48 protein-coding genes, 1 pseudogene and 1 riboswitch (2 of these 50 only partly in view) are annotated in these 57671 nt (G+C 73.0%); of the genes and pseudogenes, 35 read left to right on the top strand and 14 right to left on the bottom strand.

Annotated features, from left to right (window positions below; translation table 11 throughout):
• The 4 genes from ACIPXM_RS24095 to gcvT form a co-directional block, all read right to left on the bottom strand.
• Nucleotides 1-536, bottom strand: partial view of an L-serine ammonia-lyase gene (locus ACIPXM_RS24095; RefSeq protein ID WP_401658762.1) — the beginning only. It extends 835 nt beyond the left edge of the window; the window shows 536 of its 1371 coding nt (coding positions 1-536); it begins with the start codon at nt 534-536; the stop codon falls past the left edge of the window.
• A gap of 155 nt (nt 537-691) precedes the next feature.
• Nucleotides 692-1954: a serine hydroxymethyltransferase gene (glyA, locus tag ACIPXM_RS24090; RefSeq protein WP_401658760.1), complete on the bottom strand. Its 1263-nt coding sequence runs from the start codon at nt 1952-1954 to the stop codon at nt 692-694.
• A 59-nt stretch (nt 1955-2013) separates the two neighbouring features.
• Nucleotides 2014-2391, bottom strand: coding sequence for a glycine cleavage system protein GcvH (gene gcvH, locus ACIPXM_RS24085; RefSeq protein ID WP_401658758.1), 378 nt, complete (start codon nt 2389-2391; stop codon nt 2014-2016).
• Between the two features lie 163 nt (nt 2392-2554).
• Nucleotides 2555-3679, bottom strand: coding sequence for a glycine cleavage system aminomethyltransferase GcvT (gene gcvT, locus ACIPXM_RS24080; protein ID WP_401658756.1), 1125 nt, complete (start codon nt 3677-3679; stop codon nt 2555-2557).
• Nucleotides 3680-3838: 159 nt separating this feature from the next.
• A riboswitch (glycine riboswitch) is annotated at nt 3839-3937 on the bottom strand.
• A gap of 155 nt (nt 3938-4092) precedes the next feature.
• Between gcvT and ACIPXM_RS24075 the strand changes: the two genes are divergently transcribed.
• From ACIPXM_RS24075 to ACIPXM_RS24025, 11 genes are all read left to right on the top strand, one after another.
• Nucleotides 4093-4848 (top strand): AAA family ATPase, encoded by a 756-nt coding sequence (locus ACIPXM_RS24075; RefSeq protein ID WP_401658753.1) that lies wholly within the window; start codon nt 4093-4095, stop codon nt 4846-4848.
• A gap of 250 nt (nt 4849-5098) precedes the next feature.
• On the top strand, nt 5099-5836 hold the full coding sequence (locus tag ACIPXM_RS24070) for an enhanced serine sensitivity protein SseB (protein WP_401658750.1): 738 nt from the start codon (nt 5099-5101) through the stop codon (nt 5834-5836).
• Nucleotides 5837-6004: 168 nt separating this feature from the next.
• On the top strand, nt 6005-6799 hold the full coding sequence (locus ACIPXM_RS24065) for an enhanced serine sensitivity protein SseB C-terminal domain-containing protein (RefSeq protein ID WP_401658747.1): 795 nt from the start codon (nt 6005-6007) through the stop codon (nt 6797-6799).
• Between the two features lie 244 nt (nt 6800-7043).
• Nucleotides 7044-8714 carry an ABC transporter substrate-binding protein gene (locus ACIPXM_RS24060; protein WP_401658744.1) on the top strand — a complete coding sequence of 557 codons (1671 nt, stop codon included), beginning with the start codon at nt 7044-7046 and terminating at the stop codon, nt 8712-8714.
• 164 nt (nt 8715-8878) lie between these two features.
• Entirely contained in the window at nt 8879-9883 is a 1005-nt protein-coding gene (locus ACIPXM_RS24055; RefSeq protein ID WP_401658741.1) for an ABC transporter permease, read from the top strand.
• Nucleotides 9883-10845: an ABC transporter permease gene (locus ACIPXM_RS24050; RefSeq protein ID WP_401658738.1), complete on the top strand. Its 963-nt coding sequence runs from the start codon at nt 9883-9885 to the stop codon at nt 10843-10845. The genes ACIPXM_RS24055 and ACIPXM_RS24050 overlap by 1 nt, the downstream gene beginning before the upstream one ends.
• 4 nt (nt 10846-10849) lie before the next feature.
• A complete protein-coding gene (locus ACIPXM_RS24045) occupies nt 10850-11842 on the top strand; it encodes an ABC transporter ATP-binding protein (protein WP_401658736.1) in 993 nt (330 codons plus the stop codon).
• The gene (locus ACIPXM_RS24040; RefSeq protein WP_401658733.1) at nt 11839-12954 is read left to right on the top strand and encodes an ABC transporter ATP-binding protein; all 1116 of its coding nucleotides are present in this window, start codon (nt 11839-11841) and stop codon (nt 12952-12954) included. Before ACIPXM_RS24045 ends, ACIPXM_RS24040 begins: the two co-directional genes overlap by 4 nt.
• Nucleotides 12955-13105: 151 nt before the next feature.
• On the top strand, nt 13106-13795 hold the full coding sequence (locus ACIPXM_RS24035) for a trimeric intracellular cation channel family protein (protein ID WP_401658730.1): 690 nt from the start codon (nt 13106-13108) through the stop codon (nt 13793-13795).
• A 37-nt stretch (nt 13796-13832) separates the two neighbouring features.
• Nucleotides 13833-14681, top strand: a complete 849-nt coding sequence (locus tag ACIPXM_RS24030) for a thioesterase family protein (RefSeq protein ID WP_401658728.1) — start codon at nt 13833-13835, stop codon at nt 14679-14681.
• A 184-nt stretch (nt 14682-14865) separates the two neighbouring features.
• Nucleotides 14866-16029, top strand: a complete 1164-nt coding sequence (locus ACIPXM_RS24025; RefSeq protein ID WP_401658726.1) for a cysteine desulfurase family protein — start codon at nt 14866-14868, stop codon at nt 16027-16029.
• Between the two features lie 30 nt (nt 16030-16059).
• On the opposite strand, the gene ACIPXM_RS24020 is transcribed toward ACIPXM_RS24025, so the two are convergent.
• Nucleotides 16060-16794 (bottom strand): N-acetylmuramoyl-L-alanine amidase, encoded by a 735-nt coding sequence (locus ACIPXM_RS24020; protein ID WP_401658723.1) that lies wholly within the window; start codon nt 16792-16794, stop codon nt 16060-16062.
• A 61-nt stretch (nt 16795-16855) separates the two neighbouring features.
• Between ACIPXM_RS24020 and mnmA the strand changes: the two genes are divergently transcribed.
• Nucleotides 16856-18010, top strand: a complete 1155-nt coding sequence (gene mnmA / locus ACIPXM_RS24015) for a tRNA 2-thiouridine(34) synthase MnmA (RefSeq protein WP_401658720.1) — start codon at nt 16856-16858, stop codon at nt 18008-18010.
• 13 nt (nt 18011-18023) lie between these two features.
• Here mnmA and ACIPXM_RS24010 read toward each other — a convergent pair whose 3' ends face one another.
• Nucleotides 18024-18614, bottom strand: coding sequence for an alpha/beta hydrolase (locus tag ACIPXM_RS24010; RefSeq protein WP_401659171.1), 591 nt, complete (start codon nt 18612-18614; stop codon nt 18024-18026).
• Nucleotides 18615-18784: 170 nt separating this feature from the next.
• Between ACIPXM_RS24010 and ACIPXM_RS24005 the strand changes: the two genes are divergently transcribed.
• The 6 genes from ACIPXM_RS24005 (at nt 18785) to ACIPXM_RS23980 (ending at nt 27992) form a co-directional block, all read left to right on the top strand.
• A complete protein-coding gene (locus ACIPXM_RS24005; protein ID WP_401658717.1) occupies nt 18785-19321 on the top strand; it encodes a TIGR00730 family Rossman fold protein in 537 nt (178 codons plus the stop codon).
• A gap of 102 nt (nt 19322-19423) precedes the next feature.
• Nucleotides 19424-20122, top strand: a complete 699-nt coding sequence (locus ACIPXM_RS24000) for an SDR family oxidoreductase (protein ID WP_401658714.1) — start codon at nt 19424-19426, stop codon at nt 20120-20122.
• A gap of 12 nt (nt 20123-20134) precedes the next feature.
• The gene (locus ACIPXM_RS23995) at nt 20135-22186 is read left to right on the top strand and encodes a tetratricopeptide repeat protein (protein WP_401658711.1); all 2052 of its coding nucleotides are present in this window, start codon (nt 20135-20137) and stop codon (nt 22184-22186) included.
• Nucleotides 22187-23230, top strand: a complete 1044-nt coding sequence (locus tag ACIPXM_RS23990; protein ID WP_401658708.1) for a methionine synthase — start codon at nt 22187-22189, stop codon at nt 23228-23230.
• Nucleotides 23231-23262: 32 nt separating this feature from the next.
• A complete protein-coding gene (gene ligA, locus ACIPXM_RS23985) occupies nt 23263-25452 on the top strand; it encodes an NAD-dependent DNA ligase LigA (protein ID WP_401658706.1) in 2190 nt (729 codons plus the stop codon).
• A gap of 329 nt (nt 25453-25781) precedes the next feature.
• Nucleotides 25782-27992 carry a putative bifunctional diguanylate cyclase/phosphodiesterase gene (locus ACIPXM_RS23980; RefSeq protein WP_401658703.1) on the top strand — a complete coding sequence of 737 codons (2211 nt, stop codon included), beginning with the start codon at nt 25782-25784 and terminating at the stop codon, nt 27990-27992.
• A 73-nt stretch (nt 27993-28065) separates the two neighbouring features.
• Here the strand turns inward: ACIPXM_RS23980 and ACIPXM_RS23975 are convergent, their stop codons facing one another.
• Nucleotides 28066-28557: an RrF2 family transcriptional regulator gene (locus ACIPXM_RS23975; RefSeq protein WP_401658700.1), complete on the bottom strand. Its 492-nt coding sequence runs from the start codon at nt 28555-28557 to the stop codon at nt 28066-28068.
• A 124-nt stretch (nt 28558-28681) separates the two neighbouring features.
• On the opposite strand from ACIPXM_RS23975, the gene ACIPXM_RS23970 reads away from it, so the two are divergent.
• The 5 genes from ACIPXM_RS23970 to gatB all read left to right on the top strand — a co-directional run bounded on the left by ACIPXM_RS23970 (nt 28682) and on the right by gatB (nt 33142).
• Entirely contained in the window at nt 28682-29413 is a 732-nt protein-coding gene (locus tag ACIPXM_RS23970) for an SDR family oxidoreductase (protein ID WP_401658697.1), read from the top strand.
• Nucleotides 29414-29565: 152 nt separating this feature from the next.
• The gene (gene gatC, locus ACIPXM_RS23965) at nt 29566-29862 is read left to right on the top strand and encodes an Asp-tRNA(Asn)/Glu-tRNA(Gln) amidotransferase subunit GatC (protein ID WP_401658694.1); all 297 of its coding nucleotides are present in this window, start codon (nt 29566-29568) and stop codon (nt 29860-29862) included.
• 7 nt (nt 29863-29869) lie between these two features.
• Nucleotides 29870-31372, top strand: a complete 1503-nt coding sequence (gene gatA, locus ACIPXM_RS23960; protein WP_401658692.1) for an Asp-tRNA(Asn)/Glu-tRNA(Gln) amidotransferase subunit GatA — start codon at nt 29870-29872, stop codon at nt 31370-31372.
• A complete protein-coding gene (locus ACIPXM_RS23955) occupies nt 31369-31614 on the top strand; it encodes a hypothetical protein (protein ID WP_401658689.1) in 246 nt (81 codons plus the stop codon). Before gatA ends, ACIPXM_RS23955 begins: the two co-directional genes overlap by 4 nt.
• A gap of 16 nt (nt 31615-31630) precedes the next feature.
• Nucleotides 31631-33142 (top strand): Asp-tRNA(Asn)/Glu-tRNA(Gln) amidotransferase subunit GatB, encoded by a 1512-nt coding sequence (gatB, locus tag ACIPXM_RS23950; protein WP_401658686.1) that lies wholly within the window; start codon nt 31631-31633, stop codon nt 33140-33142.
• 83 nt (nt 33143-33225) lie between these two features.
• Here the strand turns inward: gatB and ACIPXM_RS23945 are convergent, their stop codons facing one another.
• Both ACIPXM_RS23945 and ACIPXM_RS23940 read right to left on the bottom strand, forming a co-directional pair.
• Complete coding sequence (locus ACIPXM_RS23945; protein ID WP_401658684.1) at nt 33226-33663, bottom strand: peptidase inhibitor family I36 protein; 438 nt, start codon at nt 33661-33663, stop codon at nt 33226-33228.
• A 159-nt stretch (nt 33664-33822) separates the two neighbouring features.
• Nucleotides 33823-34785 (bottom strand): hypothetical protein, encoded by a 963-nt coding sequence (locus tag ACIPXM_RS23940; protein ID WP_401658681.1) that lies wholly within the window; start codon nt 34783-34785, stop codon nt 33823-33825.
• A 113-nt stretch (nt 34786-34898) separates the two neighbouring features.
• On the opposite strand from ACIPXM_RS23940, the gene ACIPXM_RS23935 reads away from it, so the two are divergent.
• Complete coding sequence (locus ACIPXM_RS23935) at nt 34899-35909, top strand: ArsR/SmtB family transcription factor (RefSeq protein ID WP_401658679.1); 1011 nt, start codon at nt 34899-34901, stop codon at nt 35907-35909.
• A gap of 34 nt (nt 35910-35943) precedes the next feature.
• Here ACIPXM_RS23935 and ACIPXM_RS23930 read toward each other — a convergent pair whose 3' ends face one another.
• On the bottom strand, nt 35944-37668 hold the full coding sequence (locus ACIPXM_RS23930) for a phosphodiester glycosidase family protein (protein ID WP_401658675.1): 1725 nt from the start codon (nt 37666-37668) through the stop codon (nt 35944-35946).
• Between the two features lie 193 nt (nt 37669-37861).
• On the opposite strand from ACIPXM_RS23930, the gene ACIPXM_RS23925 reads away from it, so the two are divergent.
• Nucleotides 37862-39265, top strand: a complete 1404-nt coding sequence (locus tag ACIPXM_RS23925; RefSeq protein WP_401658672.1) for a lectin — start codon at nt 37862-37864, stop codon at nt 39263-39265.
• Between the two features lie 95 nt (nt 39266-39360).
• Here the strand turns inward: ACIPXM_RS23925 and ACIPXM_RS23920 are convergent, their stop codons facing one another.
• Both ACIPXM_RS23920 and ACIPXM_RS23915 read right to left on the bottom strand, forming a co-directional pair.
• On the bottom strand, nt 39361-39603 hold the full coding sequence (locus ACIPXM_RS23920; protein ID WP_401658670.1) for a DUF397 domain-containing protein: 243 nt from the start codon (nt 39601-39603) through the stop codon (nt 39361-39363).
• A complete protein-coding gene (locus ACIPXM_RS23915; RefSeq protein ID WP_401658667.1) occupies nt 39600-40427 on the bottom strand; it encodes a Scr1 family TA system antitoxin-like transcriptional regulator in 828 nt (275 codons plus the stop codon). The genes ACIPXM_RS23920 and ACIPXM_RS23915 overlap by 4 nt, the downstream gene beginning before the upstream one ends.
• A 113-nt stretch (nt 40428-40540) precedes the next feature.
• Here ACIPXM_RS23915 and ACIPXM_RS23910 point away from each other — a divergent pair.
• From ACIPXM_RS23910 to ACIPXM_RS23880, 7 genes and pseudogenes are all read left to right on the top strand, one after another.
• Nucleotides 40541-40933, top strand: a pseudogene (locus ACIPXM_RS23910) (ATP-binding protein); the annotation flags it as partial.
• A 247-nt stretch (nt 40934-41180) separates the two neighbouring features.
• On the top strand, nt 41181-43292 hold the full coding sequence (locus tag ACIPXM_RS23905) for a phosphocholine-specific phospholipase C (RefSeq protein WP_401658664.1): 2112 nt from the start codon (nt 41181-41183) through the stop codon (nt 43290-43292).
• A gap of 184 nt (nt 43293-43476) precedes the next feature.
• On the top strand, nt 43477-45729 hold the full coding sequence (locus ACIPXM_RS23900; RefSeq protein ID WP_401658661.1) for an MMPL family transporter: 2253 nt from the start codon (nt 43477-43479) through the stop codon (nt 45727-45729).
• A 62-nt stretch (nt 45730-45791) separates the two neighbouring features.
• Nucleotides 45792-46553: a class I SAM-dependent DNA methyltransferase gene (locus ACIPXM_RS23895; RefSeq protein WP_401658659.1), complete on the top strand. Its 762-nt coding sequence runs from the start codon at nt 45792-45794 to the stop codon at nt 46551-46553.
• A gap of 163 nt (nt 46554-46716) precedes the next feature.
• Nucleotides 46717-46884: a hypothetical protein gene (locus tag ACIPXM_RS23890; protein WP_401658656.1), complete on the top strand. Its 168-nt coding sequence runs from the start codon at nt 46717-46719 to the stop codon at nt 46882-46884.
• A 45-nt stretch (nt 46885-46929) separates the two neighbouring features.
• The gene (locus tag ACIPXM_RS23885; protein ID WP_401658653.1) at nt 46930-50016 is read left to right on the top strand and encodes an AAA family ATPase; all 3087 of its coding nucleotides are present in this window, start codon (nt 46930-46932) and stop codon (nt 50014-50016) included.
• Between the two features lie 42 nt (nt 50017-50058).
• Nucleotides 50059-50319 carry a type II toxin-antitoxin system RelE/ParE family toxin gene (locus ACIPXM_RS23880; protein ID WP_401658650.1) on the top strand — a complete coding sequence of 87 codons (261 nt, stop codon included), beginning with the start codon at nt 50059-50061 and terminating at the stop codon, nt 50317-50319.
• Nucleotides 50320-50345: 26 nt separating this feature from the next.
• Here ACIPXM_RS23880 and ACIPXM_RS23875 read toward each other — a convergent pair whose 3' ends face one another.
• Nucleotides 50346-51497 (bottom strand): PQQ-dependent sugar dehydrogenase, encoded by a 1152-nt coding sequence (locus ACIPXM_RS23875; protein ID WP_401658647.1) that lies wholly within the window; start codon nt 51495-51497, stop codon nt 50346-50348.
• A 71-nt stretch (nt 51498-51568) separates the two neighbouring features.
• Nucleotides 51569-52570 (bottom strand): aldo/keto reductase, encoded by a 1002-nt coding sequence (locus ACIPXM_RS23870; protein ID WP_401658644.1) that lies wholly within the window; start codon nt 52568-52570, stop codon nt 51569-51571.
• Nucleotides 52571-52670: 100 nt separating this feature from the next.
• On the opposite strand from ACIPXM_RS23870, the gene ACIPXM_RS23865 reads away from it, so the two are divergent.
• The 3 genes from ACIPXM_RS23865 to ACIPXM_RS23855 form a co-directional block, all read left to right on the top strand.
• Nucleotides 52671-53606 (top strand): 2-hydroxyacid dehydrogenase, encoded by a 936-nt coding sequence (locus tag ACIPXM_RS23865; RefSeq protein ID WP_401659168.1) that lies wholly within the window; start codon nt 52671-52673, stop codon nt 53604-53606.
• An 831-nt stretch (nt 53607-54437) separates the two neighbouring features.
• A complete protein-coding gene (locus ACIPXM_RS23860) occupies nt 54438-57194 on the top strand; it encodes a putative bifunctional diguanylate cyclase/phosphodiesterase (protein WP_401659165.1) in 2757 nt (918 codons plus the stop codon).
• Nucleotides 57195-57436: 242 nt separating this feature from the next.
• Nucleotides 57437-57671, top strand: partial view of an acetolactate synthase large subunit gene (locus ACIPXM_RS23855; protein WP_401658641.1) — the 5' portion only. Its footprint extends 1616 nt past the window's final position; the window shows 235 of its 1851 coding nt (coding positions 1-235); its start codon is at nt 57437-57439; its stop codon lies off the right edge, out of view.

Below are 57671 nucleotides of genomic sequence, written 5' to 3'. Positions count from 1 at the left end.
CCGGTGCGGAAGGGGTACTTCAGGTAGGTGTCGTCCGGGATGATCGGGTTCTCGCCCGCCACCGCGTCCTCGTCCACCACGAAGCCGCCGCCGACCGAGTAGTACGTCTTCTCCAGCACGAGCGCGCCCTCGGCGTCGTACGCGAAGACCGTCATGCCGTTGGCGTGGTACGGCAGCGCCTTGCGGCGGTGCAGGATCAGGTCGTCGTCGAACGAGAACGGGATCTCGTGGGCGCCGAGCAGGTTGATCCGCCCGGTCTCCTTGATCCGCTCGAACTCGTCGTCGGCCGTCTCCACGTTCACCGTGCGCGGCGAGTGGCCCTCAAGACCCAGCAGCACCGCCTTCGGGGTGCCGTGGCCGTGCCCGGTCGCGCCGAGGGAGCCGTACAGCTCGGCCCGTATCGACGCCGTGTGGGCGAGCAGCCCCTCGTTCTTCAGGCGCCGGGCGAACATGCGGGCCGCGCGCATCGGGCCCACCGTGTGGGAGCTCGACGGGCCGATACCGATCGAGAACAGGTCGAAGACCGAGATGGCCACGGAGGACTCCTTGTGGGGGCGACGCCGTTGTCTGCCGGGGTGGTGCAGAAACGCGGAGCGGGCGAGCAGGTGAGCGGGAAACGGGGTGGGGCACCGCGCTCACTGTCCAGTGTGCGCGGTGCCCCGGAGCTTCATACCAACAAAAGGGTACGAAATTACTTCAGGCCGGGGTACAGCGGGTGCTTGTCCGCCAGGGCCGTCACCCGGGCCTTCAGCGCCTCCGCGTCGAAGCCGGGCTTCAGCGTCTCGGCGATGATGTCGGCGACCTCGCGGAAGTCCTCGTCCTGGAAGCCGCGGGTGGCGAGCGCCGGGGTGCCGATCCGCAGACCCGAGGTCACCATCGGCGGCCGCGGGTCGTTCGGGACGGCGTTCCGGTTGACCGTGATGCCGACCTCGTGCAGCCGGTCCTCGGCCTGCTGGCCGTCCAGCTCGCTGTCGCGCAGGTCGACCAGGAGCAGGTGCACGTCGGTGCCGCCGGACAGCACCGAGACACCGTGCGCCGTGACGTCGTCCTGCACCAGGCGCTCGGCGATGATCCGGGCACCGTCCAGGGTGCGCTGCTGGCGCTCCTTGAACTCCTCCGACGCGGCGACCTTGAAGGACACCGCCTTGGCGGCGATCACGTGCTCCAGCGGACCGCCCTGGAAGCCCGGGAAGACCGCCGAGTTCAGCTTCTTCGCGAACTCCTTGCCACGGGCCAGGATGACACCGCCGCGCGGGCCGCCCAGCGTCTTGTGGGTGGTGGAGGTGACCACGTCCGCGTACGGCACCGGGTTCGGGTGCAGACCCGCCGCGACCAGGCCCGCGAAGTGGGCCATGTCGACCCACAGGTACGCCTCGACCTCGTCGGCGATCCGGCGGAACTCGGCGAAGTCGAGCTGGCGCGGGTACGCCGACCAGCCCGCGATGATCACCTTCGGGCGGTGCTCCTTGGCCAGGCGCTCGACCTCGGCCATGTCGACCAGACCGGCCTCGTCCACGTGGTACGCGACCACGTTGAACTGCTTGCCGGAGAAGTTCAGGCGCATGCCGTGGGTGAGGTGGCCGCCGTGCGCCAGGTCGAGACCGAGGATCGTGTCGCCGGGCTGGGCGATCGCGAACAGCGCGGCCTGGTTGGCGGAGGCGCCGGAGTGCGGCTGCACATTGGCGTACTCGGCGCCGAACAGCTCCTTGATCCGGTCGATCGCGATCTGCTCGGCCACGTCGACGTGCTCGCAGCCGCCGTAGTAGCGGCGGCCCGGGTAGCCCTCGGCGTACTTGTTGGTGAGGACCGAGCCCTGGGCCTCCATGACCGCGACCGGAGCGAAGTTCTCCGAGGCGATCATCTCGAGGGTGGACTGCTGGCGGCGGAGCTCGGCGTCGACGGCGGCGGCGACGTCCGGGTCCAGCTCGTGGAGAGGGGTGTTCAGAAGCGACATGAATCGATCCCTAAGGGTCTCGGTCGAGGTCTCGGACTCGGTCTCGGACTCGGACTCGGTCAGCCCGCGGTGAAGGCGGTGTACTCGTCGGCGCTGAGCAGGTCGCCCGGCTCGTCCGAGATGCGCACCTTGAACAGCCAGCCGGCCTCGAACGGGGCGGTGTTCACCAGCGACGGGTCGTCGACGACGTCCTGGTTGGCCTCGACGACCTCACCGGTCACCGGGGCGTACAGGTCGCTGACGGACTTGGTCGACTCCAGCTCGCCGCAGGACTCGCCCGCGGTCACCGTGTCGCCGACCTCGGGAAGCTGCACGAAGACGACGTCACCGAGCGCGTTCGCGGCGTGCTCCGTGATGCCGATGGTGGCGACGCCGTCCTCGACGGCCGACAGCCACTCGTGCTCCTTGCTGTAACGCAGCTGCTGGGGGTTGCTCATGTCCTGATTCTCCTGTACGGGGGGAGTGCTGATGAACGTGGGTCTCGGGGAGTGAGACACCGAACGGGACAAGGGGTGGGACGAGGGGGCGGTACGAGGGGGGGCGAGGGGCCCGGTCGGCCGGCGTCACCGGCCCCGTGTCACCGGCCCCGCGCCCCCAGTGTCACTTCTGGCGCTTGTAGAACGGCAGCGCCACGACCTCGTACGGCTCGTGGGTGCCGCGGACGTCCACGCCGACGCCCGCCGTGCCCGGCGCCGCGAAGGCCGCGTCGACGTACGCGATCGCGATCGGCTTGCCCAGCGTCGGGGACGGGGCACCGGACGTGACCTCGCCGATCACCGCGCCGTCCGCGACCACCGGCATCCCGGCGCGCGGCACCCGGCGGCCCTCGGCGATCAGGCCGACCAGCTTGCGCGGCGGGGCGGTCTCGGCGCGCTCGGCCGCCTTCTCCAGCGCCTCGCGGCCCACGAAGCGGCCGTCGTTGGTGGTCTTCTCGAACTTGACGACCCGGCCGAGGCCCGCGTCGAACGGGGTCAGCGCGGTGGTCAGCTCGTGCCCGTACAGCGGCATGCCCGCCTCCAGGCGCAGCGTGTCACGGCAGGACAGGCCGCACGGGATGAGGCCGACGCCGGCGCCCGCCTCGGTGAGCGCGGTCCACACGCCCTCGGCGTGCTCCGGCTTCAGGAACAGCTCGAAGCCGTCCTCGCCGGTGTATCCGGTACGGGCGATCAGCGCGGGCACGCCCGCCACGGTGCCCGGCAGGCCCGCGTAGTACTTCAGACCGTCCAGGTCGGCGTCGGTGAGCTGCGCCAGGATGCCGGGGGACTCCGGGCCCTGCACCGCGAGCAGCGCGTACGCGTCACGGTCGTCGCGCACCTCGGCGTCGAAGCCCGCCGCGCGCTCGGTCAGCGCGTCGAGCACGATCTGCGCGTTGGAGGCGTTGGCGACGACCATGTACTCGGTCTCGCCGAGGCGGTAGACGATCAGGTCGTCCAGGATGCCGCCGTCCTCCTGGCAGATCATCGTGTAGCGGGCCCGCCCGTTGCCGACGGTCGAGATGTTGCCGACCAGGGCGTAGTCGAGGAGCTCCACGGCCTGCGGGCCGCTGACGGTGATCTCGCCCATGTGGGAGAGGTCGAACAGCCCGGCCCGGGTGCGCACCGCGGTGTGCTCGTCGCGCTCGCTGCCGTACCGCAGCGGCATGTCCCAGCCCGCGAAGTCGGTCATGGTCGCGCCCAGCGAGCGGTGCAGCGCGTCGAGGGCGGTCTGGCGGGGGGCAGTGCTCATGGGGTGGCTCCCGGGTCCCAGGGCGTGCGGGGCACGACGTGACAAGACGGTGAGGACGTTCCTCCCCATCTGTCATGGAACCTGAGAGGTTCACCGAGGGCATCCTCGGCTTGCACCTTGGGTGGGGCCGCGCCAGGGCGGCCCACTTTTCAGATCTGCCTCATCCACGCGGTACGGGGCCTGAGAGATTCAAGGGAGGTGCTTGCTCCTTCGGCGCCCGGGCGCACTGCGTGCCCAGGACTCTCCCGCGCGGATTCGAGCGGCCGGTATGAGGTTGTGCGCGCTCGGTCGAGCGCGTGGCGCGCTCATCATTGCACGGCGGCTCCGCGCGTCACATCACTTGCTTCGCATTACCTCTTCTTTACACTTCGTGGGCAAGGGTCTCCGCAGGGCCCGACAGGGGGGAAGCGGCGATGACGATCCAGCGCACCATCCAGCACACCGATGTCCGTGCGGCTGTCCGTTCGGCTGTCCGTACGACGGTCGGTACGACCGTCGGTACGACGGTCCGTACGGCGAGCACGGCCGTGGCGGGCACCGGCCTGCCCGTCCAGCGGACGCGGGCCCGGGCCCGGTTCCGGCGCCGCGTCCGGCTGCTGCGCGATCTGCGCGAGCGCGGCGGCCGCAGCCCCCGCGTCCTCACCTATGCCGCGGGCGACGTGGTGGTGGTCTCCGGGCTGCCCGGCGCGGGCAAGTCCACGCTGATGGGCCGGGCCGCCCAGGGCCGCGCCATCGACTCCCAGGACACCCGGGAGCGCTGGGAGGCCCGGCTGCCCCGCTTCCTGCCGTACGCGGTCTACCGCCCGCTCGCCCGGCTCGCCCACTACGCCGGGCTGCGCCGGGCACTGCGCGCCGGGGCCGGGGTGATCGTGCACGACTGCGGCACCCAGTCCTGGGTGCGCGGCTGGCTCGCCCGGGAGGCCCGGCGGCGCGGCGCCGCGCTCCATCTGATCCTGCTCGACGTCGACCCCGGGACCGCGCGGGACGGCCAGCTCGCCCGCGGCCGGGGCGTCTCGGCGTACGCCTTCGCCCGGCACCGGCGGGCCGTCGGACGGCTGGTGCGCACCGCCGAGGAGGGCGCCCTGCCGCCCGGCTGCGCCTCGGTCACGCTGCTCGACCGGGACGCCGCCGACACCCTGCGGAAGATCGGCTTCCGGGACGCCTCCTGAGCGGGGGCCGCCCGAGCCGGGTCTCCTGAGCGGGCCGCACCGAACGGGCCGCCCGGAGCCGGGCCACCCGAGCCGCCTCCCCGTACGGGCCCCGTCAACGGCTCGCGCCGCCGTGTCCTGGACCACACCCGGCCGCCCGCCCCGGCCCGGTGCGCGCTTTTCGGTCACGCGGGCCCCGGACCGCCGTTAAGGTGCTGGGGGCACCGGACGGGCCGGGTGGCCGGGAGTGGCCGGGAAAGGGACGACGACCGTGGACGTGACGTGGCCGGGCAATGAGCTCGAAGAGGTACTGGCCGCCTCCCTCGGCAACCCCTCCGCGGGCGGCCGCCTGGTCGAGGTGCTCGGCCGCAGCCCCGTCTGGGTGCCGCTGCCCAACGGCGGCGGACCGGACAGCGCCGACCTCGACCTGCCGACCCTGGAGCTCGACGGCGCCGCGTACGTGCCGGTGTTCAGCTCCGAGCACCAGTTCCTCGCCTGCGTCGGCGAGCACATGTCGTACACCGTCGCGCCCGCCCGCGAGTTCGCCCGCGGGCTGCCCCCGCAGCTCGGCATCGCCGTGAACCCCGGCGGCACCGTCGGCGTGCCGCTGCCGCCGCCCGCCGTCGCCGAGCTCTGCCGCACCGGCCGCACCGCGCTCGACGGGCCCGCCACCGGCGGCCGGGTCCGGCTGTTCGAGCCGGACTGGCAGGACGACCCGGTCGACTTCCTGGCCGCCGCCTCCGCCGAGTTCGAGGCCACCGGCGTCGTCGCCAGCGCCCGCCGCGCGCTCGCCAGCGTCGAGGGCACCGAACCCGCCCTCTTCGTCGCCGTCGAGCTCACCGGACCCGAGGCCGACCGCAACGCCCCGCTCGACGCGCTCGGCCGCGCCCTCGGCCGGGTCGAGGTCGCCTGGCCGGTCAACCTGATCCTGCTCGACCTCGCGCACGACCCGGTCGGTGACTGGATGACGGAGAAGGTGCGCCCCTTCTTCCAGCGCGCCGCCGTGTGACGGCACCCCTGTCTAAGCTGAACTGACTGAACTGAACTGAACTGGACTGGACCGAACCGCACGGAACTCAACCGGACGGAACAGGGCCGGACCGGAACAGACCCGGTCGTACGACCACGAGCACCAACCCATCAGCACCACGGAAGACGAAGAGGGGCGTGACCCACGGTGAGCGCGTCAGGCACCGCCGCGACCGGAGGACCGGTCGAGCACATGCTGCGCCAGGTGGCACCGGGGCGTCACGACGCCTACGAGCAGCTGCTGCACGCCCTCGCCGGCTCCGACGTCTGGATGCTGCTCTGGCAGGGCGCCGCCGGATCGCCCGACGCCCAGTACGGCAACATGGAGGTCGACGGCCACGGCTACGCCCCGTGCGTCACCTCCGCCCAGGAACTCGCCGCGTCCGGCTGGACCCGCGCCCACGAGCGCGTCACCGGCGTCGAGATCGCCCGCGCCCTGTTCCCCGACCGCTGGGGCATCTGGCTCAACCCGCACGCCCCCGGCGGCGGCGTCGGCATCCCGTGGGCCGATCTGCGCCGGATCGCCACCGGCCTCGACCGGATGCCCGCCGGACCGCTGCGGCTGTCCGAACCCGCCCTGGACATCCCGCAGTTCTACGCCCAGCTCACCCAGAACGCGCACCGCACCCCGGCCGTCCGCTCGCTGCGCCGCGCCTGGGTGCAGCCCGCGCTCGGCTTGCCGTACCTCGCCATCGGCCTCGATCTGTACGACTCCTCGCCGGGCTCCGTCGAGGCGGTGCGCGCGATGATGCACCAGACAGTCGGCGCGGTCCCGGACGGCCTTCCGGTCTCCACGGTCGCCATGTCCGACACGTACGACCCGGTCGCGATGTGGCTGTACGCGCACGCCCGGCCGTTCTACGACCGCGACGCGCACGGCGCCGCCCCGGGCGCCCCGTCTCACCAGCCGGGATACGGCTACCCGCCCGCGCACCACCGCTGAACCGCCCCGCACCGCCCCCGGCCGCGCGCCGCCGTGCTCCGGCGCGCCGCCGAAATCCCTTGTCAAGGTGAGGTTTTGGCTCCGCTTTCGACCGTCGGAGCTGCGATGTCCCGCATCCGACCGATTTGGTGACTGTCCGGGTCTCAGGTTGATATCACCGCTATGCGGACTGTTCTCTGTCGCGTCACTCGCCAGTAGCGTTCGGCCGGTCAAGACCACACATGGCGGACCCAGGGGTGGACCCATGCGAATATTCAATTCCCGGGCGGCCCGGGCTTTGACGGCGACCCTCGCGGTCGGCCTCATCGCCACCGGCTGCGCGAGCGAGCGGGGCAAGGACGGCGACAAGGGCGGCGCGAAGGACACCTTCGTGTTCGGCGCCCCCGGCGACCCGGCCTCCCTCGACCCGGCCCTCGCCAGCGACGGCGAGACCTTCCGCGTCACCCGGCAGGCCTTCGAGGCCCTCCTGGAGCACGAGTCCGGCGGCAGCAAGCTGGTCGGCGGCCTCGCCGAGAAGTGGTCCAGCAACCCCGCGGGCACGGTCTGGACGTTCAACCTGCGGCAGGGCGTGAAGTTCCACGACGGCGAGAAGTTCGACGCCGCCGCGGTCTGCGCGAACTACGACTACTGGTTCAACTGGAAGGGCACCTTCCAGAGCAGCGCGGTCTCCTACTACTGGCAGACCATCATGGGCGGGTTCGCGAAGAACGAGAACCCCGAGACGCCCAAGGCCAATTACAAGTCCTGCACCGTCAAGGACGCGAACACGGCCGTCATCGAGGTCAACGAGCCCTCCGCCAACCTGCCCGGCGGCTTCTCCCTGCAGGCCCTCGCGATCCACTCGCCGAAGGCCCTCAAGGAGTACGCGAAGGAGCAGGCGACCGCCAAGGGCGACGCCATCACCTACCCCAAGTACAGCCAGGAGGCCGGCACGGTCGCCGGCACCGGCCCGTACAAGATCACGAAGTGGAACAAGGGCAACAAGGAAGTCACCCTGACCCGCTTCGACGACTACTGGGGCGAGAAGGCGAAGATCAAGAACCTGGTCTTCCGCACCCTCGACACCGAGGAGGGCCGCCGTCAGGCGCTCCAGGCCGGTGACATCGACGGCTACGACCTGGTCGCGCCCGCCGACATCAAGACCCTTGAGGCCGCGGGCTTCCAGGTCCCGACCCGTGACGTCTTCAACCTGCTCTACCTCGGTATGTCGCAGGAGAAGCACCCGGCGCTGAAGAAGCCCGAGGTCCGGCAGGCCATCGCGCACGCCATCGACCGGGAGAACATCGTCAAGACCCAGCTGCCCGCCGGTGGCAAGGTCGCGACCCAGTTCATGCCCGACACGGTCGCCGGCTTCTCCGAGAACGTGAAGAAGTACGACTTCGACACCGCCAAGGCCAAGCAGCTGCTCGCCGCCGCCGGTGAGAGCAAGCTCTCCGTCGAGTTCTGCTACCCGACCGAGGTCACCCGCCCGTACATGCCCGCTCCGCAGGACATCTTCGAGCTGATCAAGGCCGACCTGGAGAAGGCCGGCATCAAGGTCACCCCGCGTCCGCTGAAGTGGAACCCGGACTACGTCGACGCCACCGAGGCGGGCGGCTGCGCCCTCCACATCCTCGGCTGGACCGGTGACTTCAACGACGGCTACAACTTCATCGGCACCTGGTTCGCCGGTTACGGCAAGCAGTGGGGCTTCAAGGACGACAAGGTCTTCGCCGCGGTCAAGGCCGGCTCCATGCAGGGCGACCCGACCAAGCGCACCGACCTGTACAAGAAGGCCAACGAGGTGATCATGGACTACCTCCCGGGTGTCCCGCTGACCTCCTCCCCGCCGGCCATCGCGTTCGGCAAGAACGTCAACCCGCCGAAGGTCTCCCCGCTGACGCAGGAGAACTTCTCGGAGACGTCGTTCAAGTAACGAGACCGCCCACCGAGTAACGAGACCTCCTTCAGGTAACCCGGACAAGTAACCCGGACAGGTCACCCGGAAGGAACTCCCGAGGTCCGCCCGGCCACCGAGATCGCGTGGCCGGGCGGCTTCGCATCCCACCTCCGTACCAACGCAAGAAAGGGGCACGCGGGGTGTTGCGACTCGTCGTACGACGACTTCTCCAGCTCATACCCACCCTGCTCGGCCTGTCGGTCCTGCTGTTCATCTGGCTGAACCGACTGCCCGGCGGACCCGCCTCAGCGATCCTGGGCGAGCGGGCGACCGAAGCCGACGTGGCACAGATCAACCGCGCGCTGGGTCTCGACCAGCCGCTCTACGTCCAGTACGGACGCTTCCTCAAGCGGCTCGTCAACCTCGACCTCGGCACCTCGGTGCAGACCGGCCAGCCGGTCTGGGACGAGTTCACGCTGCGCTTCCCGGCCACCGTGGAACTCAGCGTCGCCGCCATGCTCATCGCCGTCGTCGTCGGCATCCCGCTCGGCTACCTCGCGGCCCGCAGGCGCGGCAGCTGGATCGACGTGGCCTCGGTGTCCGGCTCACTGCTCGGCATCTGCTTCCCGATCTTCTTCCTCGCGCTGCTCCTCAAGGGCGTCTTCGCCGTCCAGCTCGGCATCTTCCCCACCTTCGGCCGGATGTCCACCGGCGTCGACGCCACCAGCGTCACCGGCTTCGCCACCCTCGACGGACTGCTCACCGGCGAACTCGACGCCACCTGGGACGCGTTGCAGCACCTGGTGCTGCCCGCCGTCGCGCTCTCCTCCATCCCGCTCGCCGTCATCGTCCGGATGACCCGCGCCAGCGTCCTGGAGGTCATCGGCGAGGACTACGTCCGCACCGCCGAGTCCAAGGGCCTGGAGCGGCGGGTCGTCCGCGGCCGCCACATCCTGCGCAACGCGATGCTCCCCGTCGTCACCGCCGTCGGCCTGCTCACCGGCAGCCTGCTCTCCGGCGCCGTGCTCACCGAGTCGGTGTTCTCCTTCGGCGGCATCGGCTCCTTCATCCGCACCGCCATCGACGCCCGCGACTACCCGGTCCTCGTCGGCTTCATCATGTTCATCGCACTCATCTACGTGCTGATCAACATGCTCGTGGACCTTCTCTACAGCGTCATCGATCCGAGGGTGCGGGTGCACTGATGAGCCTGATAACCCCCAACACGTCGAAGATCGACCGGCTCGCCGCGCTCACCGCGAAGACCGAGTCCACCACCGGCGCCAGCCTGTGGCGCGAGGCCATGCGCCGGCTGCGCCACAACAAGATGGCCATCATCGGCGCGGTCGTCATCGGCCTCTTCGTGCTGATCGCCGTCATCGGCCCGTGGATCGCCCCGTACGGCCCCGCCGAACAGACCTGGCGCGGCGAAGTCTTCTCCAACCGGGGCCAGTTCGTCGGCGCCCGCGGCGAGAACTGGTTCGGCCTCGACCACCTCGGCCGGGACGTGTTCTCCCGGATGCTGGTCGGCGCCCGCCAGACGCTCCTGGTCGGCGTGGTCTCCATGCTCATCGGCCTGATCGCCGGAGCCGTCATCGGCACCGTGTCCGGCGCCGCCGCCACCCTCGGCGGCCGGGCCGGCGCCCGCCTCGACGACGTCATCATGCGCTTCACCGACATCATGCTGGCGCTGCCCTCGCTGCTCCTCGCGGTGTCCATCGCCGCCGTGATGGGCCAGTCGCTCAGCACCGTCATGATCGCCGTCGGCGTGGTGCAGGTCCCGGTCTTCGCCCGGCTCCTTCGCGGCTCGATGCTCGCCCAGGGCAGCGCCGACTACGTCCTCGCGGCCCGCTCGCTCGGCATCCGCAAGCGGCGCATCGTGCTCACCCAGATCATGCCCAACTCACTGAGCCCGGTGATCGTCCAGGCCACCCTCAGCCTCGCCACCGCCATCATCGAGGCCGCCGCGCTGTCCTACCTCGGCCTCGGCAACCCCGACCCGGCGGTCCCCGAATGGGGCGTGATGCTCTCCCAGGCGCAGCGCTTCTTCGACAACGCGCCCATGATGTCCATGTATCCGGCGGTCGCCATCATCATCACGGCCCTCGGCTTCACCCTGCTCGGCGAGGCCATGCGCGAAGCCCTCGACCCGAAGCTGCGAGGTTGATGTCATGCCACTGCTCACCGTGGACGAACTGACCGTCACCTTCGGCGGCCGCGGCCGCAAGGACGTCCGGGCGGTCAACGGCGTCTCCTTCAGCGTCGACCAGGGCCAGGTCGTCGGCCTGGTCGGCGAGTCGGGCTGCGGCAAGTCCGTGACCTCGCTCGCCCTGATGGGGCTGCTGCCCGCCAAGGGCGTCACCCTCGGCGGCCGCGCCGACCTCGACGGCACCGACCTGCTGTCGCTGAGCCCGTCGAAGATGCGCGACCTGCGCGGCCGGGACCTGGCGATGATCTTCCAGGACCCGCTGTCCTCGCTGAACCCGGTCATCCCGATCGGCATCCAGGTCACCGAGATCCTGAAGCGGCACCGCGGCCTGAAGGGCGAGGCCGCCCGCAAGGAGGCCGCCCACCTGCTCGACCGGGTCGGCATCCCGGACCCGGACCGGCGCCTCAAGGAGTACCCGCACCAGCTGTCCGGCGGCATGCGGCAGCGCGCGCTCATCGCCATGGCGGTGGCCTGCGCCCCCCGCCTGCTGATCGCCGACGAGCCGACCACCGCGCTCGACGTCACCATCCAGGCCCAGATCCTCGAACTCCTCAAGGAACTGGTCGACCAGGAGGGCACCGCGCTCCTGATGATCACCCACGACCTGGGGGTGGTCGCGGGCCTGTGCGACGAGGTCAACGTGCTGTACGCGGGCAAGGTCGTCGAATCGGCCCCGCGCCGCGAGCTGTTCGCGCACCCGACCCACCCGTACACCCACGGGCTGCTCGGCTCCATCCCCCGGCTCGACGCCCCGCGCGGCGAGTCCCTGCACCCGATCCGCGGGTCCATCAACGACCAGATCGCCTGGACCGACGGCTGTGCCTTCGCGCCGCGCTGCGACCGGTACGAGATGGAGTGCCTGACCGGCACGCCCGCACTGACCGAACCCCGCTCGGCCGGACACCGTGCCCGCTGCGTCAACCCGGTCCTGGCCACGACGGAGGTCCCGGCATGAGCCTGCTGGAACTCGACGGGGTGAAGGTCCACTTCCCCGTCAAGAAGGGCATCCTCTTCGACCGCACGGTCGGGCACGTGTACGCGGTCGACGGCATCTCGCTGTCGGTCGAGGCGGGTCAGACGTACGGCCTGGTCGGCGAGTCCGGCTGCGGCAAGACGACGCTCGGCCGCGCGGTGCTGCGGCTCGTCGACGTCACCGAGGGCTCGGTGGTGCTCGACGGCACCGACATCGCGAAGCTCTCCGAGAAGGACCTGCGGTCGTTCCGCCGCCGCCTCCAGATGGTCTTCCAGGACCCGCTGGGCAGCCTCAACCCGCGGCAGAACATCGAGTCCATCCTCAGCGAGGGCATGGCCGCGCACGGCATCGGCGCGAACCAGGACGAGCGCCGCGAGAAGATCAAGGAGATCCTGGCGAAGGTCGGCCTGCCCGGCAACGCCCTCTCCCGCTACCCGCACGAGTTCTCCGGCGGCCAGCGCCAGCGCATCGGCATCGCCCGCGCGCTCGTCCTGGAGCCGGACGTGATCATCTGCGACGAGCCGGTCTCCGCGCTCGACGTCTCCATCCAGGCCCAGGTGATCAACCTCCTGGAGGAGCTCCAGGAGTCGATGGGCCTGACCTATCTGGTCATCGCCCACGACCTCGCGGTGGTCCGGCACATCTCGGACGTCATCGGCGTGATGTACCTCGGCTCACTGGTCGAGGAGGCGCCGAGCGACGCGCTGTACGCGGAGCCGATGCACCCGTACACCAAGGCGCTGATGTCGGCGGTCCCGGTGCCGGACCCGGAGGTCGAGGACCGGCGCGAGCGCATCCTGCTCCACGGCGACCTGCCGTCCCCGGCGAACCCGCCGGCCGGCTGCCGCTTCCACACCCGCTGCCCGTGGAAGCAGGAGACGCGCTGCGCGACGGACCGGCCGGAGCTGACGGACGTCGGCGGCGGCCACAAGGTGGCCTGCCACTACGCCCGGGAGATCGCGGCGGGGACGATCACGAGGGCGGGGGAGGGGCCGGTCCCGGCGGACGCCGTGCCGGACGCGAAGCCGGAGGCTGAGGCCGCGGCCGAGCCCGCCGCCGTACCGGCGCAGGGCGAGGCGCCCGCGGAGTCGTAGAGCCGGAGTCCGTACATGAGTACGGGAGTCCGTACCGACGGAATCGTCCGTACCGACGGAATCCTCGGGATACGGATACGCGTGAGGCCCCGCCGCCACCCGGCAGCGGGGCCTCACGGGCGCGGGGGCGCGGAACCGGGACAATGGTTCGGTGCTCCACGATCTGTTCAACCCCTCCGTCCAGCACGCGCTCGATCTCGTCGGCATCTTCGTCTTCGCGATCTCCGGCGCGCTGCTCGCCGTCCGCAAGAACTTCGACGTCTTCGGCATCGCCGTGCTCGCCGAGGTCACGGCCCTCGGCGGCGGTATCTTCCGCGACCTCATCATCGGCGCGGTGCCGCCCGCAGCCTTCACCGATCTCGGCTACTTCCTGATGCCGCTGATCGCGACCGTCCTGGTGTTCTTCCTCCACCCGGAGGTCGAGCGGACCCAGACCGCGGTCAACGTCTTCGACGCGGCGGGCCTCGGCCTGTTCTGCGTGACCGGGACGACCAAGGCGTACGACTACGGGCTCGGCCTCACCTCGTCGGCCGCGCTCGGCCTGGCCACCGCCGTCGGCGGCGGTGTGATCCGGGACGTGCTCGCCAACGAGGTGCCGTCGCTGCTGCGCTGGGACCGGGACCTGTACGCGGTCCCGGCGATCGTGGGCGCGGCGATGGTCGTGCTGTGCATCCGTTTCGACATCCTCAACGCCTACACCAGCGCCCTCGCGGTGCTGACCGCGTTCGTGCTGCGGCTGCTCGCGATGCGCTACCACTGGCGGGCGCCGAGGGCCTGGAACCGGCGGTCGTCGGCGCGGGAGGAACCCGAGACCAGGACCGAAGAAAAAGCTACCGCTTAGTAGCTGAATTCGGCCAGGATCCGGTACCGTCGCCGGTATGAGCACCAGCAGCATCGAAGCCACCGGCCTCAGCGAATTCGACCGGGACACCGCGGTGACCCGGCGCGCGCCCGGCGTGTACGACGCCGAGCTCTCGGCGGGCTGGACCATCATCCACGCGGTGAACGGCGGCTATCTGCTCGCGCTGCTCGGCCGCGTGCTCGGCGACCACCTGCCGCACCCCCACCCCTTCACCATCTCGGCGCACTACCTGACGCCGTCGGTGCCGGGGCCCGCCGTCGTCCGCGCCGAGACCGTGCGCACCGGCCGCACCCTCTCCACCGGCCAGGCGTCCCTCTTCCAGTACGCCGAGGACGGCACCGAGGTGGAACGGATCCGGGTGCTCGCCTCGTACGGCGACCTCGACGCCCTCCCCGACGACGTGCGCACCTCGGCGACCCCGCCCGCGATCGCGCCGCTCGACCGCTGCCTCGGCTCGTCCGACGGCCCGGCCCCGGCGATCCCCGGCTCCTCGGCCATCACCGAGCGGCTCGACATCCGGCTCGACCCGGCCACCGTCGGCTGGGCGGTCGGCGCGCCCTCCGGCAAGGGCGAGATGCGCGGCTGGTTCGCGCTCGCCGACGGCCGCGAGCCCGACCCGCTGTCGCTGCTCCTGACCGTCGACGCGCTGCCGCCGACCTCCTTCGAGCTCGGCCTCAAGGGCTGGACCCCCACGGTCGAGCTCACCACCCACATCCGCTGCCGCCCGGCCCCCGGCCCGCTGCGCGTCGCCATCACCACCCGCAACCTCGCGGGCGGCTTCCTGGAGGAGGACGCCGAGGTCTGGGACTCCGCCGACCGGCTGGTCGCCCAGTCGCGGCAGCTGGCGCGGGCACCGCGCGGCTGAGGCCGGGGGCACTGAGTCTGCGGGCGGGGTGCGCCGCCGAGTTCAGGGCCGGGGTACGGGGCCGGGCCCGGGTCCGAGGGGGCGCGCGCCGGACCCCGGGCGACCCCTCGGCGCACCGCGCGGGACGGCGGAAACCGGCCGCCTCCTCGCCCCGCGCGGGCCGCCTCGTAGAATCGTTCCCACCATGGCTTACCTCGACCACGCCGCGACCACGCCCATGCTTCCCGAGGCGATCGAGGCGATGACCGCCCAGCTCGCCGTCACGGGCAACGCCTCCTCGCTGCACGCCGCCGGCCGCCGTGCCCGGCGGACCGTCGAGGAGGCCCGGGAGACCCTCGCGGGCGCCCTCGGCGCCCGGCCCTCCGAGGTCGTGTTCACCTCGGGCGGCACCGAGGCCGACAACCTCGCCGTGAAGGGCCTGTACTGGTCCCGCAGGGCCGCCGACCCGCGCCGCACCCGGGTGCTCGCCAGCCCCGTCGAGCACCACGCCGTGCTCGACGCGGTCGACTGGCTCGCCGAGCACGAGGGCGCCACCGTCGAGTACCTGCCGGTCGACGGCTACGGCCGGGTGCACCCGGACGCGCTGCGCGCGGCCGTCGCCCGCGACCCCGACTCGGTCGCCCTGGCCACCGTCATGTGGGCCAACAACGAGATCGGCACGATCATGCCGGTCCGGGAACTCGCCGACGTCGCCGCCGAGTACGGGGTGCCGCTGCACGCCGACGCGGTCCAGGCCGTCGGTCAGATTCCGGTCGACTTCGCCGCCTCCGGCCTCGCCGCCATGACCGTCTCCGGACACAAGATCGGCGGCCCGTACGGCATCGGCGCGCTGCTCCTCGGCCGTGAGCACACCCCGGTCCCGGTGCTGCACGGCGGCGGCCAGGAGCGGCACGTCCGCTCCGGCACCCTCGACGTGCCCGCCATCGCCGCGTTCGCGGTGGCCGGACGGCTCGCCGCCGACGGCCGCGAGGAGTTCGCCCGTACCGTCGGCGCGCTCCGCGACGACCTGGTCGCGGCCGTCCGCGCCGCCGTCCCCGACGCCCTGCTCGGCGGCGACCCGGTCGACCGGCTCCCGGCCAACGCCCACTTCACCTTCCCCGGCTGCGAGGGCGACTCGCTGCTGCTGCTGCTCGACGCGGCGGGCATCGAATGCTCCACCGGCTCCGCCTGCACGGCGGGCATCGCCCAGCCCAGCCATGTGCTGCTCGCCACCGGCGCCGACCCCGACCTGGCGCGCGGCACGCTGCGCTTCACGCTCGGGCACACGTCCACCGAGGACGACGTGAAGGCCGTCGCCGAGGCCATCGGCCCGGCCGTGGACCGGGCGAGGACCGCCGGACTGAGCTGACGGGTCCGGAAGGGGGCTCGTCGCGGCGGCTCAGCCCAGCTTGGTACGGGCCGCCCGGACCAGCTTGAGGTACCGGGGCCAGTCCCAGTGCGGCCCCGGGTCGGTGTGGTCGGTGCCCGGCACCTCCACGTGCCCGATGATGTGCTCCCGGTCGACGGGTATCCCGTACCGCTTGCAGATGTCGGCGCTGAGGCGGGCGGACGCCTCGTACATCGCGGGCGTGAAGTCCTGCGGGCGGTCCACGAAGCCCTCGTGCTCGATGCCTATGCTGCGCTCGTTCATGGACCGGTTCCCGGCGTGGAAGGCCACGTCGAGCTCGCGCACCAGCTGGGCGACGTGCCCGTCCTTGCGGACCACGTAGTGGGCGGCGGCGCCGTGCCCGGGGTCCTTGAAGACGCGCAGCGCGGAGGCGTAGCTGCCCTGCACGACGTGGATCACTATCCGGTCGACCACGTAGTCGTCGGGGCGGTCGGCGCGCCGCAGGTTCGCCCGGGACGCCGCCGTCCACTCGGCGCCCTTGTGGTCGAGCTCGCCCTCGACCCGCTTCTTCTGCATGCCGGGCAGCCGCCACCACAGCCGGGCGAGGGCGTCATGGGCGACGACGACCGTGCCGACGCCGACGGCGGCCCCGCCGATCAGCACCGCCCGCCGCCCGGGCCCGCCTTTGGCCTTGTCGCCGCTCTTGCCGGTGCTCTTGCCCTTGCCGCCGCTCCCGCCCTTGCCCGTGCTCTTGGCCTTGCCCGTACCGGTCCCCTTGTTCCCCATGTGATCGAGAACGCTTACTCCCGCGACCGTGGTTCCCCGCGCCCCGTACCCTGGTAGGGCTATGACTGAGACCTCGCCGCAGCACCCGCCCGTCCGACCCCTCCGGGTTCTCGCCGCCATGTCCGGCGGCGTCGACTCCGCCGTCGCCGCCGCCCGCGCGGTGGAGGCCGGCCACGACGTCACGGGCGTGCACCTGGCCCTGTCCGCCAACCCGCAGTCGTTCCGTACCGGCGCGCGCGGCTGCTGCACCATCGAGGACTCGCGGGACGCCCGCCGGGCCGCCGACGTGATCGGCATCCCGTTCTACGTGTGGGACCTCGCCGAGCGGTTCCGCGAGGACGTCGTGGACGACTTCGTCGCCGAGTACGAGGCGGGCCGCACGCCCAACCCGTGCCTGCGCTGCAACGAGAAGATCAAGTTCGCGGCGCTGCTCGACAAGGCCCTCGCGCTCGGCTTCGACGCCGTCTGCACCGGCCACTACGCGACGGTGGTCCTGACCGAGGACGGCGCCCGCGAGCTGCACCGCGCCTCCGACATGGCCAAGGACCAGTCGTACGTGCTCGGCGTGCTCGACGAGAAGCAGCTGGCGCACGCCATGTTCCCGCTCGGCGACACCCTCACCACCAAGGACGAGATCCGGGCGGAGGCGGAGCGGCGCGGCCTCGCGGTCGCGAAGAAGCCCGACAGCCACGACATCTGCTTCATCGCCGACGGCGACACCCAGGGCTTCCTGGCCACCCGCCTCGGCCGGGCCGAGGGCGACATCGTCGACGAGGCCGGTACGAAGATCGGCACCCACGAGGGCGCGTACGGCTTCACCATCGGCCAGCGCAAGGGCCTGCGGATCGGCCACCCGGCCGCCGACGGCAAGCCGCGCTACGTCCTGGACATCTCCCCGGTGAACAACACGGTCACCGTGGGCCCGGCGGAGGCCCTGGACGTCACGGGACTGACCGCGATCAAGCCCCGCTGGTGCGGCACCGCGCCCGAGGGCCCGGGCCGCTACACCGCCCAGCTGCGCGCCCACGGCGGCGAGACCCCGGTCAGCGCCGCCCTCGTGGACGGCGAGCTGACCGTGACCTTCGACGAGCCGGTCCGTGGTGTGGCGCCGGGCCAGGCGATCGTCCTGTACGACGGCACCCGGGTGGTCGGCTCGGCGACCATCGCGGCGACGGTACGCCGCGCGGCGCCCGCGCCGGAGCGGCAGCCCGCTTAGGTCCCGGGCACCTTCAGACGCCGACGGACAGGATCTCGGTCTCCTCGGTCAGGAAGTCCGCGAGGACCGGGGCGAGGACGTGCGGGGCCACCGGGCGGATCTGGCCGGTGAGGGTGCGGTGGCGGCCCCGGGGGACGGCCGCCGCGACCGAGCGGGCCGCGCGCCGGACCGGCGAGGGGCTGGAGCCGCCGTCGACCACCAGCACGCGCGCGTGGACCCGGCGGAGCTGGTCGGCGGCGTCGTCCGGGTAGGGCGGTTCGAACACCGAGACCGGTCCGACCGGCACCCCGGCCGCCGCCGCGGCGAGCGCGAGCACCCCGCCGGAGGCGGTGCCGTGCAGGGCGACGGACCCGCCGCCCGCCGCGCCCAGCTCCGCGACCAGCGCGGCCAGGTCGCCGATGTCGGCCGTACGGTCGCTCCCGGCCCGCCGCTCGTACGCGACCACCGAGAAGCTCCGGGCCAGCAGCCCGACGAGGGCGGGCTCGCCACCCTCGGCGCCCGGCGCCCCGCCGACCAGGATGACCGGGGGCCCCGCCCCGTACCGCTGGTACCCGATCCGGGTCCCGTCCGCCGCCCTGACCAGGCCCCGGACCCCGGGCGGCATGGTGTTCACCTCGTCCATGGCAGGTCAGACCGGCGCGGCCCCCGGAACTCATCGCTCCCGGACGGAACTTCCGAAAAATTCTCGCGCCGGTCTCCGCACCGGCCCCGACCCCCGGCTCCGACCCGGGCCCCGTCCGGGGCGCCGCCGGGCCCAGGGCCTACCGTGGGGCCATGAACATCTGCGTCTTCCTCTCCGCCGCCGACCTCGACGCGCGCTACACCACCCCGGCCCGCGACTTCGCCATTCGCCTCGGCAAGGCGGGCCACACGCTCGTCTGGGGCGGCTCGGACACCGGTCTGATGAAGGTCGTCGCGGACGGCGTCGCCGACGCGGGCGGCCGGCTGGTCGGCGTCTCGGTCGACTTCCTCGCCGCGAAGGCCCGCCCGGTCGCCGACGAGATGGTCGTCGCCGGGGACCTCGCCGAGCGCAAGGCGCTGCTGCTCGCCAAGTCCGACGCGATCGTGATCATGGTCGGCGGTACGGGGACCCTCGACGAGGCCACCGAGATCCTGGAGCTGAAGAAGCACGGCAAGCACGACAAGCCGGTCGTCCTCCTCAACACCGACGGCTTCTACGACGGCCTGAAGGTCCAGTTCCAGCGCATGGAGGACGAGGGCTTCCTGCCCCGCCCGCTGGCCGACCTGGTCACCTTCGCGGACGACGGCGCCGAGGCCCTGGCGCACCTGGAGCGGGCCGTCCTGCACTGAGTCAGGCCCGCGCCCCGAACTGAGTGCGCGCCCGCGGCCGGTGCCGAACGTCCGCTCCGACTTCTGGTCAAGCGCCACCCCCCTCCCCTGAGAACTGAGACGATGGGGCGCATGTCTACTCATGTGATCACCGGGGCCGGATCCGGCATCGGCGCCGCCGTCGCGCGGCGGCTGCACGCGCGCGGGGACGAGCTGGTGCTGCACGCGCGGGACGCGGCGCGGGCCAAGGAGCTGGCGGCGGAGTTCCCCGGGGCGCGGACGCTCGTCGGGGACCTCGCCGACCCGGACCGGCTGTCGTGGGCCTTCTCGCACCAGACCATGCCCGAGCGGGTCGACAGCCTGCTGCACATCGCGGGCGTCATCGACCTCGGCGCGGTCGGCGACCTCACCCCGAAGACCTGGCACCACCAGCTCAACGTCAACCTCGTCGCCCCCGCCGAGCTGACCCGGCACCTCCTTCCGCAACTGCGCCTCGCCAAGGGCCACGTGGTGTTCGTGAACTCGGGCGCCGGGCTCACCGCGCACGGCGAGTGGGGCGCGTACGCCGCCTCCAAGCACGGCCTCAAGGCGCTCGCCGACGCGCTGCGCCACGAGGAGCACGACAACGGCGTCCGGGTCACCTCGGTCTACCCGGGGCGCACCGCGAGCCCCATGCAGGCCAAGGTGCACCAGCAGGAGGGCAAGGAGTACGACCCCGAGCGCTGGATCGACCCCGAGTCGGTCGCCACCGCCCTCGTCATGGCGCTCGACCTGCCCCGCGACGCCGAGGTCAACGACCTCTCGGTCCGCCCCGGCCGCTGACGGGCCCCGGCCGTGCACGGGGGGAACTCGATCACCGGCGGCACCCAGGGGACCGTCGTCCAGGCCGGGCGCATCGACCACCTGGTGGTACAGCAGGCCCCGCCGCCCGCCGACGAGGTGACCGTCGCCCCGCCGTTCGGGCGGCGCGGCACCCCGCTGCGGGGCCGCGCGGAGCTGCTCGCCGCCCTCGCGACCGCCACCGGCACCCATGTCCTGCACGGCCTCGGCGGCGTCGGCAAGACCAGCCTCGCCCTGGCGGCCGCCGACGCCCACGCGCGCGCGGGCGCGCCCGTGTGGTGGGTGGCGGCGCAGGACGACGGGCGGCTCGCGGGCGGGCTGCGGGCGGTCGCCCGGCGGCTCGGGCTGCGCGAGGACGAACTGGCCGCCGGTGGCGCCGTCGACCTGCTGTGGCAGCGGCTCGCCGCCCTGCCCGGCCGCTGGCTGCTCGTCGTCGACAACGCCGACGACCTCGCCCTGCTCGACGGGCCGGGCTCCCTCGCCGAAGGCACCGGCCGGGTCCGCGCGCCCGCCGGGGCCACCGGCCTCGTCCTCGTCACCACCCGGGACGGCGACCCGGCCGCCTGGGGCGCCGGGCCCGTGCTCCACCCGCTCGGCGCGCTCCCCGGACCCGCCGCCGCCGACGCCCTCGCCGACCGCGCGGGCGACACCGCGGGCCCGGCCGCCGACGCCGAACGGCTCGCCGCCCGCCTCGGCGGCCTGCCGCTCGCCCTCGACAGCGCCGGGCGCTATCTCGCCTCCGTCGCCGAACGCCCCGCCTTCCTGCGCGGACCCGGCGAGCCCGCCACGTACACCGGCTATCTCGACGCCCTCGGTACGGGCGACCTCACCGTCGACGGCGACGGCACCCTCGCCCGGATCTGGGCGATGTCGCTGCGGCTGCTCGTCGACCGCGGCCACGCGCGCGTGGGGGAGGTGCTGCGGCTCCTCGCGGGCTTCGCCGACGCGCCCGTGCCGCTGCGGGTGCTCGACCCGGAGCGGATCAAGCTCCCGCCGGGGGAGCTGTGGGACTGCCTCAAGGCCCTCGACCGGATCGGCCTCGCCGCGCTCGCCGCCGACACCCGGGCCGACCCCGCCGCCGAACCGGTGGTGACCGTGCACCCACTGGTACGGGACGCCCACCGCGGTGCCCGCGAGACCCTGTCGGCCCAGGCGGCGCTCGCCGCGGAGGAGCCGGAGGAACGCACCCCGCTGTGGCCGCTGCTCGTCCCGCACCTCCTCGACGCCCTGACCCCCGGCACCCCCGCACCGGTCTGGGACGGGGCGCTGCTCGCCGTCCGCTCGCTCGCCGCGCGCGGCCTGATGACGGCGGCCGCCGAGGCGGCGGCCATGGTCCGCGACGGCACCGCCCGCGACCTGCCCGGCGGCCACCACACCGCCCGCCGGGCCCGGCTCCAGGAAGGCATGGGCCTGGCCGCGCTGTCCCAGGGCGGGCCCGCCCTCGGCCTGCTCACCGCGCTCGCCGAGGAATGCGCGGGCGACCTCGGCGCGGACGACCCGTTCACCCTGGAGGTCCGCCACGAACGGGCCATCGCGCTCCAGATGTGCGGCGAGCCCGTCGCCTCCCACGACGAGAACGCCGCCGTCCTCGCCGCCCGGCTCCGGCACTTCGGCCCCGACGACTGGCGGACCCTGCACAGCCGTCACAACCTGGCCATGAACCTCGCCCTGCTCGGCCGGGTCCGGCAGGCGCTCGCCGAACTGGACGCCGTGTGCGAGAGCGAGGCCCGCACCCTCGGCCAGGACCACCCGGACACCCTCACCACCCGCGAGAACCGGGCCATCATGCTGCGCGTGCTCGGCGATCCGGCCGCCGCCCTCGCCGAACTCACCACCATCGCCGAGGTCCGCACCCGGATCCTCGGACCCGAGCACCCCGACACCCTCACCGCCCGCTTCAACCGGGCCGTGCTGCTGCCCGCGCCGCTCGCCCGCGCCGAACTCGCGGCCGTCCTCGACGCCCGCGTCCGCGTCCTCGGACCCGGCCATCCCGTCACCGAGGCCACCCGCGCGACCCTGGACCGCGCGCCACGTACGCTTCCGTGAGTGAGCGACAACACCAGCGACAGCACCGAAGAGCGCGAGCCAGGACCCTTCCCGTGGGGGTCCGCCACCGGGGTCGGGTCCATGCCCGGCGGCGACGCCCGGGAGGCCGCGCGGACGGTCACCGGATCCTTCGAGGACTTCCCGTTCCTCGCCGAACTGCCCGCCCGCGGACCCGGCGCCGACATGATCGGGCGGACCACCGGGATGCTCGTCGAGCTGTACGCGCGCGTGGAGCCCAGCGGCTGGCGGATCGGCGACCGGCCGGGCCGCGACACCAAGCGGGCCGTGTCCTGGCTCCGCGAGGACCTCGACGCCCTTGAGGAGTTCACCCAGGGGTACGAGGGGCCGCTCAAGGTGCAGGCGGTCGGGCCGTGGACGCTGGCCGCCGCCCTGGAACTGCGCGGCGGCGAGGCCGCGCTCGGCGACCCCGGCGCCTGCCGCGACCTGACCGGATCGCTCGCCGAAGGACTCCGGCTGCACCTCGCCGACGTCCGCAAGCGGGTGCCCGGCGCCCGGATCGTGCTCCAGCTCGACGAACCCTCGCTGACCTCCGTGCTGCTCGGCCGGATCCGTACCGCCAGCGGCTACCGCACCCACCGGGCCGTCGACCGGCAGGTCGTGGAGAGCGCGCTGCGCGACGTGATCGCCGTCCACGACGGCCCCGTCGTGGTCCACTCCTGCGCGCCCGGCGTCCCGTTCGCGCTGCTCCGCAGGGCCGGGGCGGCCGGGGTGTCGTTCGACTTCGGCCTGCTCACCGAACGTGACGAGGAGCCGATCGGCGAGGCCGTGGAGGCCGGCACGAAGCTCTTCGCCGGTGTGGTGCCGTCCACCGACCCGGCCTCGGGGGCATTGTCAGACCCGGGAGGTAGCGTCATGGGTGTCAGGACGCTGTGGCGCAGGCTGGGGCTGAATCCGGGGACTCTCGCCGAGTCCGTGGTGATCACTCCGACCTGCGGTCTCGCGGGCGCCTCACCGGACTACGCGCGCAAGGCACTCGCCCACTGCGCGCGGGCGGCGAGATCGCTCGCGGACAACCCAGAGTGACCGGGTTCAGGGCTACGGGAGGACAGGAAACGGTGGCAGTCGAACAGGGGGCACCCGCCGAGGCGCGGGAGCAGCACGCCGAGCTCGCGGAGCAGGTCGAGGAGCACCGCTTCCGGTACTACGTGAAGGACCAGCCGGTCGTCAGCGACGCGGAGTTCGACAAGCTCCTGCGGGCCCTGGAGGCCCTGGAGGAGCGGTATCCCGAGCTGCGCACGCCCGACTCGCCGACCCAGAAGGTCGCCGGGTCGTACGAGACGGAGTTCACCTCCGTCGAGCACCGCGAGCGGATGCTGTCGCTCGACAACGCCTTCGACGACGAGGAGCTGTCGGCCTGGGCCGAGCGCGTCGCCCGTGACGTCGGCACCCCCGACCACCACTTCCTGTGCGAGCTGAAGGTCGACGGCCTCGCCGTCAACCTCACCTACGAGCACGGCAGGCTGACCCGCGCCGCCACCCGCGGCGACGGCCGCACCGGCGAGGACATCACGCCCAACGTGCGCACCATCGCCGACATCCCCGAGCGGCTGCACGGCGAGCGCGTCCCGGACCTCGTCGAGATCCGCGGCGAGGTCTACTTCCCGATGGAGGCGTTCGAAGGGCTCAACGCGCGCCTGGTCGAGGCCGGGGACAAGCCCTTCGCCAACCCGCGCAACGCGGCGGCCGGTTCGCTGCGCCAGAAGGACCCGCGGGTCACCGCGAGCCGCCCGCTGCACATGGTGGTCCACGGCATCGGCGCCCGCGAGGGCTTCGACATCGCCCGGCTCTCCGAGGCGTACGGGCTGCTGCGCGAGTGGGGCCTGCCCACCGCCCAGCACAACAGGGTCGTCGACACCCTCGACGAAGTCCGCGCGTTCATCGCCCACTTCGGCGAGAACCGCCACTCCGTGGAGCACGAGATCGACGGCGTCGTCGTCAAGCTCGACGAGATCCCGCTCCAGGGCAGGCTCGGCTCCACCGCCCGCGCGCCGCGCTGGGCCATCGCCTGGAAGTACGCGCCGGAAGAGGTCAACACCAAGCTCGTCGACATCAAGGTGGGCGTCGGCCGCACCGGCCGCGTCACGCCGTACGCGCAGGTGGAGCCGGTCACCGTGGCCGGGTCCGAGGTCGAGTTCGCCACCCTCCACAACCAGGAGGTGGTGAAGGCCAAGGGCGTGCTCATCGGCGACACCGTGGTGCTGCGCAAGGCCGGTGACGTCATCCCGGAGATCCTCGGCCCGGTCGCCGACCTGCGGGACGGCACCGAGCGGGAGTTCGTGATGCCCGCCGAGTGTCCCGAATGCGGCACCCCGCTGAAGCCCATGAAGGAAGGCGACATCGATCTGCGCTGCCCCAACGCGCGGACCTGTCCCGCCCAGCTGCGCGAGCGGGTGTTCTTCCTGGCCGGCCGCCAGTGCCTGGACATCGAGAACTTCGGCATGGTCGCCGCGGCGGCGCTCACCCGCCCGCTGGAGCCCGCCGAGCCCGCGCTGACCGACGAGGGCGACCTCTTCGACCTCACCATCGAGCAGCTGCTGCCGATCCGGGCGTACGTCCTCGACCCCGACAGCGGACTGCCCAAGCGCGACCCGAAGACCGGCGAGGAGAAGGTCGTCGCCGTCTTCGCCAACCAGAAGGGCGAGCCGAAGAAGAACGCCCTGTCGATGCTGGAGAACATCGCCGCCGCGAAGACACGGCCGCTGGCCCGCTTCCTCAACGGGCTGTCGATCCGTCACGTCGGCCCGGTCGCCGCCGAGGCGCTGGCCCGCGAGTTCCGCTCCCTGGAGCGCATCGAGCAGGCCACCGAGGAGGAGCTGGCGGCGGTCGACGGGGTCGGCGCCATCATCGCCACCGCCGTCAAGCAGTGGTTCGAGGAGGAGTGGCACCGCGAGATCGTCCGCAAGTGGCGGGCGGCCGGAGTGACCCTGGAGGACGAGGGCGCGGGCGAGGAGCAGGGCCCGCGGCCGCTCGAAGGTCTGACCGTGGTGGTCACCGGCACCCTGGAGAAGTTCACCAGGGATGGCGCGAAAGAGTCGCTGCAAACCCGAGGAGCCAAGGTCACCGGTTCCGTTTCGAAGAAGACCTCCTTCGTCGTCGTCGGGGACAACCCGGGCTCCAAGTACGACAAGGCGGTCCAGCTGAAGGTTCCGGTTCTGGACGAGGACGGCTTCGCCGTGCTGCTCGAACAAGGGCCCGAAGCCGCTCGGGAGGCCGCCCAGCCGGTCGAGGAGCCCGCCGCGGAGTAGCCGACGCGAGCGGCGCGGACGGTCCCGGCGACAGCCCCGGGACCGTCCCCGACGGGGCGCCAGCGAGCCCTGGAAGCTCACCCGTTCGGCGCATACCAGATCGTTACGGGTGGCCGGGTCGCATTCGGGCAAGAGATGGAGAGCGCTGCCCGTAGCAGCCCTCCGCGGCCTAGTGTGGTGACCGTGCGTCCGTCGCGCACGGCCGTGCGAGGGCCCTGCGAGCGCGCAGGAGCAGGACACACGGCCCCGCTCGCGGCGGACCGACGCCTCAGTGGCATCACGACGGCCCCCGCGTTGCGACGGCACCGCCGGCTGTGAGAGGGACGGGAATGAAACCGACCGAGAGTGCCGCCCCGGTCGCACGGCCGCAGGGCCGCGCGGCGTTCGTGGGTCTCACCTCCGGGCTGCCCGGAGTGCTCGTGGGCATCGCCGCCGTCGTGCTCGGCGCCGGTCTGTACCGGGCGCTGAGCACCGGTCAGGGACTCTTCCCCGGCGGCCCCGCCGGCTGGTCCCTCGTCGTCCTGTCCGCCCTCATCGTCGCCCACCTGATCGCGCTCGGCCGCGACCGCTGGTGGGGCGGCACCGGCTCCGGCGCCGCCCTCACCCTCGCCGTCCTGCTCCTGTACGGCTGGCTGCCCGCCAGCCTGGTGTCGCTCGGCGTCGTCGTCCTCGTCGCCGCCGCCCGGCGGCACCGCTGGCGCCAGGGCCTGCTGCACGGCGCCGTCGACGTCATCGGCGCGGGCGCCGCCGCCCTCGTCCTTGCCACCTTCGGCGACGTCCCCAGCGTCGAACACCCCTGGCAGCCGCTCCACTGGGGGATCGCCGACGTACCGGAAGTCGTCCTCGCCGCCCTCGCCTACCTCGTGGCGACCCGGCTGCTGCTGTGGTACGCCCTCGCCCCGCACGGCAGCGGCCTGCCCACCGCGGCCCGCACCGCCCTGCTCCGGCAGGGCCTGGTCGCCGTCGCACTGCTCGGCATCGCCCCGCTGATCTGCGTCGTCGCCGCCTCCCGGCCGCCGCTCCTGCCGCTCTTCGCGGTCCCGCTGATCGCCCTCGACTCCACCCTGTGGATCGCCCGGGCCCGCGCCGAGGAACAGCTCCGCGACCCGCTCACCGGCCTGCCCAACCGCCAGTGGCTGCTCGAACGGACCTGGACCGCCCTGGAGGAGGCCGAGGGCCAGGGCGTCCGCTCCGCGCTCGTCCTCATCGACCTCGACCGCTTCCGCTCCGTCAACGACACCCTCGGCCACCTCGCCGGGGACCGGCTGCTGCTGCAGATCGCCGAACGCCTTCGGCTCGCCCTGCCCACCGGCGCCGAGGCCGCCCGGCTCGGCGGCGACGAGTTCGCCGTCCTGCTGCCCGTCGCCGACTCCACCACCAGCGCCCAGCGGGTCGCCCGCCACCTCGTCGCCGACCTCTCCTCACCGCTCGACCTCGACGGCCTCACCCTGGTCCTGGAGGCCAGCGCCGGGGTCGCCGTCTTCCCCGAGCACGCCCTCGACGCCGAGGGCCTGCTCCGCCGCGCCGACGTCGCCATGTACCAGGCCAAGCGGGACCGCACCGGCGTCGAGGTGTACGAGTCCAAGCGCGACTCCAACACCCCCGACCGGCTCGGCCTGCTCGGCGACCTGCGGCGCGCCCTCGACGCGGGCGAGGTCGAGCTCCACTACCAGCCCAAGGTCCGCTTCGACGGCCAGGTCGCCGGTCTGGAGGCGCTGGTCCGCTGGGTGCACCCGGAGCGCGGAAAGGTCCCGCCGGACGAGTTCATCGCCATCGCCGAGTCCTCCGGCCTGATGCCGCACCTCACCGAGTACGTCCTGGAGACCGCCCTCGCCCAGGTCGCCCGCTGGCGCGCCCAGGGCCTCGACGTCCCCGTCGCCGTCAATGTGTCGCCCCGCGACGTCCACACCCCCGGCTTCGCGGGCGCCGTCGCCGCCCGGCTCGCCCGGCACGGCGTCCCGGCCGGCGCGCTCCAGCTGGAGATAACGGAGCACGTGCTCCTGGAGGACCCGCAGCGGGCCGCCGACACCATGGCCGGGCTCACCGGCCATGGCGTCAAGATGTCCCTCGACGACTTCGGCACCGGCTACTCCTCGCTGGTGCACCTGCGCCGCCTTCCGGTCAGCGAGCTGAAGATCGACCGCTCCTTCGTGGCCCGGCTCGCCGTGGACAACGAGGACGCCGAGATCGTCCGCTGCACCGTCGACCTCGCCCACTCGCTCGGCCTGCTCGTGGTCGCCGAGGGCGTCGAGGACGACGAGACCTGGGAGCGGCTGCGCGACCTCGGCTGCGACGCCGTCCAGGGCTGGCTGGTCGCCGCCGCGATGCCGCCCGCCGAGACCACCGCCTGGCTGCTCGCCCGCGGCGAGCACGGCTGGCGCCGCCCCTCGGAGATCGCCGCCAGCGCCGCCCTCGCGGAGGCCGGACACACACCCCCCGGCCTCCCGGCCGGGCACACCCCCGGCCAGCCCACCGCCCACGCCCCGGGCCAGCCCGCGATCCACCCCACCATCCGCCCGACGGGCCAGGTCGCGCTCTAGCCGACGACAGGGGCGGGAGCGGTACGGGCCGCCCGCCCGGCCCGGCGCCCGTACGCCGCCCTCCGGGCGGTCCTCAGCGCGGCTCCTCCGGCCCCGCGTCCAGCCACGCGCCCACCCGCGGCAGCGCCTCGGGCCCGCTGTCCTCGGTCACCGAGGCCGCCAGGTCGGCGATCGTCACGGCGGCGAGCGACGCCCGCCAGGCCGCGTCGGCCGCGCCCATCGTCCGGGCGATCGGGCACGCGCGGGTGCACAGCTCAGGCGGCGTGCCGAGCGGACCGCGCTGCCGGATCTCGGTGCACACGAACGCCGGGTCCGCCCCGTCGACGGCCTGCACCACATCGAGCACGGTGATCGTCCCCGGCTCCCTGGTGAGCACATAGCCGCCGGTCTTGCCCTGCAGCGAGTGCACCAGACCCGCCCGCGACAGCGCCTGCAACTGCTTGGCCAGGTAGCTCGGCGAGACGTCGTGCAACGCGGCGAGCCGCGCCGCCGGAACGGGCGCACCGGCCGCCGTCAGCACCACACAGCAGTGCAGCGCCCACTCCACGCCACCCGACAGCTTCACGCCACGCCACCTTCCTCCGGCCCGTCCATTTGACTCGGACAAAGGATATCCGAGTATCATCACGGACATAACTTGTCCGAGTTTCCGGGGGGCGCTCGGCCCGCGAAGGAAAGGAAGGCACCCCATGAAGATCACCGTCATCGGCACCGGCCTCATCGGCTCCCAGCTCGTCACCGAGCTGACCGCCCGAGGCCACCAGGTCACCTCCGCGTCGCTCTCCTCCGGCGTCGACCTGCTCACCGGCGCCGGTCTCGACCAGGCGCTGACCGGCGCCGAGACCGTCGTCAACGTGACCAACTCGCCCACCTTCGACGAGGCGTCGCTCGCCTTCTTCCGCACCTCGCAGAGCAACCTGCTCGCCGCGGGCGAGCGGGCCGGCGTCGCCCACCAGGTGCTGCTCTCCATCGTCGGCGTCGACCTGGTCCCGGCCCTCGACTACTACCGCGCCAAGACGCTCCAGGAGGAGCTGCTGCGCGGCGGCCCGACGCCCTGGTCGGTCGTGCGCGCCACCCAGTTCTTCGAGTTCATGGAGCCGACCATGTCGTGGACCTCCGACGACACCGAGGTCCGGCTGCCCGCGACGCCGATCCAGCCCATCGCCAGCGCCGACGTCGTCGCCGCCCTCGCGGACGTGACCACCGGCGCCCCGCTGGGCGACTTCGTCGAGGTCGCCGGGCCCGACCGCTTCACCCTCGACGAGGTCGGCCGGATCACCCTCGCCGCGCGCGGCGACGCCCGCCCCGTCGTCGTCGACGACCAGGCCGGACTGTTCGCCGCCGTCCCCGGCGACGTGCTCACCCCCGGCCCCGGCGCCCGGCTCGCCGCCACCCGCTACCAGGACTGGATCACCGCCTGACGGCACCGCCCGCCGCCCCCGTACCGCCCCCGCCCGGAGCTCCCCGCGGGGGCGGTGGGGCGGCCGTACGGCAAACCGTTTCACGGGCAGCGGTGCGCGCCCCATAGGATTGGGCCCCAACACCGTCAAACTCACCCCGTGAGGATCGCTGCATGCCTGGCATCACGCGCGAGGAGGTCGCCCACCTCGCCCGGCTGGCGCGACTGGAACTCGCCGACGACGAGCTGGACCATTTCGCCGGTCAGCTCGACGACATCATCGGCGCGGTCGCCCGCGTCTCCGAGGTCGCCGACCAAGACGTACCGCCGACCTCCCACCCGCTGCCGCTGACCAACGTCCTGCGCGCGGACGAGGTCCGCCCGTCGCTCACCCCCGAGCAGGCGCTGTCCGGCGCCCCCGCCCAGGAGCAGCAGCGTTTCAAGGTGCCGCAGATCCTGGGGGAGGACTGATCACGTCATGACGGAGCACAGCATCATCATCAAGCTCACCGCCGCCGAGATCGCGGCGAAGATCGCCTCCGGTGAACTCACCGCCGTCGAGGTCACCGAGGCCCACCTGGCCCGCATCGACGCCGTCGACGAGAAGGTGCACGCCTTCCTGCACGTCGACCGCGAGGGCGCGCTCGCGCAGGCCCGCGCCGTCGACGAGAAGCGCGCCCGCGGCGAGAAGCTCGGCCCGCTGGCCGGTGTCCCGCTCGCGCTGAAGGACATCTTCACCACCCAGGGCATCCCGACCACGGTCGGCTCCAAGATGCTCGAGGGCTGGATCCCGCCGTACGACGCCACCCTGGTCAAGCGCCTGAAGGCGGCCGACGTCGTCATCCTCGGCAAGACCAACATGGACGAGTTCGCGATGGGCTCCTCCACCGAGAACAGCGCCTACGGCCCGACCGGCAACCCCTGGGACCTGACCCGGATCCCCGGCGGCTCCGGCGGCGGCTCCTCGGCCGCGCTCGCCGCGTACCAGGCCCCGCTCGCCATCGGCACGGACACCGGCGGCTCGATCCGCCAGCCCGCCGCCGTCACCGGCACCGTCGGCGTCAAGCCCACCTACGGCGCGGTCTCCCGCTACGGCATGGTGGCCTTCTCGTCCTCGCTCGACCAGGGCGGCCCCTGCGCCCGTACGGTCCTCGACGCGGCCCTGCTGCACGAGGCCATCGCCGGGCACGACCCGCTCGACTCCACCTCCATCGACATGCCGGTCCCGCCGGTCGTCGAAGCGGCCCGCAACGGCTCGGTGGCCGGGATGCGCGTCGGCGTCGTCAAGCAGTTCCGCGGCGAGGGCTACCAGGCCGGTGTCGTGCAGCGCTTCGACGAGTCCGTCGAACTGCTGAAGTCGCTGGGCGCCGAGATCGTCGAGCTGGACTGCCCGACGTTCGACCTCGCGCTCTCCGCGTACTACCTGATCGCGCCCTCGGAGTGCTCCTCCAACCTGGCCCGCTTCGACGGACTGCGCTACGGCCTGCGGTCCGGCGACGACGGCACCCGGTCCGCCGAGGACGTCACCGCGCTCACCCGCGAGGCCGGTTTCGGCCCCGAGGTCAAGCGCCGCATCATCCTCGGCACCTACGCGCTCAGCTCGGGCTACTACGACGCCTGGTTCGGCTCCGCGCAGAAGGTCCGCACGCTGATCACCCGCGAGTTCGAGGCCGCCTTCGAGCAGGTCGACGTCATCGTGTCGCCGACCACGCCCACCACCGCCTTCCCGATCGGCGAGCGCGCCGACGACCCGATGGCGATGTACCTGGCGGACCTCTGCACCATCCCGACCAACCTGGCCGGCAACGCCGCCATGTCGCTGCCCTGCGGCCTCGCGCCGGAGGACGGCCTGCCGGTCGGACTGCAGATCATCGCCCCCGCCCTGAAGGACGACCGGCTGTACAAGGTCGGTGCCGCCGTCGAGGCCGCCTTCGTGGAAAAGTGGGGCCACCCGCTGCTCGAGGAGGCTCCGTCGCTGTGAGTACCAGTGCACTGCAGAAGGCCAAGGGCTTCAAGAAGTCCAAGACCGGCACGTACCTGTCCATGGGCACCACCGCGTTCGGCGCCGTCACCGTGATGAAGCAGGTCAAGAAGGCCCGCGCCGATCACGACACGCTCAAGCTCGTCGACGCCGTCGTGTCCGCCGCCGCCATCGTCACCGGCCTCGCGATCCTGTACCGCGAGCTGAAGCGCCTCGGCGACGACGACGTCCTGCTGGGCTGAGAGGGAAAGTTCCACCGTGACTGTCACTGAACTGATGTCGTACGACGCGGCGCTCGCCACGTTCGACCCCGTCATGGGCCTGGAGGTCCACGTCGAGCTCGGCACCAGGACCAAGATGTTCTGCGGCTGCTCGACCGAGCTCGGCCAGGACGCCAACACCCAGACCTGCCCGACCTGCCTCGGCCTGCCCGGCGCCCTGCCGGTGGTCAACGCGATCGGCGTCGAGTCCGCGATCAAGATCGGCCTCGCGCTGAACTGCTCGATCGCCGAGTGGTGCCGCTTCGCCCGGAAGAACTACTTCTATCCGGACATGCCGAAGAACTTCCAGACCTCCCAGTACGACGAGCCCATCGCCTTCGACGGCTACCTGGACGTCCAGCTGGAGGACGGCGAGGTCTTCCGCGTGGAGATCGAGCGCGCCCACATGGAGGAGGACACCGGCAAGTCCACCCACATCGGTGGCGCGACCGGCCGCATCCACGGCGCCTCGCACTCGCTGCTCGACTACAACCGGGCCGGCATCCCGCTGATCGAGATCGTCACCAAGCCGATCGTCGGCGCCGGTGAGCGCGCCCCCGAGGTCGCCAAGGCGTACGTGGCCGAACTGCGCGAGCTGATCCGGGCCCTGGACGTCTCCGAGGCCCGGATGGACAAGGGCCAGCTGCGCTGCGACGTCAACCTGTCGCTGATGCCGAAGGGTTCCGACACCTTCGGCACCCGCTCGGAGACGAAGAACGTCAACTCGCTGCGCTCCGTGGAGCGGGCGGCGCGCTTCGAGATCCAGCGGCACGCCGCCGTCCTCACCTCGGGCGGCTCGATCGTCCAGGAGACCCGGCACTTCCACGAGGAGGACGGCTCCACCACGGCCGGCCGCATCAAGGACAACGCCGAGGACTACCGCTACTTCCCCGAGCCGGACCTGGTGCCGGTGGCCCCCGCGCGCGCGTGGGTCGAGGAACTGCGGGCGGGCCTGCCCGAGCTGCCCCGGGTGCGCCGCAACCGGCTCCGCGAGGAGTGGGGCGTCTCCGAGCTGGAGATGCAGTCCATCCTCAACGCGGGCGCGGTCGAGTCGATCGTCGCCACCATCGACGCCGGGGCGGACGCCGCCGCGGCCCGCAAGTGGTGGCTGGGCGAGCTGGCCCGCAACGCCAACGAGAAGGGCGTCTCGCTCGACGAGCTCCCGATCGCCCCGGCGGACGTGGCCCGGGTGTCGCAGCTGGTCGCCGCCGGTGACCTGAACGACAAGCTGGCCCGCCAGGTCATCGAGGGCGTCCTCGCGGGCGAGGGCACCCCGGACGAGGTCGTCGAGAAGCGCGGTCTGAAGGTCGTCTCCGACGACGGCGCGCTCGGCGCGGCCGTCGACGAGGCCATCGCGGGCAACGCGGCCATCGCCGACAAGATCCGCGGCGGCAAGGTCGCCGCCGTCGGCGCCCTGGTCGGCGCGGTCATGAAGGCCACCCGTGGCCAGGCCGACGCGGCGAAGGTCAAGGACCTGATCCTGGAGCGGCTGGGCGTCAGCGAGGGCTGAGCCCAGGACTGAGCAGGCCGAGCGGCCCCGCACCGGAACTCCGGTGCGGGGCCGCCCTGTTGTGCCCGTGGTGGTGCCGTGGATCAGAAGCAGCTGACGCTGGTGGTCGGACGCAGCTGGAGCGAGCTGGCCTCGTCGCGCTGGCCGTTGTGGTTGCCGTCGACCATGTCGTCGGACAGCTGGTCGTGGCGGACGGAGCTGCCCGGGTTGACGCAGAAGACGAGCCCGCCCTGGTAGCCGGCGTCGTAGTAGTAGTGGCTCTCGTAGCCGCCGGTGCTGGAGTTGCTCGCGGACCACGAGTTGTCGTTCACGTTGTGACCGCTGGAGAACGTGTCGTCGGTGAAGTTGTCGTCGCTGTTGAAGAAGTTGTGCACCGAGGAGCCGATGCTGCCCTCGAAGAGACAGTGGTAGCCCGTGGGGCAGCTGGGACCGGCCGAGGCGGTCGACGCGGTGGCGATGCCAGCGCCGACGAGCAGGGTGGTGGCACCGGCGACAGCGGCGAACTTACGACGGAGGTTCATGGACATGGGTGTTCCTTCCGGGTACGGGAAAGGTCGGTGCGGGAAACATCCGGGCCGGTGAGGGCGCGGAAGACTGTGGGCGTACGGGGCAGGGCGGCGGCGGTACGAGGCGGCCGGGCACGGTCAGGGGGGCGGGCCGGACCGGGGCTCGGCGGGGGCTCAGCCCGTGCCGCCGAGGACCTCGCCGACGGCCTTGCTCTCGCGGGCCGAGAGCTTCCGCCAGTCCGCGCCGACGTCCGGGTGGCGGTCCAGCCAGTCGCGCTGCACGGCGGCCAGCCGCTGGTACGCGGTGGTGAGATAGCCGGTCTCGGCCTTGCAGCGCAGGTCGGCGGCGGCGACCGGGCTGGTCCCCGGGTCCTTGCCCGACGTCAGGGTGCCCGCCACCTGGACCGGGTCCTTCGCCCTGACCTTGGCGGCGTCCATGCACTGCCGCCAGCGGGCGGTCACGGCCTGGAACGCCGGATCCTTCTCGACCTCCCGGCGGGCGTTCTCCTGGGCCTCGAAGAGCAGGATCCGCAGCTGGAGGCGGCGCATCCGCCCGTCCCCGAACAGCCGCTCCTCGGCCTCGGCGAGGCAGCCCTCGCCCGGCCGCGACACGCTCAGCCGGGCGCCCTTGGCGGTGACCCGGGCGCTCTCCCGGCCGAACAGCGCCGTGGCGTACGCGTCGCTGCTCTCCGGACTGCCCGGCTTCGGCGGTGTCTCGGAGGGCACCGCGGCGGGCTGCTTCGGCGCCTCGGCCGACTCCAGGCCGAAGGGACGCGGCAGTTGGTCGGCTCGTTGGTCGGCCCGTTGACCGGCGCCGTCCGGGGTGCGGGGCGGCGGGACCGGCGCGTAGCGGAAGCCACGGGCCGCCATGCAGGCGACCGCGAGCTTCTGCTGCGCCAGGGTGCCGCGCTGGGCCGGGGTGAAGAGCAGGGCGGTGACCGGCGGCGAGGCGCGCAGCGCGGTCGGTTCGGCCTGCTGGACGACCGGCTTCGGAGCGCGCGGAGCGGCGGGACCCGAAGGGCTGCCCGAGCAGCCGGCGACCGCGAGGAGCAGCGCGCCGACCGCCGCCGCGCGGAGCGCGCCGCGCCCGGCGACACGCCCGCCGCGAAAACCGCTCCGCGCAAGGGACTCGGGCATTTTACGATCCACCGTCCTGTTGGGGTGTGTGCCGTGGTGGCACCGACGGGACAGAGTCTGCGCGGACCGGGGGGTTGTCGTGAACGTTGTTGCGCTGAGCCGTAATTGCGCTGGTGGGAGGGGCTGACGTGCTGCGGATCCACTTCACGGGGGAGGACCTGGGGCGGGTGCGGCTGGCACCCGAACCCGATCCGATGTGGGAGATGCTGCTCAGCCTGCACCGGCTGAGACGCCGGGACGCGGGGGTGCTGTTCGGCCCATGGCTGCGCGAGTCGCTGCCCCGAGTGCCGCCCGACATCCGGCTGTTGACGGCGCTCGCGCCGCCGGTCGGTTACGCGGCGGACTTCCTCACGCCCACCGTCGACGGCGGCCTCGACGAGCAGCTGGAGGCGCTGCGGGCCACCCCGCTGCGCCAGGTCCAGCGGGACTTACGCGAGTTCGTGATCCAGAACGCCCCGCGTCGGCTGCCGTCCTGGTCGCGGGAGCTGATGGCGGGCGAGGCGGCGGGCCTTGAGCGGCTCGCCGGGGCGGCCCGCGGCTATGTGGACGCGGTGCTCGGCCCGTACTGGGACCGCATCCGGGTGCAGATCTGCCGGGACCGCAACCGGCGCAGCCGTACCCTCGCGGAAGGCGGCTGGGACGCCGTGCTCAGCACCCTCCATCCGTCCGCCACCTGGGACTTCCCGGTGCTCCGGCTGGACTTCCCGGTCGACCAGGACCTCCATCTGCGGGGCCGCGGGCTCCTCCTCCAGCCGTCGTTCTTCTCCCGCTACAACCCGACGACCCTCGCCGACCCGGCGCTGCCGCCGGTCCTCGTCCACCCGATCGAGCACGACGTGTACTGGGCGACGCCGGACGTGCCGCAGGCCGACGGAAAGGCGCTGGCCGCGCTGATCGGCCCGACCAGGGCGGTGCTCCTCACCGCCCTGGCCGACGGCGCCGCCACCACGGGCCAGCTCGCCCGCCGTGCGGGCACCACCCCGCCCAACGCCAGCCGCCACCTCACGGCCCTGCGCCAGGCGTCCCTGATCGCCAGCCAGCGCCACCGCAACGCGACCCTGCACCGGGTCACCGACCTGGGCAAAGCCCTGCTGGAGGGCGGGAGTTCCCAGATCGGCATGTGACCGGCCGGGCCCGAGCGGGCCCGAAGGGCCTCGGTCAGGCGCGGGGCACCACCACGACCGCCGTGCTCATCGGGCGCTCGCGCGGCGCGGTGTCCTGCCACTGGTCCCACGGCCGGTTGTACAGGCTGCCGTTCACGACGAGGGTCGTGTCGCCGCCGCTGCCCAGGCCCACCGCGTCCCGCGCGCCGAGCCACTTCATCACCTGCGCCGCCTCGACGAGCGTCGCGCCCACGCTGTGGGCGGGGTTGCGGCCGTCGATCGTGACCAGCATCAGGTGGCCGTCGGGCGAGATCCCGGCGAGCGTACGGGGATGCCGCGAGGTCAGCGCGGCGCTCGGGCGGCAGGTCAGCGGGTCGGGCTTGGCGCACGAGACGTGGGCCATGCCGTTGGCCGCCGGGTTCAGCATGATCTCGCCGTCGCGCAGCAGCGCGGGCGTGCCGCCCGCCACCGCCGACAGCTTCGACGAGGTGACCGAGGCGCCCGCCGCGTCCGTGATGGTGGTGCGGGGCGTGATCCGGTCACCCGGTACGAGCGTGTCGAGCCAGGCGCCTCCCGTACCGATGCCCTGGATCACCCGGCCGCCCGCCGGGACCGCGCCCGGGGTGTGCCGGACGGTGACGACCTTCCAGCTGCCGTCGGTCACCACCTCGGTCATCGGGGTCCCGGCCCACCGCGGGGCGGGCGCGGGGGTGGTGGCCCCCCACTCGGGGCGGAAGATCACGATGTCGTCGGGGTCGTGGCAGACGGCGTTGCGCAGCGGCGTCGGGCGGGGCGCCGACACCCCCGGAGAGGTCTCCAGGAGGTCGCCGGGCGTGCCGCAGCCGAGGACCTGGCCGGTGACCCGGTTGATGCCGTCGGCGTCGCGCTCGCCCTTGCCCGGCACGGACAGCCAGGTCCGGGTACTGGTCTCGGCGATCCGGTGACCGCCCCCGGCGGCGTTCATCAGCAGCGCGGTACGGCCGTTGTTGGCCGCGCCGAGCAGCACGCCGTCCCGCACGTACAGGCCCTGCGGCACGCCCTCGTACCCCATGAAGCCGGGGTTGTTGACGGAGTCGATGTCGAACTCCGCGCCGTTGACCGCGGCCAGCGCGCCGAGCGGGGCGGCCATCTGCTTCACCGTCTGCGAGCCGGACACATCGGTGCCGTGCTCGGCGCGCACGTCGACCTGCGCGCCGGGGGCGACCGTGATCACCCGTATCTGCCAGGGGCCCTTGCTGGCGGGGTCGGTCTCGGCGGTGAAGAAGGTACGGGTGCTGGGGAACCCGGCGGTGTTCAGCGCGGTACGGGCGGCGTTCGCGGCGTCCGCCGTCGGGTACCCGGTGAGGTGCACCCCGTACAGCGTCATCGCCTTCGTGTCCGCCGTGGCCGGTGACGGAAGCGGTACGACGGCGGCGGCCGGGAACCCGGCGTCGCGCAGCTCCTTGGCGCGCGTCTCGGCGGTGGTGGTGGAGGTGGTCATCTCCTGCCCGTCGGCGTACCGCACCCACACCGCCCAGCTGCCGTCCGCCGCGCCCTGCGAGAACACCCGGTAGGTGACGCCGGGCGCCAGCTGGGTCAGCCCGCTCTTCGGCGCCGAGCCGTCACCCAGCGGGAAGGCGGGACCGAGGGGCGGGTAGTCGGGTACGGGGGCGGGCTCGGCGGCGTCGGCGGGGGCGCCGAGCAGTGGGGCGAGGAGCAGGGCGGAGACGAGTCCGGCCGCGTGGCGGCGGCGCCGGAGCGGCGGGGCGGACGTGGGACGGGAAGAACGGAAGGTGATCACAGGCGGAAGGATCACTGAACCGGATCCGGCCTGTCCAACCGGTTCCCACCAGCGGTTTCGCGGAGTCCCGACGGTGTCCCGCTGGGCCGGACCGGCGAGCCGGACCGATGTCGGAGACGACCGATACGATCATGCTTGATCGTCAACTGACCGCAAAAGTGGGGGAAAACCGCGCATGTCAGTCATCCGAAGAATGCTCACACTCGCGGCCGTCGGGTCGCTCGGGCTCACCGCCCTCCAGGCCGGGCCGCTCGCGGGGGAAGCGGCCGCCGCCGCACCGGACACCACCAAGTTCCAAGGCGTCAACTGGGCCGACCCGCGCGACAACTACGCCTCGGACGAGGTCGTGCCCACCGGACTCGCGCTCACCGACGACTACCTGGCCACCTACCAGAAGTCGACCGCCGTCGTCGCCGAGTTCCAGCGCAAGTTCGGCACCAACACCGTCCGGCTGCCGATCAACCCGGCCACCGTCAACGGCCCCTGGTGGGACTCCTACCGGGGCGCCATCGACGCCGCCACCGGCCGTGGCGTGAAGGTCCTCCTCGGCTACTGGGAGAGCCCCGAGCACAAGGACGGCCGCATCGACGACAAGGCCGCCTACGACACCATGTGGCGCACCGTCGTCGACCAGTACGGCGACACCGGCGCGGTCTCCTTCGAGCCGATGAACGAGCCCTACGGCTACACCGCCGCCCAATGGGCCGACACCGCCGCCAACTGGCTCGACACCTACGGTGCCGTCGTCCCGCGCGAGCGCGTCTTCGTCGGCGGCGTCGGCTACAGCGAGGACGTCAAGCCCGTCTGCGCCGACCAGCGACTCGCCGGCACCCATCTCTCCCTGCACCACTACGGCTTCTGGCACCAGAACTGGACCGACCCGGCGACCTGGGCCGCCGACCTCCGGTCCAAGATCGGCGACTGCGCCTCCCGTACCGTTCTCACCGAATTCGGCGTCGGCGCCACCGGCGGCCTCGACTACAACGGCGCCGTCAACGGCGAATGGCAGATCGCCGCGTTCCAGGCCCAGACGGACACCCTCCGCGAACTCGGCATGGGCTCGGTCTACTGGCCCGGCCTGCGCGCCGGGGACGGCTACTCCCTCACCGAACTCCAGGGCACCGGCACCGACCTCACCCTGCGCACCACCAACCAGTCCGTCGCCGACCGCCTCGCCTGGGCCTGGTGGGGCACCGGTCGCCCCGCCACCACCGCGGGCGTGCTGCGCGGTGTCGGCTCCGGCATCTGCCTCGACGTGCCCGGCGCCGTCCGCGAACCCGGCACCAAGATGATCCTCTGGTACTGCAACGGCGGCCCCAACCAGCAGTGGACCTACACCGCCCAGAAGGAACTCCGCGTCTACGGCGACATGTGCCTCGACGTCGACCACGGCGGCACGGTCGGCAACACCCCGCTCATCCTCTGGCCCTGCAACGGCGGCACCAACCAGAAGTGGAACCTCAACGCGGGCGGCAGCGTCACCCCGGTCGACTCGCCGCTCTGCCTCGACGTCGGCGGCCGGGCCACGGCGGCGGGCAGCGCCGTCGGCCTCTGGTACTGCAACGGCGAGCCCAACCAGCGCTGGCAGCGGCTGTAGGCGCACGCGACGACGGCCCCGCACCCGGACATCCGGTGCGGGGCCGCCCCGTACCCGCCCCCGTTCTCGTGCCCGTCCTCGTCGCCGGGGCGAGGTCAGGCGCGCGCCGCCACGAAGGCGTACCAGGCGGCGGGGGAGACGGTGCAGACGGGGCTGCCGTCGCCCAGCTTGGAGTCCCGGACGTGGACGGCGGCCGCGTGCGCGGCCACCTCGACGCAGTCGCCGCCCTCACTGCCGCTGTAGCTCGACTTGCGCCACTCGTAGGCGACTTCGAGGCAGGCACCGCCCTCGCTGCCGCTGTAGCTGGACTTGAACCACGAAAGTGCGCTTGCGCTCATGTCTCTCCTGCCAGACGTTCCAGCAGGCCCATGGTGTCCTCGGGCGTCAGGGCCTGTGAGCGCAGCATTCCATACTTGCGCTGGAGGACGCCGACCTCGTCGGGGTCGTCGATGAGGAAGCTCACCCGCTGCCCTTCGACGTAGGCGACATGCTCGTGGTCAGGCGTCTCGATCAGGATCATGGGCCCGTCGAGGCCCGCGTGTTTCGTCCGGGTCTTCGGGACGATCTGGAGGGCGAGGAAGGGGAGTTCCGCCATCTCCCGCAGATGAAGGAGCTGTCCGCGCAGCACCTCGCGCCCGCCGATCGGGCGTTCGAGGATCCATTCGTCGAGCAGGAAGGACATCATCGGCGGCCACGGCTGCTGCTGGAAGATCGCCTGCCGGTCGATCCGGTCGAGCATCGATTCCTCCGCCTCCTGCGCCGTCTTCGGCGGATAGAGACAGTCGAAGACCGCACGGGCGTACTCCGGCGTCTGGAGCAGACCCGGCACCACCGCGTTCTGATACGACGAGAGGGCCAGCGCCTCCGTCTCCAGCTCGATGTACTCCTGCGCGAACGCCGGATACCGCTCCTTCTTCGGCGCCTTCGACACCGCCACCGTCAGTGCGCCGCCGGTCTCCAGGACATCGTCCAGCTCGGCCGCCAGCCTCAGCCGCAGCGCCCGCCGCCCCTGCTCGATCGAGGCCAGCGTCTCCTCACCCACACAGACCAGATCCGCCAACTGGAGCTGGGTCAGCCCCGCGATGTTCCGGAAGAGCCCCACGAGGGCGCCGATCACTTCCCATGAGGGGACCTTCTTCCTGGAGTTCGTGATGCGTGCCATGTGCGGTGCCTTCCCCACGCCGTGCCCGCCCGACGCGTCCGGAACCCGTACAAAGATTTTGTACGGGTCCACGCCCTGGGGCCGGAGTGGCGCGAGACGCCACTGTGATCCGTATGAACGACCAACTTCCCCTGTTCCGCGAGGTGTTCCACCGCCGGGAACGCCGCTCGGTCCCGCTCGCCCGCGCCTTCGCGCGCGCCGCGCTCGTGGACTGGAACCTGGACGCACGGACGGACGACGTACTGGTGTGCGTCAGTGAACTCGCCACCAACGCCCTCCTCCACGGCGTCCCGCCCGGCCGTGGCTACCGCCTCCAGCTCCTCCTGGAGCGCGGTCCCGGCCTTCGGTACGTGCTGCGCGTCGAGGTCCACGACAGCGGTGACGGCGTCCCGGCCCGCCGGGCGCCGGAGGGCGAGTCCGGGCGCGGGCTCCATCTCGTCGCCGCGCTCGCGGACCGCTGGGGCGTGGGGGAGCGGAACCCCGGCAAGATCGTCTGGTGCGAGTTCCACTCGACGCCCGGCGCCCCCGCCCCCGAGCCCGACCTCGCCCCCGTACCCGTACCCGCCCCCGACCCCGAGTCCGAGGCCCTGACGGGAACCGCCCGAACGGTGGCCGTTCACCGAGGCGAACAGCCGTTCACTCTCCCACCCCCCTCGGGTCTCCTCTCCGTCACCCCGCCCGCCTAGCGTCCCCGCCGTGCCACCCGGCGGCTCGAAGGCGAGCCGTCGGTCGTCGATGAGGAAGGTCGGGGCCGTGTCACCGGAGATTTCGCGCAGGAGGCTGTTCGCACTCGGCGGAGGCGCCCTCGGCGCGGCGGCCGCCGGGTCGTTGCTGCCGCCGTCGCTCCAGGCGGCCATGGCCGCCGAGCCCCCGGCCGGCGGCATCAGAGCGGTCAGGCACGTGGTGATCCTGATGCAGGAGAACCGCTCCTTCGACCACTACTTCGGCACCCTGCGCGGGGTCCGGGGCTTCGGCGACCGCAACGCGATCGAGCTGCCGTCCGGCCGCCCCGTCTTCGAGCAGCCCGCCGCGCCCGGCGGCAGCGTGCTGCCGTTCCCGGTGCGCGGCGCCGCCGCCGCGCAGCAGAAGGACCTCCAGTACATCGGCGACCTCGACCACTCGTGGGGCGGCGGCGCCAAGGCGTGGCACGACGGCTGGATGGACGGCTGGGTCTCCGCCAAGACCGCCGCCACCATGGCGTACTACGACCGCCGGGACATCCCGCTGCACTACGAGCTCGCCGACACCTTCACCATCTGCGACGCCTACCACTCCTCCATCCACACCTCCACCAGCCCCAACCGCAACCACCTGTGGTCCGGCTGGACCGGCTACGAGGCCGACGGCAGCCGTGCCGTCACCAACGCCGCGTACGCCGAGGACACCCACCCCGGCTACGGCTGGCCCACCTACGCCGAGCGTCTTGAGGCGGCCGGGCGGAGCTGGAAGACGTACACGGAGTGGGAGAACTTCACCGACAACAACATCGAGTTCTTCACCAGCTTCAAGAAGATCGCCCGCAAGGCGCTCGCGAAGACCGGCGGGCACACCTTCATGGAGTCCTTCTACGCCGCCGTCCGCGACACCGAGGACATGGCTGAGCGGGCCAGGCTGCTCGGCCTCCTGGAGGACGGCGTCGCGACCCTCACCGCCGCCGAGCGCTCGCTCTTCGAGCGCGGTCTGCGCCGGGTCGAGTCCGGCACCCTCGCCGACGCCTTCCGCGCCGACGTCGCCGCCGGGACCCTGCCCGAGGTCTCCTACCTGGTGCCGTCCGCCGTCGACTCGGAGCACCCCGGCGCCTCCTCGCCGGTCGCCTCCGCCTCCCTCGTCTACCGGGTGCTCGACGCCCTCGGCTCGCACCCCGAGGTCTGGCGGCACACCGTCGTCCTGATCAACTACGACGAGAACGACGGTTTCTTCGACCACGTGCCGCCGCCGGTGCCCGGCGCCGACGACCCGCGCGGCGCCGCCGAGCGCTGGCAGGGCCGCCCCACCGGCCTCGGCATCCGGGTCCCGCTGCTCGCCGTCTCCCCGTGGTCGGTCGGCGGCTACGTCTGCTCCGAGACCTTCGACCACACCTCGGTGATCCGCTTCCTGGAGCAGGTCACCGGCGTCCGCGAGCCCAACATCACCCCCTGGCGGCGGGCCGTCACCGGTGACCTCACCTCCGCCTTCGACTTCACCCGCACCCGCCGTCTGCCGCCGGTCGAGCAGCCCGAGCCCGTGCCGCCGTTCACCGGCCGCTGGCGGCCCCGGCCCCCGGCCGTGCAGACCATGCCCGTGCAGGAGCCCGGCACCCGCCCGGCCCGCCCGCTGCCGTACCAGCCGGACGCCGTCGCCACCGTCGGCCACCGCACGGTCACGGTCGAGCTGCGCAACACCGGCCGGGCCAGCGCGCACTTCGCGCTCTACCCGTACGCGGGGGAGTTCGCCGTCCCGCAGCACGCCGACGTCAGGGGCACCGGCCGCTGGACCGTCCCCCTTGCCGGTGATCGTTACCGGTTCACCGTCACCGGCCCCAACGGCTTCCGCCGCGAGTTCGCCGGACCGGCGGGCGGCACCGCCGGGCTGGCGTCCCGGGTCGACCACCACGACCGTGACCTGCACCTCACGCTGCGCAACGCGGCCAGGACCCCGGTCACCTTCACCGTCCGGCCGCTCGGCTACGTCGACGCCGACGACCTCGCCGACAACCCCGAGGGCTGGACCCGCACGGTGACCGTGAAGCCCGGCAGGTCCCGTACGGTCGTGCACTCCGCCGCCGACGCGCACGGCTGGTACGACGTCGAGGTCACCGGCCCCGACGGCTTCCGGCGCCGCCTCATGGGGCACATCGAGAACGGACGCACCAGCGTCTCGGGCTGAGGTCCCGCCCCCGAGAGGTCTTCGGGGGGTCTTCGGAGGGTCTTCGGGGGGCGTTCGGAGCGGGGGAGCGGGGCCATCGGTCCCGTACCCCCGCACCGGCCTGTGAGCATCGCCACGAAAGGGACAAACGATCACGTTTGGCTGTAACAGTGGGCGGAGCACCGAACCACAGGGAGCACGTCCGTTGGCCGCTATCGCCCGGTGGTGCGTCACGCACCGCCTCGTCGTCGTTCTGGTCTGGCTCCTCGCGCTCGGCGGGGCCGCCACGGGTGCGGCGATCGCCGGCAGCGCGTACTCCAACGACTACGAGGTGCCCGGCACCGAGTCCGGCCGCGCCACCGCCCTGCTCGAACAGGGCTTCCACGGCCTCGGCGGCGACACCGACACCATCGTCTGGCACACCGACCGGGGCAGCGTGCGCGCCGCCGACGTGGAAGCGCGGATGACCGCGATGCTCCACAAGGTCGAGCACCTGCCCGGCGTCGCCTCCGTCACCTCCCCGTACGGCTCCGACCCCAGCAGGATCAGCGAGGACGGCCGCACCGCCTACGCCACCCTCGCCTTCGACGCGCAGGCCGACGACATCCCCGAAGCCCAGGCCAAGGCCCTCGTCGACACCGCGCGCGGCGCCGGGGGCGACGGCGTCCAGGTCGAACTCGGCGGCACCGCCGTCGCCCTCACCGAGGCACCCGGCGGCCACATCGCCGAAGCCGTCGGCGTGGTCGTCGCCGCCGTCGTCCTCTTCCTCGCCTTCGGCTCGCTCGCCGCCTCCCTGCTGCCCATCGCGACCGCCCTGGTCAGCGTCGGCATCGCCTACTCCGGCATCGTGCTCCTCGGCCACCTGATGACGGTCGCCGACTTCGCGCCCATGCTCGGCATGCTGATCGGCCTCGGCGTCGGCATCGACTACGCGCTGTTCATCGTCACCCGGCACCGCAAGGGCCTCAAACGCGGCCTGCCGGTACCGGAGGCGGCCCGGATCGCGGTCGCCACCACCGGACGGGCCGTCGTCTTCGCGGGCGCCACGGTCTGCATCGCGCTGCTCGGCATGCTGATCCTGCGGCTCAGCTTCCTCAACGGCGTCGCCATCGCCGCCTCGCTGACCGTCGTCCTCACCGTCGCCGCCTCCGTCACCCTGCTGCCCGCGCTGCTGTCGCTGATCGGGATGCGGGCGCTCAGCCGCCGCGAACGCAGGCAGCTCGCCGAGCACGGCCCGCAGCCCGAGCTGCCCACCGGCTTCGCCGCCCGCTGGTCGGCTTTCGTGGAACGCCACCCCAAGCTGCTCGGCGCGGTCGCCGCCGTCGTCATGGTGGTCCTCGCGCTGCCCACCCTCTCGCTCCACCTCGGCACCTCCGACCAGGGCAACAACCCGGCCACCGCCACCACCCGCAAGGCGTACGACCTGCTCGCCGACGGCTTCGGACCGGGCGTGAACGGCCCCCTCACCCTCGTCGCGAGCCTCGACGGCGCCGACGCCCGGGTCGCCCTCGACGCGCTCCCGGCCCGCCTCGAACACACCAAGGGCGTCGAGGCCGTCTCCCCGGTCACCTACAACGGCTCCGGCGACACCGCCGTCCTCACCGTCGTCCCCGACTCCTCGCCGCAGTCCAAGGCCACCAGCGAACTCGTCGACCGGCTCCGCGACGACGTGCTGCCGACCGCGTCCGACGGCACCTCGCTCCAGGTCCACGTCGGCGGCGTCACCGCCTCCTATGACGACTTCGCCGACATCATCATCGGCAAGCTGCCGCTGTTCGTCGGCGTCGTGATCGCCCTCGGCTGCCTCCTTCTGTTGCTCGCGTTCCGCTCGATCGGCATCCCCTTGAAGGCCGCGTTCATGAACGTGGCCGCCGTCGCCGGAGCCTTCGGCGTGGTCGTGGCGATCTTCCAGTGGGGCTGGGGCAGCGAACCCCTCGGCCTCGGCAGCGCGGGCCCGATCGAACCCTTCCTGCCCGTGATCATGGTCTCGGTGCTGTTCGGGCTCTCCATGGACTACCAGGTGTTCCTGGTCAGCCGGATGTACGAGGAATGGCTGGAGACCGGCGACAACCGCCGGGCGGTCCGGGTCGGCCTCGCCGAGACCAGCCGCGTGATCAACTCCGCGGCGGTCATCATGATCTCCGTCTTCCTCGCCTTCGTCCTCTCCGGCGACCGCGTCATCGCGATGTTCGGCATCGCCCTCGCCGCCGCCGTCGCCCTGGACGCCTTCGTCCTGCGCACCCTCCTCGTCCCCGCCCTCATGCACATGCTCGGCGGCGCCAACTGGTGGCTGCCCCGCTGGCTCGACCGCCGCCTGCCCCGCATCAGCATCGAGCCGCCGGAATGCCGGGCGGCGGCGGACGCGCGGGAGACGGACACCCCGGCGCCGGAGGAGGCCGCCCGGCTGCCCCTCCAGCGCACCGAGACCGTGCGGAGCGCGGAAGCGGGTCCGCGCTAGCGGCTCGCCGGACACGGAAAAAGCTTCGACAGCGGCCCTCCGCGCCCGGCAGGGTGAGGGCCATGACGAGCAGCGAACTGTGGACCCGCGAGACCGCCGAGCGCTACGACGCGGAGGAGACGGAGATGTCCTCGGCCGCCGCCCTCGGACCGGCCCTCGCCTTCCTCGCCGAGCTCGCCGGTGACGGCCGGGCACTGGAGTTCGCCATCGGCACCGGCCGCGTGGGAGTCCCGCTGCGGGCCCGTGGCGTGCCGGTCGTGGGCATCGAACTGTCCACGCACATGGCGGAGGTGCTGCGGCGCAAGACCGACGCGGACACGCTCCCGGTGGTCATCGGCGACATGGCCACCACCGTCGTGCCCGGCGAGTTCACCCTGGTCTACCTCGTCTACAACACCATCACGAACCTGCTCACCCAGGACGAGCAGGTCGAGTGCTTCCGCAACGCCGCCCGGCACCTGGCGCCCGGCGGCCGGTTCGTCATCGAGCTCGGCGTACCCCCGCTCAGGCACCTGCCGCCCGGCCAGGTCGCCGTGCCGTTCGACGTCTCCGAGCGGCACCTCGGCTTCGACACCTTCGACCTGGTCGAGCAGATCCTCGTCTCCCACCACCTCACCCGCGACGGCGCGGACGGCCGCTACCGCCGCGAGGACTCCCGGCACCGGTACGCCTGGCCCGCCGAGCTCGACCTGATGGCCAGGATCGCCGGTCTGGAACGGGAGCGCCGGGTCGCGGACTGGGACGGGACCCCGTTCACCCAGGACTCCACGAAGCACATCTCGGTCTGGCGCAAGCCGCTCCCCGACGGCCCGGACACCCGCTGAGGCCCGCCTGAGGAAGCCCCTCAGGCCACCTAAGGCCCCCTAGGACCTCCCTAAGGCCCCCCACCCCCCGAACATGCGGCACTCTCCCCATGTGGCGCACCCCCCTGGGCCGAGAAAGTAGAGGCATCGCAGAGAGCGACACCGAAACCCCAGGGAGCACCCCATGTTCGAGTACGAACTCCACCAGGCCCGCCACGCCGAGCTCGTCCGCGAGGCCGCCGACCGCCGCCTCGCCCGGCAGGCCGCCCGGGCCGCCCGGCGCGGCAGCGCCCGCCAGGAACCCGAAGGGCGGGTGAGTGACGGCCGGGGCCGCTTCGCCAGGGCCGCGTGACCCCCGGTGGAGATCCGTTCACACACCAGAACGGACGCCTGTGCGATGCTCGGCGCCGTGGAGACCAGGTCAGTCAGCCCCGTGTTCGTCGGCCGGGCCGGTGAGCTCACCGCCCTCACCGAAGCGCTCGCCCGGGCCGCCCGGGCGGAGCCCCAGGCGCTGCTGCTCGGCGGCGAGGCGGGCGTCGGCAAGACCCGGCTCATCGAGGAGTTCACCGACCGCGCCCGTGCCACGGGCGCGGTCGTCGCGCTCGGCGGCTGCGTCGAGATCGGCGCCGACGGCCTGCCTTTCGCCCCCTTCTCGGCCGCCCTGCGCGCCCTGCGCCGCGCCCTCCCCGAGGAGTTCGCCGCCGCCGCCGAGGGCCACGAGGGCGAACTCGCCCGGCTGCTGCCCGAACTCGCCGAGCTCGGCGGCCGCGACCCGCACGCCGAGGAGGCCACCGCCCGCCTCTTCGAACTGACCGTACGGCTCCTGGAACGGCTCGCCGCCGACCGCACCGTCGTCGTGGTCCTGGAAGACCTGCACTGGGCCGACACCTCCACCCGGCACCTGCTCGCCTACCTCTTCCGCACCCTCGCCCACGGCCGGATCTGCGTCCTCGCCAGCTACCGCGCCGACGACATCCACCGCCGCCACCCGCTGCGCCCGCTGCTCGCCGAACTCGACCGGCTGCGCTCCGTCCGCCGCGTCGAACTCGCCCGCTTCACCCGCGCCGAGGTGCACCGCCAGCTCACCGGCATCCTCGCCGCCGAACCCGACGCCGGCCTCCTCGACGAGGTCTTCGAACGCTCCGACGGCAACGCCTTCTTCGTCGAGGAACTCGTCGCCTCCCACGAGTTCGGCTGCGCCGCCGCCGAACTCAGCGACTCCCTGCGCGACCTCCTCCTCGTCCGCGTCGAAGCCCTCCCCGACGGCGCCCAGCGGGTGGTCAGGATCGTCGCCGAGGGCGGCTCCACCGTCGAGTACGACCTGCTCGCCGCCGTCGCCCAGCTCGGCGAGGACGCCCTCATCGAGGCCCTGCGCGCCGCCGTCGGCGCCAACATCCTGCTGGCCGCCCCTGAAGGCGACGGCTACCGTTTCCGGCACTCCCTGGTCCGCGAGGCCGTCAGCGACGACCTGCTCCCCGGCGAACGCTCCCGGCTCAACCGCCGCTACGCCGAAGCCCTGGAGACCGACCCGGCCCTGGTCCGCGCCGACGAACGCGCCAACCGGCTCGCCACCTACTGGTTCCACGCCCGCGACGCCGCCCGCGCCCTGCCCGCCGTGCTCCGCGCCTCCGTCGAGACCCGCAAGCGGCACGCGTACGCCGAACAGCTCGGCCTGCTCGAACGCGCCATGGAACTCTGGGACGCCGTCCCCGACGAGGTCCGCGACGCCCTGCGCCCGATGGACTTCGCCGACTCGTATCCTCCCCTTACCTTCGGCAGGGGGAACCCCAGCGGCTGCGACCCCGAGACCACCCCGCTGCGCTACCTGGACCTGCTCGCCGAAGCCCTGGTCGCCGCCCGGCTCGGCGGCGAACGCGAACGCGCCCTGAAGATCTGCCGCACCGCGCTGCGCCTCCTCGACGCCGACACGGACGCCGTCGCCGCCGCGGAACCCGCGAGCGACCCGCTGCGCGCCGCCTGGTTCCTGTGCGAGATGGCCAGGCTCCAGTCCAACCTCGGCCGCGGCGACGGCTGGGAGGAGATATCCCGCGCCCAGGAACTCGTCCGGGGCCTGCCGCCGTCCGCCGTGCACGCCATGGTGCTCACCGGGGTCGCGGGCTGGGGCATGCTCCGCGCCCCGGGCCCCGACTCGCTGGCCGCCGCCGAACGGGCCGTCGAGTACGCCCGCCTGGTCAAGGCCGAGGACATCGAACTGGCCGCCCGGCTCACCCTCGGCACCATCATGGTCTCCGCCGGGGACGTCGACGCCGGTCTCGCCGAGATGCACGAGGTGCGCGCCCGCACCACCGCGCTCGGCCACGACCACGAGGCCGCCCGCGCCCACATCAACATCTCCTCCGCGCTCGAATCCCTCGGCCGCTCCGCGGAGTCCGTGACCGTCGCCGACCAGGGCCTCGAACTCACCCGGCGGCGCGGCCTGCTCGGCTCGGCGGGCTGGATCCGCGCCAACAAGGCCGAGTCGCTGCTGTCGCTGGGCCGTTGGGACGAGGCCCAGGACGAGGCCCGGGACATGCTCACGCTGCCCGCCGGTACCAAGCCGAGCGCCTCCGCCTCGCTGTGGCTCGCCGAGATCGCCACCGGACGCGGCGAACTGACCGCCGCCGCCGGCCATCTCGCCGCCGCCCGCGCCGCCTACGGCTCCCGCGACCCGATCCCGCAGTACACGCTGCCGATGGCCCGGGTGGCCACCGCGCTCGCCGCCGCCGAGGGCCGGCTCGCGGACGTCCGCGCGGCGCTCGCCACCGCCGCCGAGGACGGCTTCCCGCCCGGCACCCACCGCTACGGCTGGCCGCTGCTGCTGAGCGCCGTCACCGCCGAGGCCGACGCCCGCGGCCTCCCGGCCGCCGCCGAGGGCCGGGCCGCCGCCCTCGACGACGTCCGGCGGGCACTCCGCGGCCTCGCCACCCCCGCCCCGGTCTGGCAGGGGTACGCCCACTACGTCTCCGCCGAACTCGCCCGCGCCGAGGACCGCGCCACCGCCGAACGCTGGGCCGAGACGGTCGCCGCCCTCGAACCGCTCGACCAGCCGTACCTGCTGGCCAGGGCCCGCCACCGGCTCGCCGACGCGCTCCTCGCCGAAGGCGGCCGCCGCACCGAGGCCGCCGCCCTGCTCCGGGCCGCCCACACCACCGCCGTACGGCTCGGTGCGCACCCGCTGCGCGAGGACATCGACCTGCTGGCCGCCCGGGCCCGGCTCACCCTCGACCCGGCCGACGAACCCACGGCCGCCCCCGACCCCGCCGAGGGCCCCGCCGACACCTTCGGACTGACCCCGCGCGAACAGGACGTGCTGCGCCTCGTCACGGTGGGCCGCACCAACCGCCAGATCGCCGAGGAACTGTTCATCTCCCCGAAGACGGCGAGCGTCCACGTCTCCAACATCCTCGCCAAACTGGGCGTCCAGGGCAGAGGAGAGGCGGCGGCCCTGGCCCACCGGCTACGGCTGCTCGACGCGGCCGTCTGACCCGTGGGCCATACTGGAGACGGCCGTCACACCGGAGGAGCCGTGTTGTACCAGATCGAGTTCACGGAGCGGGCCGCCAGCCAGCGCGACGCTCTGCCCGAGGAGCGCCGCAAGCTGCTGGAGCGCGGTCTGCTCAAGCTCGCTGAGGACCCGTTCACGCCGGTGTCCCAGGCCGTCAGCGGCGAGGACATCAGGGTCGTCTCGGTGTCGCCCGGCCTCACGGTCGACTACATGGTGCACCGCGCGTTCCTGATCCTCGTGTCCGTCGCCGTCCTCGACCAGTCGTTGATAGACGACGAATAGTCGTCGGCCGCGCCGTTCGCCCGGCGTCAGCCGACCTCCAGCCGGAGCACCCGGTCGTCGCCCGGCTCCGGCGTGCCCCGGGTGTCCGTCTCGCTGGTCACCAGCCAGAGCCCGGAGCCGCCCGCCGTCGCCACCACCGTGCGCAGCCGCCCGTACGCGCCCTGAAGGAACGCCTTCGGCGTGCCGGAACGTTCCCCCGCGCCCGCCCCCGGCCCCGGCACCGGGACCCGCCACAGCCGTTCGCCGCGCAGCCCCGCCAGCCAGATCGCGCCCTTGGCGTACGCGATGCCGCTCGGCGACGCCTGGTCCGTCGGCCACTGGGCGACCGGGTCGGTGAACCCGGCCCGCCCGGCCCGGCCCTCGACCACCGGCCAGCCGTAGTTGCCGCCCGGCGCGATCAGATTCAGCTCGTCCCAGGTGTTCTGGCCGAACTCGCCCGCCCACAGCCGCCCCCGGTCGTCCCAGGCCAGGCCCTGGACATTGCGGTGGCCGTACGAGAGGACCACCGAGTCCGGGAAGGGGTTGCCGGGCGCCGGGCGGCCCTCCGGGGTCATCCGCAGGATCTTCCCGCCGAGCGAGGACCGGTCCTGGGCGAGACCCGTCCGGCCGGTCTCGCCGGTGCCCGCGTACAGCATCCCGTCCGGGCCGAACGCGATCCGGCCACCGTTGTGGATCACGCCCTTGGGGATCCCGGTCAGCACCGGCTCCGGCGCCCCGAGCCGGTCGCCCGGGCCGCCCCCGTACCGCATCCGGACGATCCGGTTGTCGTCGGCCGCGGTGAGGTACGCGTACAGCCACCCGTCCCGGTGGGCGAGCCCGAGCAGCCCGCCCTCACCGCCGGGCACCACCCCGGGCACCTCGCCCAGCGACGCCTGCCGCCCGGTGCGGGCGTCGATCCGGGTGACGGTCCGCTCGTCGCGCGAGGAGACCAGCAGAGCGCCGCCGGGCAGCTCCACCAGGCCCCACGGGGAGCGCAGCCCCTCGGTGAGGGTGCGCACGACCCGGACCGAGCCGGTGGCGGCGGGCGGAGCCGAGGTGGGGGACGAGGGGGAGGACGGCGCCGGGGCCGTCGTACCCGTAGGCGCCTCCGTACGGGTACCCGTACCCGGGTCCGTACCCGACGAGCAGCCGGTCACCAGGAGCAGCGCCGCCGCGCCGCCCGCCACTGCTCTGCCCATGACGACTCGGCCCACGGTCCCGATCCCTTCCGGCGGCGGTATCCCTCCCCTTGATACACCGGATCGGCGGTTCAGTCCCAGGACCCCTGGGGCGCCGGGAGGGCCGCGATCTCCGCCAGGTCGGCCGGGGCGAGGACCAGCCCCGCCGCCCGGGCGTTCTCCACCGCCCACCGCTCCCGCTTGGCGCCCGGCACCGGGATCACGTGCGGCCCCTGCGCGAGCACCCAGGCCAGCGCGACCTGCGCCGGGGTGACGTCGTCCCCGTGCCGGGCCGCGACCCGCCGCAGGCCCGCCACGAGCGGCTGGTTCGCGGCCATCATCTCGGCCGTGAACCGCGGGTGCCGGGCCCGCGGGTCGTCCTGCTCGAAGCCGCCGCCCGGGGTCAGCGTGCCGGTCAGGAAGCCCGCGCCGAGCGGCAGCGCCGCCAGGAAGCCCACCCCGCGCGCCGCGCACCACGGCAGCAGCCGCCGCAGCACCTCGGGCGACCACACCGACAGCTCCGCCTCGACGGCGCTCACCGGGAACACCTGCTGCACCCGCTCCAGCTGCCGGATCGTTCCGTCGTAGCCGCCGCCGGTCGCCCCGCGCCGGGTCGAGCGGGCGCCGACCGCGCACAGTCCGAGCGCCCGCACCTTGCCCGCCGCGACCAGCTCGGCCATCGCGCCCCAGGTCTCCTCCACCGGCACCTCGGGGTCCGCCCGGTGCAGCTGGTACAGGTCGATGACGTCGGTCTGGAGCCGCCGCAGCGAGGCGTCGCAGGCCCTGCGGACGTACCCGGGGCGGCCGTTGGCGACGATGTGCCCGTCGCCGACAAGGAGACCGCACTTGGTCGACACGAAGGCGTCCGCCCTGCGCTCCTTCAACACCCGCCCGAGCAGCAGCTCGTTGGTGAACGGGCCGTACATGTCGGCGGTGTCGAGCAGGTTCACCCCGGCGTCCAGGGCCGCGTGCACCGTCCGCAGCGAGCGGTCACCGCGCCGCTGCGAGGCGCTGTACGCCCAGTTCATCGGCATGCATCCGAGGCCCACCGCACCCACACCGAGCGCCGTCGCCCCGATCGTCCTGCGCTCCACCGCCGGTACCCCTCCCTGTGCAGCCCCCAAAGTAACCAATGGCGCGCGGGATTCTTCGCATAGCCTCCGTGACATGAGCTTCGATGACACCGCCACTGACGTGTGGCTTCCGATTCCGGCCGAGGAGATCGAAGGGCTGCCCGCGCCGGGCGCGTCGGGCCTGAACTACCGCTTCTGGGACGGCGGCCCGGACTTCCCGGCCGACCCGGCCGACTGCGCCTTCTACGTCGTGCCGTACATGAAGGGCGAGGAGATCGCGATCCGGCCGCTGGCCGGGATGCGCTCGGTCCGGGTGGTGCAGACGCTGTCCGCCGGGGTCGACCACGTCACCCCCGGCATCGGCGCGCTCCGCCCCGGCGTCCGGCTGTGCAACGCCAAGGGCGTCCACGAGGCCAGCACCGCCGAGCTCACCCTCGCCCTGATCCTCGCCTCGCTGCGCGGCATCCCCGGCTTCGTACGCGGCCAGGACGCCGAGGAATGGCGGTCCGGGTTCTACCCGGCGCTCGCCGACCGATCGGTGCTGATCGTCGGGTACGGATCGATCGGCGCCGCCATCGAGGACCGGCTCGCGCCCTTCGAGTGTGCGCGGGTCGTGCGCGTCGCGCGCTCCGCTCGCACCACCGAGCGCGGGCCCGTGCACCCGCTGGGCGAGCTGCCCGCGCTGCTCCCCGAGGCCGACGTGGTGATCCTGTCCACCCCGCTCACCCCGGACACCCGGCACCTGGCCGACGCGGACTTCCTGGCCCGGATGAAGGACGGCGCGCTGCTGGTCAACATGGCCCGCGGGCCGGTGGTGGACACCGCCGCGCTCCTGAAGGAGACCGGGAACGGGCGCATCACCGCGGCCCTCGACGTCACCGACCCGGAACCGCTGCCCGCCGGACACCCGCTGTGGCACGCTCCCGGTGTGCTCGTCAGCCCCCACGTGGGCGGTTCGAGCTCGGCGTTCATGCCGCGCGCGAAGCGGCTCGTCGCGGCCCAGCTGACCCGGTTCGCGGCGGGGGAGGAGCCGGCGAACGTCGTCCTCACGACGTGACCGGTGGCGTGACCGACGGGAGGGCCCGGCCGGGCCGGGAACCGTGGCCAGATCGGCGGCGAGGCCCATGGCGAGATCTCGCCAACTCCCGGGCGGCGCCCGGCCGGTGTGCGCCCCCTGAGTGCGCTGTTCATGAGCCCCCTGGTCGTCACGCAGAGTACTGTGACCCTGTCCCTGAGTGACGATCCTGGTGTATGGTCCCCGGAGCGGGGGGACTGCGTCGAGTACGGGCAGACGCTGGGGAGCGACGTGACGGGACATCAGATTCCGAGGGGGGCGACGGGTGGAGCACGGCCGAGCGAGCGACGATCCGACGCGGCGACACCGCCGTCGGCCATCCCCCCGCGCCTCGCGGCGGCCGGCCGGCCGGACCGGCCGGACCGCGCGCCCACCGAGGGCGCGGCGCGCGACGGCCACACCCTCGCCCCACCACCCGGCCGGGCACCGAGCCCCGTCGCCGTCCCCGCGCCCCGCGCGTCGGACGCCCACCGGGCACCGGACACCCCTCGCGCACCGACCGCGCCCGCAGCGCCCGGCCCCGGGCACGCGCCCGGCGGGCCCCGCTGCGACAGCCGCCAGGACCTCGCGGGCGGCGGCTGCGGCGGGCACGCCGTGGCGCGTCCCGACGGGATCGACGACGGGATCGACGACGGCCCCGCCCGGCAGCCCGCGCACCAGCACCCCGGAGAGACCCCGGAGGACCCGGTGAACGCGGGCGCGCTGATCGGACACCCGGCGGCCGTCACCGCCACCGGCGGCCCCGCAGGACACGGCTCCGCACCCGGATCCGGCGCGGGCCGGGACCGGCCGGGCGGCTCCGGCCTCGGCAGCCTGCTCACCCAGATCGCCCTCGGCCTGGTCTGCGGGGGATACGCGACGGGCGCCGCCCTCGGCTGGGGCTCCGAGGAACTCGCCCTGGTCATGGGCGACTTCGGCCTGAGCGCCGCCGCCTTCGCCGCCGCGGTCTCCTGCTTCCGCTACGCCCGGGGCCACCACCACAGCTTCCGCCCCGCCTGGTACCTGTTCGCCTTCTCCTCCTTCATGGCCGCCGTGGGCAACGGGGTCTGGGGCTGGTACGAGGTCCTGCTCCGCCGGACCGTGCCCAGCCCGTCCCTCGCCGACCTCTGCTTCTTACTTTTCGCGCCGCCCGCCATCGTCGGCCTGCTCGTCCTCGCCAAGAAACCCGTCACCCGGGCCGGCTGGGTCTGCCTCGGCCTCGACTCCTGGCTGATCGGCGGCTCGCTGCTCACCCTGTCCTGGAGCCTCGCCCTCGCGCACACCGCGTACGTGCCCGGCGAGAGCGTCACCCGGGCGGCGCTCTCCCTCGCGTACCCGCTCCTCGACATCGTCCTGGTCAGCATGGTGCTCGCGCTGCACTTCCGGCGCTCGCACATCAACCGCTCCGCGATCAACACCGCCATCGCGGCCCTCGCGCTCACCGTCCTGTGCGACGCGCTGTTCACCTCGCCGCTGCTGCGCGAGCACTACAGCTCGGGCCAGCTGCTCGACGCGGGCTGGTTCGCCGGCTCGCTGCTCCTGGCCTACGCCCCCTGGGGCGTGCGCCGCCCGGTCGACCCGGCCCCGGCCGCCGTCCGCGCCCGGCAGCCGCACAGTCGCCCGATCGCCGGTTCGCTGGCCGCCCTCACCCCGTACCTCGCCGCCGCGGTCTGCACCCTCGGCATCCTGTACAACGTCGTCGAGGGCCGCCGGGTGGACCGGGTCGTCGTCTTCACCGGCTGCACGGTCGTCCTCGCGCTCGTCGTCCGGCAGGGCATCATGCTGCTCGACAACATCGCCCTCACCCATGAACTCGCCCAGAAGGAGAACCACTTCAGGTCCCTCGTGCAGGGTTCGAGCGACGTCATCATGATCGCCGCGCCCACCGGGATACTGCGCTACGTCAGCCCCGCCGCCACCGGGGTGTACGGGCGCGAGGCCGAGGACCTGATCGGCTCCGAGCTGGCCGCCCTCATCCACCCCGAGGACCTCGGCGGCGTCGTCCACGAGGTGCGCCGCTTCCTCGCCGCACCGCCCTCCGAGGAGCCCACCACCCGGATCGAGTGCCGCTTCCGCTCCGGCCGCGGCGACTGGCTCAACGTCGAGTCCACCGTCAACCGCCACCAGGGCGGCCTGATCTTCAACAGCCGGGACGTCACCGAACGGGTCAGGCTCCAGGCCCAGTTGCGGCACAACGCCGAGCACGACCCGCTCACCGACCTGCCCAACCGGGCGCTGTTCACCGACCGGGTGCGCGGCGCCCTCAGCGGCCGCAGATCCACCGACCCCGGCACCGCCGTGCTCTTCATCGACCTCGACGGCTTCAAGGCGGTCAACGACCGGCTCGGCCACCAGGCCGGGGACGAACTGCTCGTGCAGGCCGCCCGGCGGCTCCAGGACTCGGTGCGGGCCGGGGACACCGCCGCCCGGCTCGGCGGCGACGAGTTCGCCGCGCTCATCCTCGGCGACGGCAGCCGCGACCGGGCCGACCGCGAATGCCGCGTCGCCGAGATCGCCGACCGGCTGCGGGTCACCCTCTCCCAGCCGTACACCGTCGGCGGCAACGGCGAGGTGCGGGTCGCCGCCTCCATCGGCGTCGCCTTCGCCGAGCCCGGCATCGGCGCCGGGGACCTGCTGCGCAACGCCGACCTCGCCATGTACCGGGCCAAGGCCGGCGGCAAGGACCGGGTCGAGCTCTACGCGCCCCAGATGCAGGCCGAGGTGGTGCGCCGCACCGAGCTCGCCGCCCGGCTGCGCACCGCGCTCACCGACGGCGAGTTCGCCCTCCTCCACCAGCCGGTCGTCGACCTGTCCAGCGGCCGGATCGCGGCCGTCGCCGCCCAGGCCCGCTGGCGCTCCGCCCAGGGCATCCTGTTCACCCCCGCCGAGTTCCTGCGGGTCGCCGAGGACAGCGAGCGCACCGCCGAGCTCGGCCGCTGGCTCCTGGAGGAGGCCGTCGCCCAGGCCGCCGAGCGGGCCGGGATCGGCCACCGCACCCCGGTGACCGTCCGGCTGTCCGCCCGCCGCCTGCTCGACCGCTCGCTGCCGCTCGGCACCGTCGAATCGCTGCTCACCCGGCACGGCCTGCCGTCCGGCTCGCTGATCGTCGAGCTCGCCGACAGCGACCCCCGCGACCCCCGGGTCTCCTTCGACGAGCTGGAGCAGCGGCTCGCCGCGCTGCGCCGCCTCGGCGTCCGGATCGCGCTCGACGGATTCGGCAGCGGACACGCCGCCATCAACGCCCTGCGGCGGCTTCCCGTCGACATACTGAAGCTCGACCGGGGTCTCGTCGAAGGCATCGTCGAATCGGCCAGACTGCGCAAGATCACCAGTGGTCTGCTGCGCATCGCGGGCGATCTCGGCATGCAGTCGGTCGCCGACGGCGTGGACATGCCCGAACAGGTGCTCGCGCTCCGCTCCATGGGCTGCACCCATGGCCAGGGGATGGCCTTCTCCGGCGCCCTGGACGAGTACCGGCTGCGTCGTGCCCTGGTCAGGGACGAGTACCCGGTGCCGGGCGCGCTCGCCGTGGGAGCCGGAAACCGACCCCCCTCCCGCTCACATGATGAGACGCGCGTCCCACCCACTTGACAGTGGCTGGGCGTCGGGGAGAGGGTCAGTGCCATGCGCACCCGAATTCTCGTACTTGGACAGCGCGTCGGCTGAGGCGGGCCCACGAAGAAGGCCCGCCTGAAACGCTCCCGACGCGCTCCCCTCGCTTGCCTCCCGGCACGAGGGGTTTTTTGTTGCACCGGATCTCCCCGAAGTCGCCCCAAAAGCAAGTAAAACGCCTCGCACACCACCTGGCACCAACCCTCTGCCTCGAGAAGAGAATGCTGATGACCGAGCAGGCCACCGGGCACCATCCGCAGCCGCGGACCCGTAGCGGCGCACAGCCCGCCACCACCGTCGAGCACGTCACGGGTGCGCAGTCCCTCATCCGGTCTCTCGAGGAAGTGGGCGCCGACACCGTCTTCGGCATTCCGGGCGGCGCCATCCTCCCGGCGTACGACCCGATGATGGACTCGACCCGGGTGCGCCACATCCTGGTCCGCCACGAGCAGGGCG

The organism is Streptomyces sp. NPDC090025 (genome assembly GCF_044748125.1).
Lineage (GTDB): Bacteria > Actinomycetota > Actinomycetes > Streptomycetales > Streptomycetaceae > Streptomyces.
The sequence above is the reverse complement of the archived record's forward strand: the minus strand, read 5'-3'. Positions and strand labels throughout refer to the sequence as shown.

Coding starts and splice junctions, on each gene's coding strand:
- glyA (WP_401658760.1), bottom strand. CDS start 1,954: ATGTCGCTTCTGAACACCCCTCTCCACGAGCTGGACCCGGACGTCGCC.
- gcvH (WP_401658758.1), bottom strand. CDS start 2,391: ATGAGCAACCCCCAGCAGCTGCGTTACAGCAAGGAGCACGAGTGGCTG.
- gcvT (WP_401658756.1), bottom strand. CDS start 3,679: ATGAGCACTGCCCCCCGCCAGACCGCCCTCGACGCGCTGCACCGCTCG.
- ACIPXM_RS24075 (WP_401658753.1), top strand. CDS start 4,093: ATGACGATCCAGCGCACCATCCAGCACACCGATGTCCGTGCGGCTGTC.
- ACIPXM_RS24060 (WP_401658744.1), top strand. CDS start 7,044: ATGCGAATATTCAATTCCCGGGCGGCCCGGGCTTTGACGGCGACCCTC.
- ACIPXM_RS24050 (WP_401658738.1), top strand. CDS start 9,883: ATGAGCCTGATAACCCCCAACACGTCGAAGATCGACCGGCTCGCCGCG.
- ACIPXM_RS24045 (WP_401658736.1), top strand. CDS start 10,850: ATGCCACTGCTCACCGTGGACGAACTGACCGTCACCTTCGGCGGCCGC.
- ACIPXM_RS24040 (WP_401658733.1), top strand. CDS start 11,839: ATGAGCCTGCTGGAACTCGACGGGGTGAAGGTCCACTTCCCCGTCAAG.
- ACIPXM_RS24030 (WP_401658728.1), top strand. CDS start 13,833: ATGAGCACCAGCAGCATCGAAGCCACCGGCCTCAGCGAATTCGACCGG.
- ACIPXM_RS24025 (WP_401658726.1), top strand. CDS start 14,866: ATGGCTTACCTCGACCACGCCGCGACCACGCCCATGCTTCCCGAGGCG.
- ACIPXM_RS24020 (WP_401658723.1), bottom strand. CDS start 16,794: ATGGGGAACAAGGGGACCGGTACGGGCAAGGCCAAGAGCACGGGCAAG.
- mnmA (WP_401658720.1), top strand. CDS start 16,856: ATGACTGAGACCTCGCCGCAGCACCCGCCCGTCCGACCCCTCCGGGTT.
- ACIPXM_RS24010 (WP_401659171.1), bottom strand. CDS start 18,614: ATGCCGCCCGGGGTCCGGGGCCTGGTCAGGGCGGCGGACGGGACCCGG.
- ACIPXM_RS24005 (WP_401658717.1), top strand. CDS start 18,785: ATGAACATCTGCGTCTTCCTCTCCGCCGCCGACCTCGACGCGCGCTAC.
- ACIPXM_RS24000 (WP_401658714.1), top strand. CDS start 19,424: ATGGGGCGCATGTCTACTCATGTGATCACCGGGGCCGGATCCGGCATC.
- ACIPXM_RS23980 (WP_401658703.1), top strand. CDS start 25,782: ATGAAACCGACCGAGAGTGCCGCCCCGGTCGCACGGCCGCAGGGCCGC.
- ACIPXM_RS23970 (WP_401658697.1), top strand. CDS start 28,682: ATGAAGATCACCGTCATCGGCACCGGCCTCATCGGCTCCCAGCTCGTC.
- gatC (WP_401658694.1), top strand. CDS start 29,566: ATGCCTGGCATCACGCGCGAGGAGGTCGCCCACCTCGCCCGGCTGGCG.
- gatA (WP_401658692.1), top strand. CDS start 29,870: ATGACGGAGCACAGCATCATCATCAAGCTCACCGCCGCCGAGATCGCG.
- ACIPXM_RS23945 (WP_401658684.1), bottom strand. CDS start 33,663: ATGAACCTCCGTCGTAAGTTCGCCGCTGTCGCCGGTGCCACCACCCTG.
- ACIPXM_RS23940 (WP_401658681.1), bottom strand. CDS start 34,785: ATGCCCGAGTCCCTTGCGCGGAGCGGTTTTCGCGGCGGGCGTGTCGCC.
- ACIPXM_RS23925 (WP_401658672.1), top strand. CDS start 37,862: ATGCTCACACTCGCGGCCGTCGGGTCGCTCGGGCTCACCGCCCTCCAG.
- ACIPXM_RS23920 (WP_401658670.1), bottom strand. CDS start 39,603: ATGAGCGCAAGCGCACTTTCGTGGTTCAAGTCCAGCTACAGCGGCAGC.
- ACIPXM_RS23915 (WP_401658667.1), bottom strand. CDS start 40,427: ATGGCACGCATCACGAACTCCAGGAAGAAGGTCCCCTCATGGGAAGTG.
- ACIPXM_RS23895 (WP_401658659.1), top strand. CDS start 45,792: ATGACGAGCAGCGAACTGTGGACCCGCGAGACCGCCGAGCGCTACGAC.
- ACIPXM_RS23890 (WP_401658656.1), top strand. CDS start 46,717: ATGTTCGAGTACGAACTCCACCAGGCCCGCCACGCCGAGCTCGTCCGC.
- ACIPXM_RS23885 (WP_401658653.1), top strand. CDS start 46,930: ATGCTCGGCGCCGTGGAGACCAGGTCAGTCAGCCCCGTGTTCGTCGGC.
- ACIPXM_RS23875 (WP_401658647.1), bottom strand. CDS start 51,497: ATGGGCAGAGCAGTGGCGGGCGGCGCGGCGGCGCTGCTCCTGGTGACC.